The 56,464-nt window shown below is 71.8% G+C and carries 52 protein-coding genes and 2 tRNA genes (2 of these 54 only partly in view); 17 read left to right on the top strand and 37 right to left on the bottom strand.

Going from position 1 to position 56,464, the window contains the following annotated elements; genetic code table 11:
• Positions 1–178, bottom strand: partial view of an acylphosphatase gene (locus CWN80_RS13865; protein WP_007927842.1) — the 5' portion only. It extends 113 nt beyond the left edge of the window; the window shows 178 of its 291 coding nt (coding positions 1–178); it begins with the start codon at positions 176–178; the stop codon falls past the left edge of the window.
• Between the two features lie 70 nt (positions 179–248).
• On the opposite strand from CWN80_RS13865, the gene CWN80_RS13860 reads away from it, so the two are divergent.
• The gene (locus tag CWN80_RS13860) at positions 249–2,159 is read left to right on the top strand and encodes an acyltransferase family protein (RefSeq protein WP_128277438.1); all 1,911 of its coding nucleotides are present in this window, start codon (positions 249–251) and stop codon (positions 2,157–2,159) included.
• 108 nt (positions 2,160–2,267) lie between these two features.
• Here the strand turns inward: CWN80_RS13860 and mutM are convergent, their stop codons facing one another.
• From mutM to CWN80_RS13815, 9 genes are all read right to left on the bottom strand, one after another.
• On the bottom strand, positions 2,268–3,140 hold the full coding sequence (gene mutM / locus CWN80_RS13855) for a bifunctional DNA-formamidopyrimidine glycosylase/DNA-(apurinic or apyrimidinic site) lyase (RefSeq protein WP_007927845.1): 873 nt from the start codon (positions 3,138–3,140) through the stop codon (positions 2,268–2,270).
• A gap of 1 nt (position 3,141) precedes the next feature.
• Complete coding sequence (gene rnc / locus CWN80_RS13850; protein ID WP_007927846.1) at positions 3,142–3,888, bottom strand: ribonuclease III; 747 nt, start codon at positions 3,886–3,888, stop codon at positions 3,142–3,144.
• A 13-nt stretch (positions 3,889–3,901) separates the two neighbouring features.
• Positions 3,902–4,096, bottom strand: a complete 195-nt coding sequence (gene rpmF / locus CWN80_RS13845; RefSeq protein WP_007927847.1) for a 50S ribosomal protein L32 — start codon at positions 4,094–4,096, stop codon at positions 3,902–3,904.
• Position 4,097: 1 nt separating this feature from the next.
• Positions 4,098–4,694 (bottom strand): YceD family protein, encoded by a 597-nt coding sequence (locus CWN80_RS13840; protein ID WP_040881312.1) that lies wholly within the window; start codon positions 4,692–4,694, stop codon positions 4,098–4,100.
• A 104-nt stretch (positions 4,695–4,798) separates the two neighbouring features.
• Complete coding sequence (gene coaD / locus CWN80_RS13835; RefSeq protein WP_007927850.1) at positions 4,799–5,281, bottom strand: pantetheine-phosphate adenylyltransferase; 483 nt, start codon at positions 5,279–5,281, stop codon at positions 4,799–4,801.
• Positions 5,278–5,832 (bottom strand): hemerythrin domain-containing protein, encoded by a 555-nt coding sequence (locus tag CWN80_RS13830; RefSeq protein WP_007927852.1) that lies wholly within the window; start codon positions 5,830–5,832, stop codon positions 5,278–5,280. Before CWN80_RS13830 ends, coaD begins: the two co-directional genes overlap by 4 nt.
• 48 nt (positions 5,833–5,880) lie before the next feature.
• Positions 5,881–6,456: a 16S rRNA (guanine(966)-N(2))-methyltransferase RsmD gene (gene rsmD, locus CWN80_RS13825; protein ID WP_007927854.1), complete on the bottom strand. Its 576-nt coding sequence runs from the start codon at positions 6,454–6,456 to the stop codon at positions 5,881–5,883.
• Positions 6,457–6,544: 88 nt separating this feature from the next.
• The gene (locus CWN80_RS13820) at positions 6,545–8,761 is read right to left on the bottom strand and encodes an ATP-dependent DNA helicase RecG (RefSeq protein ID WP_128277437.1); all 2,217 of its coding nucleotides are present in this window, start codon (positions 8,759–8,761) and stop codon (positions 6,545–6,547) included.
• Positions 8,761–10,413: a DAK2 domain-containing protein gene (locus CWN80_RS13815; protein ID WP_040881315.1), complete on the bottom strand. Its 1,653-nt coding sequence runs from the start codon at positions 10,411–10,413 to the stop codon at positions 8,761–8,763. The genes CWN80_RS13820 and CWN80_RS13815 overlap by 1 nt, the downstream gene beginning before the upstream one ends.
• A 155-nt stretch (positions 10,414–10,568) precedes the next feature.
• On the opposite strand from CWN80_RS13815, the gene rpmB reads away from it, so the two are divergent.
• Positions 10,569–10,763, top strand: coding sequence for a 50S ribosomal protein L28 (rpmB, locus tag CWN80_RS13810; protein WP_007927862.1), 195 nt, complete (start codon positions 10,569–10,571; stop codon positions 10,761–10,763).
• Positions 10,764–10,853: 90 nt separating this feature from the next.
• On the opposite strand, the gene thiL is transcribed toward rpmB, so the two are convergent.
• Positions 10,854–11,858 (bottom strand): thiamine-phosphate kinase, encoded by a 1,005-nt coding sequence (thiL, locus tag CWN80_RS13805; RefSeq protein WP_128277436.1) that lies wholly within the window; start codon positions 11,856–11,858, stop codon positions 10,854–10,856.
• A gap of 54 nt (positions 11,859–11,912) precedes the next feature.
• Between thiL and CWN80_RS13800 the strand changes: the two genes are divergently transcribed.
• Entirely contained in the window at positions 11,913–12,371 is a 459-nt protein-coding gene (locus CWN80_RS13800; protein ID WP_007927864.1) for a DUF3515 family protein, read from the top strand.
• A gap of 154 nt (positions 12,372–12,525) precedes the next feature.
• Here CWN80_RS13800 and CWN80_RS13795 read toward each other — a convergent pair whose 3' ends face one another.
• Positions 12,526–13,653 (bottom strand): D-alanine--D-alanine ligase family protein, encoded by a 1,128-nt coding sequence (locus CWN80_RS13795; protein WP_128277435.1) that lies wholly within the window; start codon positions 13,651–13,653, stop codon positions 12,526–12,528.
• 31 nt (positions 13,654–13,684) lie between these two features.
• Between CWN80_RS13795 and CWN80_RS13790 the strand changes: the two genes are divergently transcribed.
• Complete coding sequence (locus CWN80_RS13790; RefSeq protein ID WP_007927866.1) at positions 13,685–14,788, top strand: trans-sulfuration enzyme family protein; 1,104 nt, start codon at positions 13,685–13,687, stop codon at positions 14,786–14,788.
• A gap of 173 nt (positions 14,789–14,961) precedes the next feature.
• Here the strand turns inward: CWN80_RS13790 and CWN80_RS13785 are convergent, their stop codons facing one another.
• Both CWN80_RS13785 and CWN80_RS13780 read right to left on the bottom strand, forming a co-directional pair.
• Entirely contained in the window at positions 14,962–15,960 is a 999-nt protein-coding gene (locus tag CWN80_RS13785; RefSeq protein WP_128277434.1) for an NAD(P)H-dependent glycerol-3-phosphate dehydrogenase, read from the bottom strand.
• The gene (locus CWN80_RS13780) at positions 15,957–16,712 is read right to left on the bottom strand and encodes a lysophospholipid acyltransferase family protein (RefSeq protein ID WP_007927870.1); all 756 of its coding nucleotides are present in this window, start codon (positions 16,710–16,712) and stop codon (positions 15,957–15,959) included. The genes CWN80_RS13785 and CWN80_RS13780 overlap by 4 nt, the downstream gene beginning before the upstream one ends.
• A gap of 85 nt (positions 16,713–16,797) precedes the next feature.
• Here CWN80_RS13780 and CWN80_RS13775 point away from each other — a divergent pair, with 85 nt between their 5' ends.
• A complete protein-coding gene (locus CWN80_RS13775) occupies positions 16,798–17,004 on the top strand; it encodes a hypothetical protein (RefSeq protein WP_007927872.1) in 207 nt (68 codons plus the stop codon).
• Between the two features lie 54 nt (positions 17,005–17,058).
• On the opposite strand, the gene CWN80_RS13770 is transcribed toward CWN80_RS13775, so the two are convergent.
• The 3 genes from CWN80_RS13770 to leuC all read right to left on the bottom strand — a co-directional run bounded on the left by CWN80_RS13770 (position 17,059) and on the right by leuC (position 20,032).
• Positions 17,059–17,799 carry an HU family DNA-binding protein gene (locus CWN80_RS13770; RefSeq protein WP_040881316.1) on the bottom strand — a complete coding sequence of 247 codons (741 nt, stop codon included), beginning with the start codon at positions 17,797–17,799 and terminating at the stop codon, positions 17,059–17,061.
• 204 nt (positions 17,800–18,003) lie between these two features.
• Entirely contained in the window at positions 18,004–18,597 is a 594-nt protein-coding gene (gene leuD, locus CWN80_RS13765; protein WP_007927875.1) for a 3-isopropylmalate dehydratase small subunit, read from the bottom strand.
• A 10-nt stretch (positions 18,598–18,607) separates the two neighbouring features.
• Positions 18,608–20,032, bottom strand: coding sequence for a 3-isopropylmalate dehydratase large subunit (gene leuC, locus CWN80_RS13760; RefSeq protein ID WP_007927876.1), 1,425 nt, complete (start codon positions 20,030–20,032; stop codon positions 18,608–18,610).
• 120 nt (positions 20,033–20,152) lie between these two features.
• Here leuC and CWN80_RS13755 point away from each other — a divergent pair, with 120 nt between their 5' ends.
• Complete coding sequence (locus CWN80_RS13755; RefSeq protein WP_007927877.1) at positions 20,153–20,902, top strand: IclR family transcriptional regulator; 750 nt, start codon at positions 20,153–20,155, stop codon at positions 20,900–20,902.
• 225 nt (positions 20,903–21,127) lie between these two features.
• Here CWN80_RS13755 and CWN80_RS13750 read toward each other — a convergent pair.
• The 6 genes from CWN80_RS13750 to CWN80_RS13725 all read right to left on the bottom strand — a co-directional run bounded on the left by CWN80_RS13750 (position 21,128) and on the right by CWN80_RS13725 (position 25,562).
• Positions 21,128–21,200: transfer RNA gene (locus CWN80_RS13750), tRNA-Glu, on the bottom strand.
• 99 nt (positions 21,201–21,299) lie between these two features.
• Positions 21,300–21,371, bottom strand: a tRNA-Gln gene (locus tag CWN80_RS13745).
• Between the two features lie 96 nt (positions 21,372–21,467).
• Positions 21,468–23,018: a glutamate--tRNA ligase gene (gene gltX, locus CWN80_RS13740; RefSeq protein ID WP_007927878.1), complete on the bottom strand. Its 1,551-nt coding sequence runs from the start codon at positions 23,016–23,018 to the stop codon at positions 21,468–21,470.
• 33 nt (positions 23,019–23,051) lie between these two features.
• Positions 23,052–24,308, bottom strand: a complete 1,257-nt coding sequence (locus CWN80_RS13735; RefSeq protein ID WP_007927879.1) for a WXG100 family type VII secretion target — start codon at positions 24,306–24,308, stop codon at positions 23,052–23,054.
• A gap of 129 nt (positions 24,309–24,437) precedes the next feature.
• Entirely contained in the window at positions 24,438–24,773 is a 336-nt protein-coding gene (locus CWN80_RS13730) for a YnfA family protein (protein WP_007927881.1), read from the bottom strand.
• A gap of 12 nt (positions 24,774–24,785) precedes the next feature.
• On the bottom strand, positions 24,786–25,562 hold the full coding sequence (locus CWN80_RS13725; RefSeq protein WP_007927884.1) for a fumarylacetoacetate hydrolase family protein: 777 nt from the start codon (positions 25,560–25,562) through the stop codon (positions 24,786–24,788).
• A 36-nt stretch (positions 25,563–25,598) separates the two neighbouring features.
• Between CWN80_RS13725 and CWN80_RS13720 the strand changes: the two genes are divergently transcribed.
• A complete protein-coding gene (locus CWN80_RS13720) occupies positions 25,599–26,483 on the top strand; it encodes a hypothetical protein (RefSeq protein ID WP_007927886.1) in 885 nt (294 codons plus the stop codon).
• A gap of 44 nt (positions 26,484–26,527) precedes the next feature.
• On the opposite strand, the gene CWN80_RS13715 is transcribed toward CWN80_RS13720, so the two are convergent.
• Positions 26,528–27,676: a PucR family transcriptional regulator gene (locus tag CWN80_RS13715; protein ID WP_128277433.1), complete on the bottom strand. Its 1,149-nt coding sequence runs from the start codon at positions 27,674–27,676 to the stop codon at positions 26,528–26,530.
• 86 nt (positions 27,677–27,762) lie between these two features.
• Here CWN80_RS13715 and CWN80_RS13710 point away from each other — a divergent pair, with 86 nt between their 5' ends.
• The 8 genes from CWN80_RS13710 (at position 27,763) to CWN80_RS13675 (ending at position 35,082) form a co-directional block, all read left to right on the top strand.
• On the top strand, positions 27,763–28,302 hold the full coding sequence (locus CWN80_RS13710; protein ID WP_007927891.1) for a hypothetical protein: 540 nt from the start codon (positions 27,763–27,765) through the stop codon (positions 28,300–28,302).
• Positions 28,299–29,357: an acyl-CoA dehydrogenase family protein gene (locus CWN80_RS13705; RefSeq protein WP_007927893.1), complete on the top strand. Its 1,059-nt coding sequence runs from the start codon at positions 28,299–28,301 to the stop codon at positions 29,355–29,357. The genes CWN80_RS13710 and CWN80_RS13705 overlap by 4 nt, the downstream gene beginning before the upstream one ends.
• 71 nt (positions 29,358–29,428) lie before the next feature.
• Positions 29,429–30,718: a bifunctional PIG-L family deacetylase/class I SAM-dependent methyltransferase gene (locus CWN80_RS13700; RefSeq protein ID WP_238148252.1), complete on the top strand. Its 1,290-nt coding sequence runs from the start codon at positions 29,429–29,431 to the stop codon at positions 30,716–30,718.
• The gene (locus CWN80_RS13695) at positions 30,715–31,413 is read left to right on the top strand and encodes a glycosyltransferase family 2 protein (protein WP_238148250.1); all 699 of its coding nucleotides are present in this window, start codon (positions 30,715–30,717) and stop codon (positions 31,411–31,413) included. Before CWN80_RS13700 ends, CWN80_RS13695 begins: the two co-directional genes overlap by 4 nt.
• Entirely contained in the window at positions 31,413–32,495 is a 1,083-nt protein-coding gene (locus tag CWN80_RS13690; RefSeq protein WP_007927908.1) for a glycosyltransferase, read from the top strand. Before CWN80_RS13695 ends, CWN80_RS13690 begins: the two co-directional genes overlap by 1 nt.
• Positions 32,492–33,535, top strand: coding sequence for a glycosyltransferase (locus CWN80_RS13685; RefSeq protein ID WP_007927910.1), 1,044 nt, complete (start codon positions 32,492–32,494; stop codon positions 33,533–33,535). Before CWN80_RS13690 ends, CWN80_RS13685 begins: the two co-directional genes overlap by 4 nt.
• A complete protein-coding gene (locus tag CWN80_RS13680) occupies positions 33,528–34,373 on the top strand; it encodes a glycosyltransferase family 2 protein (RefSeq protein ID WP_128277432.1) in 846 nt (281 codons plus the stop codon). The genes CWN80_RS13685 and CWN80_RS13680 overlap by 8 nt, the downstream gene beginning before the upstream one ends.
• A gap of 31 nt (positions 34,374–34,404) precedes the next feature.
• Positions 34,405–35,082 (top strand): helix-turn-helix transcriptional regulator, encoded by a 678-nt coding sequence (locus tag CWN80_RS13675; protein WP_040881314.1) that lies wholly within the window; start codon positions 34,405–34,407, stop codon positions 35,080–35,082.
• Positions 35,083–35,287: 205 nt separating this feature from the next.
• Here the strand turns inward: CWN80_RS13675 and CWN80_RS13670 are convergent, their stop codons facing one another.
• On the bottom strand, positions 35,288–36,469 hold the full coding sequence (locus CWN80_RS13670) for a zinc-dependent alcohol dehydrogenase (protein ID WP_007927914.1): 1,182 nt from the start codon (positions 36,467–36,469) through the stop codon (positions 35,288–35,290).
• A gap of 24 nt (positions 36,470–36,493) precedes the next feature.
• On the bottom strand, positions 36,494–38,599 hold the full coding sequence (locus CWN80_RS13665) for a catalase (protein WP_007927918.1): 2,106 nt from the start codon (positions 38,597–38,599) through the stop codon (positions 36,494–36,496).
• A gap of 227 nt (positions 38,600–38,826) precedes the next feature.
• On the opposite strand from CWN80_RS13665, the gene CWN80_RS13660 reads away from it, so the two are divergent.
• A complete protein-coding gene (locus CWN80_RS13660) occupies positions 38,827–42,246 on the top strand; it encodes a bifunctional proline dehydrogenase/L-glutamate gamma-semialdehyde dehydrogenase (protein ID WP_128277431.1) in 3,420 nt (1,139 codons plus the stop codon).
• Between the two features lie 43 nt (positions 42,247–42,289).
• Here CWN80_RS13660 and cimA read toward each other — a convergent pair whose 3' ends face one another.
• The 8 genes from cimA to ilvD form a co-directional block, all read right to left on the bottom strand.
• Positions 42,290–43,870, bottom strand: a complete 1,581-nt coding sequence (cimA, locus tag CWN80_RS13655; protein ID WP_007927920.1) for a citramalate synthase — start codon at positions 43,868–43,870, stop codon at positions 42,290–42,292.
• A 376-nt stretch (positions 43,871–44,246) separates the two neighbouring features.
• A complete protein-coding gene (locus tag CWN80_RS13650) occupies positions 44,247–45,035 on the bottom strand; it encodes an HAD family hydrolase (RefSeq protein ID WP_007927923.1) in 789 nt (262 codons plus the stop codon).
• 34 nt (positions 45,036–45,069) lie between these two features.
• Positions 45,070–46,170, bottom strand: a complete 1,101-nt coding sequence (locus tag CWN80_RS13645; RefSeq protein ID WP_128277430.1) for a branched-chain amino acid aminotransferase — start codon at positions 46,168–46,170, stop codon at positions 45,070–45,072.
• Positions 46,171–46,232: 62 nt separating this feature from the next.
• On the bottom strand, positions 46,233–46,490 hold the full coding sequence (locus CWN80_RS13640; RefSeq protein WP_007927930.1) for a Txe/YoeB family addiction module toxin: 258 nt from the start codon (positions 46,488–46,490) through the stop codon (positions 46,233–46,235).
• The gene (locus CWN80_RS13635) at positions 46,487–46,732 is read right to left on the bottom strand and encodes a type II toxin-antitoxin system Phd/YefM family antitoxin (RefSeq protein WP_007927933.1); all 246 of its coding nucleotides are present in this window, start codon (positions 46,730–46,732) and stop codon (positions 46,487–46,489) included. Before CWN80_RS13635 ends, CWN80_RS13640 begins: the two co-directional genes overlap by 4 nt.
• A gap of 78 nt (positions 46,733–46,810) precedes the next feature.
• Positions 46,811–47,857 carry a 3-isopropylmalate dehydrogenase gene (locus CWN80_RS13630; RefSeq protein WP_007927934.1) on the bottom strand — a complete coding sequence of 349 codons (1,047 nt, stop codon included), beginning with the start codon at positions 47,855–47,857 and terminating at the stop codon, positions 46,811–46,813.
• A gap of 147 nt (positions 47,858–48,004) precedes the next feature.
• Positions 48,005–48,406, bottom strand: coding sequence for a hypothetical protein (locus tag CWN80_RS13625; RefSeq protein WP_007928148.1), 402 nt, complete (start codon positions 48,404–48,406; stop codon positions 48,005–48,007).
• Positions 48,407–48,624: 218 nt separating this feature from the next.
• A complete protein-coding gene (gene ilvD / locus CWN80_RS13620) occupies positions 48,625–50,469 on the bottom strand; it encodes a dihydroxy-acid dehydratase (RefSeq protein ID WP_128277429.1) in 1,845 nt (614 codons plus the stop codon).
• A 402-nt stretch (positions 50,470–50,871) separates the two neighbouring features.
• On the opposite strand from ilvD, the gene CWN80_RS13615 reads away from it, so the two are divergent.
• On the top strand, positions 50,872–54,396 hold the full coding sequence (locus tag CWN80_RS13615; protein WP_128277428.1) for an ATP-binding cassette domain-containing protein: 3,525 nt from the start codon (positions 50,872–50,874) through the stop codon (positions 54,394–54,396).
• A gap of 103 nt (positions 54,397–54,499) precedes the next feature.
• On the opposite strand, the gene ilvC is transcribed toward CWN80_RS13615, so the two are convergent.
• The 3 genes from ilvC to CWN80_RS13600 form a co-directional block, all read right to left on the bottom strand.
• Positions 54,500–55,528 carry a ketol-acid reductoisomerase gene (gene ilvC / locus CWN80_RS13610; protein ID WP_007928635.1) on the bottom strand — a complete coding sequence of 343 codons (1,029 nt, stop codon included), beginning with the start codon at positions 55,526–55,528 and terminating at the stop codon, positions 54,500–54,502.
• A gap of 84 nt (positions 55,529–55,612) precedes the next feature.
• Complete coding sequence (gene ilvN, locus CWN80_RS13605; RefSeq protein ID WP_007928636.1) at positions 55,613–56,122, bottom strand: acetolactate synthase small subunit; 510 nt, start codon at positions 56,120–56,122, stop codon at positions 55,613–55,615.
• A gap of 10 nt (positions 56,123–56,132) precedes the next feature.
• A protein-coding gene (locus CWN80_RS13600; protein WP_051988039.1) for an acetolactate synthase large subunit crosses the window boundary here: on the bottom strand, positions 56,133–56,464 show its 3' portion. 1,507 nt of this gene lie beyond the right edge of the window; only the last 332 of its 1,839 coding nucleotides appear in the window; its start codon lies beyond the right edge, outside the window — the gene reads right to left on this strand; the stop codon is at positions 56,133–56,135.

Raw genomic sequence — 56,464 nt, 5'->3', positions numbered from 1 at the left:
CCAGCGCGGCCAACGCCGAAGGGGAGCCCTGCGCCACGACCTCGACCCGCCCGTCGTCCATGTTGCGGGCGTGGCCGACCAGACCCAGCTCGAGGGCCCGGGAGCGGGTCCACCAGCGGAAGCCGACGCCCTGCACCCGGCCCCGGACGAAGTAGGTCGCGCGCTCCGTGCTGGTCATGGCGGCGAAACTACCCGCTCCCCGGTGCGCCTCCACCACCCGAGGGCCGCGCGCGCCTAGCGTCGGGTGCGTGGGTCAGCCAACCGCCACCGCCGACGCAGAGGCCACCTCCGCGCCCGAGGCCACCTCCCCGCCAGCCCCGGCCGGCCGTGCCAGCCGCGGCCACCTCGCCGGGCTCGACGGCCTGCGGGCCCTGGCGATCGTCGCGGTCGTCGTCTTCCACCTCGACCCGGCCTGGCTGCCCGGTGGATTCCTCGGCGTCGACGTCTTCTTCGTCATCTCCGGCTTCCTCATCACCACACTGCTCGTCCGCGAGCGGCGGGACACCGGGCGGGTGGACCTGCGGGGCTTCTGGACCCGCCGGGCCCGACGCCTCCTGCCCGCCCTGCTCGTCGTCGTCCCGGTGGCGATCCTCATCGCCCGCACCGTCGAGGCCGACCTGCTCGTCGGCGTGCGCCGCCAGGCGCTCGGAGCCCTGACCTTCTCGACCAACTGGCTCGAGATCGCCCAGGGCAGCAACTACTTCGCCGCCACCTCGCCGCAGCTCTTCATGAATTTCTGGAGCCTGGCGGTCGAGGAGCAGTTCTACCTCGTGTGGCCGCTGGCGATGATCGGCCTGCTGTGGCTGCACCGCCGCTTCGCCGTCACCGAGGGCGCGCTCGCCACCCTCGTGCTCGGGCTGGGGCTCACCTCCGCCGTGCTCATGGCGGTGACCTTCGACCCCGCGGCGCCCACCGTCGCGTACTACGGCACGCACACCCACCTCGTCGGCCTCATGCTCGGTGCCGCCCTGGCGATCGTGTGGACCGGCCCGCTGCGGGCGTACACGACGAGCCGGGTGTGGTGCACCCGTCGACCGTGGATCGTCGGCGCCGCCATCGTGACGATCGCGCTGCTGCTGGCCTTCGCCGCCGAGGACCACGCGTGGACCTTCCGCCTGGGCATCCCGCTCGTGTCCGTCGCGACCGCCGTGCTCCTGCTCGCGGCCGTGGAGCGCCCCGGGCGGCTGCGCAGCACCCTCGAGCTGCCGCCCCTGACGTGGATCGGGCAGCGCTCCTACGGCATCTACTTGTGGCACTGGCCGGTCATCCTCATCGTCGCCCAGGACATCCCGACGAGCGCCGGCTCCGCCGCCTTCGTCTGGACGCGTGTGTGGGCCGTCGTCGTGACGCTGGCCCTGGCCGACCTGTCCTACCGCTTCATCGAGACCCCCGTGCGCCGGCTCGGCTTCCGCGAGACGGGTCGTCGCATCCTCGGCGCCTTCACGCTCCTGCAGTCGGCGCGGGCCCGCCGCGTCGTGCTCGGCACCGCCGTCGCCGCCGCCCTCGTGCTCGGGCTCGTCCTCGTCACGGCCCCTGACACCACGTCGACCCAGCGCACCATCGAGGCCAACGAGGCCCGCGCGGCCGCCCCCCGCAAGACCGAGCCCGCCCCGACCTTCTCCGGCACCGCGAGCTTCACGATGCCGGAGGGGGACGAGATCGACGTCTTCGGCGACTCGATGGTCGTCGGCTCGGTGCCCGCGCTCGAGTACTACTTCCCCGGCGTCCAGATCGACGCGAAGTCCAACCGCCGCTGGTCCGACGGGCGCTCGGCCATCGAGGCGGCCGGCTCCTCGCTGCGCCGCGCCGTCGTCCTGGCCTTCGGCACCAACGCGGGCACCGAGCCCGAGACGATCCGCGCGATCCTCGACGAGATCGGCGACGACCGCATGGTCGTCATCGTCAACCTCCACGCCGATCGGCTCTCCCGCATCGACGACGACAATGCCGAGCTGCGCAAGATCGCGGCCGAGCGGCCCAACGTCGCCCTGGCCGACTGGGACGCGGCCGTGGCGGCGGAGGACCTGCAGGCCGACGGAATCCACCCTTCGCTCGGCGGGGCGCACACCTACGCGGCGACGATCCGGCAGGCCTTCGCCGACCTCTCCGAGAAGCACACCGGCAAGGCCGTGACGCTCAAGGACCTCCCCCGCCCCTGACCCCGCATCTCCCTAGGGAAATCACCCATCCGGACCACATTTCCCTAGGGAAATGCGCACACCCGGCCGCATTTCCCTAGGGAGATGCGCACGCCCGGCCGCATTTCCCTAGGCAGATGCCGACCTCGGGCGCACCTGGCAGCGCGGACACGAGGTGGAGCTGCGGTTCATGAACTGCTCGCGTCGCATCGTCGTGCCACACCGCGGGCAGGGGCGTCCCTCCTGGCCGTAGGCGGCGAGCGACCGGTCGAAGTAGCCCGAGGCGCCGTTGACATTCACATAGAGCTCGTCGAAGCTCGTGCCGCCCTGCTCCAGGGCCTGCGCCATGACGTCGCGCGCATGGTCGAGCAGGCGCGCGATCGCCGGCTTCGTCAGCGACGAGGCGAGCCGCTCCCCGTGGACCCCGGCACGCCACAGCGCCTCGTCGGCGTAGATGTTGCCGATGCCGGAGACGACGGTCTGGTTGAGCAGCACCCGCTTGATCCCGCTGCGCCGCCGCTTGATGTCGCGCACGACGACGTCACGGTCGTAGTCGGGGTCGAAGGGGTCGAGCGCGATGTGCGTGATGCCCTCCGGCACACCGTCGACGAGATCGGCGAGGGCGAAGCCGCCGAAGGTGCGCTGGTCGACGAAGCGCAGCTCGTGGCCGGCGTCGGTGAAACGCACCCGAGCGTGGGTGTGGCGGGCCTCCGCGTCGTCGGGGTCGGTGACGAGCATCTGCCCGCTCATGCCGAGGTGGACGACCAGCCCCTCGTCGGGCACGGCGTCAGGCCCCTCGGCGAGGGCCAGCCACAGGTACTTGCCGCGCCGGTGGGCCCCGGTGACGGTGCGACCGGCGAGGCGGTCCTCGAGATCACGCGGACCGGGCACGTGGCGTCGAGCCACCCGCTCGCCGCGCAGCGACACGGTCTCGATGGTCCGTCCGGTGACGTGGGCGGCCAGTCCGCGTCGGACGACCTCGACCTCGGGCAGCTCGGGCACGTCAGGCCGAGGTCTGGGGCGCGTCCGCGGTCAGCGCCGCGTACGCGTTGGCCGCAGCCTGCTGCTCGGCGTCCTTCTTCGACCGCCCGACACCGGTGCCCCGCACCTCGTCGCCGACGTGGGCGTGGGCGGTGAAGGTCTTGTCGTGGTCGGGACCCTCGTCGCTCGTGCGGTACTGCACGCCGCCGAGACCTTGGGCGGCCGCGACCTCCTGCAGGGAGGTCTTCCAGTCGAGGCCGGCGCCGAGGTTGGCCGAGCTCTTCATCACCGGGCCGAGCAGGGAGTGCACGAGCAGCCCCGCGGCGTCGAGGCCGCGGGGCTTGGGCGTCGAGAGGTAGACCGCGCCGATGACCGCCTCGACGGTGTCGGCGAGGATCGAGTTCTTGTCCCGCCCGCCGGTCGTCTCCTCGCCGCGCCCGAGGCTGACGAAGTCACCGAGACCGATGGTCCGGGCGACCTCCGCCAGGGCACGCATGTTGACCACGGCGGCCCGCAGCTTCGCCAGCTCCCCCTCGCTGAGGTCAGGGTGCGTCGAGTGCAGGTGGTCGGTGACGACGAGCCCGAGCACCGAGTCCCCGAGGAACTCGAGGCGCTCGTTGTGGGGCAGGCCGCCGTTCTCGTAAGAGTACGAGCGGTGTGTGAGCGCACGCGTGAGCAGCGGCTCGTCGACGGGCTCCCCGGTCACCTCGGTGAGGTATCGGGAGAGCTCCTCGACGGGCCGCTGCTGCGGTGAGGTCCTGTCGCTCATTGCGACAGGAGGCTCAGGCCTGGTGCTCGGTACGGTCCGCGGTCGCGTAGTAGCGACCCTTGTAGGTACCGCAGGAGGGGCAGGCCTGGTGGGCCGGCGCCGGCGACTTGCACTGGGGGCAGGTCGACAGCGCGGTCGGCGTCGCCTTCCAGTTCGCGCGGCGGCTACGGGTGTTGGAGCGCGACATCTTCCGCTTCGGGACGGCCACGTCAGTTCCTCTTCTCTTCGTTGTCCTCATCCCCCGCCTGGGCGGCCAGAGGCGCAAGCGCCTCGAGTGCCGCCCACCGGGGGTCGATCAGCTCATGGTGGTGCTCCGGGTCGTCCTCGAGCCTGGCTCCACACTCGGAGCACAGTCCCGGACAGTCGTCCCGGCACACCGGTTGGAAGGGCAGGCTCGGCAGCACCGCGTCCCGCAGCACCGGCTCGAGGTCGATCTGGTCGTCCTCGATCTGGTGCTCTTCCTGCTCGTCGGCCTCGGCATCCACCTCGCGGTGGTGCTTCGCCCGATCCGGCCAGACGAACAGCTCCTGGAAACGGTTGTCGACCGGTAGGTCGATTTCGTCCAGGCACCGCACGCATGCGCCCGTCGCCGTGGCAGAGACCGTCCCCGTCACCAGCACGCCCTCGTGCACGGACTCCATCCGCACCGTCAGGTCCATCGGGTGACCCTCGGGGACGGACAGCACATCCGTGCCGAAACCGGCAGGTGCTCCGGCCTGGACGTCCACTTCATGCATCGACCCGGGTCGTCGGCCCACGTTCTTGGCATCAAGCACCAAGGGCGAGGAGGGGGCGTTGCGTTCCATGGCTCCAGTCTCCGGAAGAACGGCCCACGACACGACGACGTAGACCGACGCACCAGACTACCGGCGATCCCCCCTTCGTCCCAAACCGGCGAAGGGGGCGGCGCTCAGGGCCCCGGCAGCCGCTCGACGAGGGCGTCGCGCACCTCGTCGGAGACCAGTCCGGTGACGTCGCCGCCGAAGCGGGCGACCTCCTTGACGAGCGAGGAGGAGACGTGCTCGTGGCGGGGGTCGCCGGGGATGAAGAGGGTCTCGACACCCGTGAGGTGCCGGTTCATCAGGCCCATCGGCCACTCGTAGGAGAAGTCGGTCTCCCCGCGCAGCCCCTTGAGCAGGACCTGCGCGTCGAGCTCCGCGCACACGTCCACGACGAGCTGGTTGGCGAAGGGAGCGACCCGCACGTTGCTGAGGTCCCCGACCTGAGCCTCGATGAAGGCGACCCGCTCGTCGACGGTGAAGGTGCCCTGCTTGGCCGGGTTGTGCAGGATCGCGACGACGACCTCGTCGAAGAGCGTGGCGGACCGGCGAAAGACGTCGACGTGGCCGACCGTCACCGGGTCGTAGGAGCCGGGGCAGACGGCGCGGGTCACGACGGCTGGTCGTCGTTGGGGAGCAGACCGTCGTCGTAGGCCTGCTTGACGATGGACTCCACCTGCTCGATGCTGCCGGCGCCGGCCTCGAGGAGCTCGTTGCGCCTGGCGGACCAGCTCTTGCCGAGCTGCTCGCGCAGCTCCTCGCTCGCGTCCTCCCGGGCCGGGTTGAGGATCGTCAGCTCCTCCTCGCCGATGTGGTGGTTGAGCACCTCCGCGACGGCCTCGAGGGCGTCCTGAAACTTCTGCGTGTCGGTGCCCTTGGCCCGGAGCAGGTGGAGCAGCGCCTCGTTGGTCGCCGCGTGCTCCTTCTCGCCGTGCTCCTCCTCCTCGCCGGCGATGACCTTGCGCGACTTCAGCTTCGGGTAGGCGATCTCCTCCTCGGCCTCGCTGTGGGCGATGAGCAGTGCGGCGAAGGCGGCGCGGGCCGCCTCGCGATCAGCCGTGGCGTCGCGCATGTCGCGCATGAGGCTCTCGAAGAGCCGGTGGTCGTCGGCGATGAGGTCCGTGATGTCGCCTGCTGCCGGCCGCGGGATCGTGTAGTCGCTCATGTCCCCATTCCTACCGGATGATCGGGGACGGTGCGGGAGGCCGGCCGCTCAGATCTGGTAGTCGGGGGCGACGCGGATGGCAAACCACAGCGTCGTCTCGCCGTAGGCCTTCGAGCCCTCGGCGACGATGCCGTCGGGCCAGGTCGGCTCAGGCGAGCGGGACGAGCGCTCGATGACGATGACCGGCTCCTGGGCCAGCCACTGGTGGGCGAGGAGCATCTCGAGGACGGCGGTGAGCGAGTCCTCGGTGACGTCGTAGGGCGGGTCGGCGAGGACGAGGTCGTAGCGCAGCGAGGCCGGACGGTCGAGGGCCTGCTCGACGGTGCTCGACTGCAGCCGCGCGCCGGCGACGCCGAGGTCGGAGATGTTGGCGCGGATCGTCGCGGACGCCCCGCGGTCGGACTCGACGAGCAGCACGCTGGCCGCGCCGCGGCTGGCCGCCTCGAGGCCGAGGGCCCCGGAGCCGGCGTAGAGGTCCATGACGTGCGCCCTGTCGATGACATCGCGCGCCTCGAGGGAGCTGAAGAGCGCCTCGCGCACCCGGTCGGTCGTGGGCCGCGTGCCGTCGCCGGAGGGGGTGCGCAGTCGTCGGCCGCCGGCCTCGCCGCTGATGATCCGAGTCACCGCTCCATGATGCGTCATCGGGTCGGCGAGGGACCACCCGGGCGCGGGTCCGCCCCTCGCCCGAGGTCACCGCGACGAAGGGAGCGACTCAGCCCTTCTCGAGGTAGGCCGCCTGCTCAGCGTCGAGCCAGTCGGTGATCGTCTCGCGCAGCTGCGGGTGGTCGCTGAGCTCCGGGTCGGCGTCGAGCAGGCCCTGCGCGTCCTCGCGGGCGGCGACGATGAGCGGCTCGTGCTCGAGCACCGACAGGTGCTGCAGCTGGCTGCGCACGCCGTGCTGGGCGGTGCCGAGCACGTCGCCCTCGCGGCGCTGGGTCAGGTCCAGGCGCGCGAGCTCGAAGCCGTCCGTGGTCGCGCTCACGGCCTGCAGCCGCTCGAGCGCCGACTCGCTGTCGGTGTCCGTCATGAGCAGGCACAGGCCGGGGTGGCCGCCACGGCCCACGCGTCCACGCAGCTGGTGCAGCTGCGAGACGCCGAAGCGGTCGGCGTCGCGGATGACCATCATCGAGGCATTGGGCACGTCGACCCCGACCTCGATGACGGTCGTCGACACGAGCACGTCGATCTCGCCGGCGTGGAAGCGCGCCATGACGCGCTCCTTGTCCTCCGGGGCCATCCGCCCGTGGAGCATCTCGAGGGTGACGCCCTGGAGGACCGGGTGCTCGGCGAGCGCCGCGATCGTCTCCTCGACCGCGGCGAGGGGTCGCTCCGTGCGCTCCTGCTCGACACGCTCACCGTCGTCGTGCTCGTCGTCGACGACGGCGTCCTCGGCGACGAGGTCGACCCCGTCGAGGTCGTGCGGGTCGTCGCCGCCGATGCGGGGGCAGACGACGTAGACCTGACGTCCGGCCGAGACCTCCTCGGCCACGCGGGCCCAGGTGCGGTCGACCCACCCCGGCTTGCGGGCCTCGACGACGTGGGTGGTGATCGGCTGGCGGCCCCGCGGCAGCTCCCGCAGGGTCGACGTCTCCATGTCGCCGAAGACGGTCATCGCCACGGTCCGCGGGATCGGGGTCGCCGTCATGACGAGCAGGTGGGGTGGAGTGACGCCCTTGGCGCGCAGGGCATCTCGCTGCTCCACGCCGAAGCGGTGCTGCTCGTCGACGACGACGAGCGCGAGGTCGGCGAAGGAGACCTTGTCCTCGAGCAGGGCGTGGGTGCCGATGACGATGCCGGCCTGCCCGGAGGCGATCTCGAGCAGCGTCTCGCGGCGGCGGGCTGCCGACATCGACCCGGTGAGCAGGGCGACGCGGGTGGCGTGCTCGTCGCCGCCGAGCATCCCCCCTTCGGCCAGGTCACCGAGCATGGCGGTGATCGACGCGGCGTGCTGGGCGGCGAGCACCTCGGTCGGCGCGAGGAGCGCCGCCTGTCCCCCGCTGTCGACCGCGGCGAGCATCGCGCGCAGGGCGACGATCGTCTTGCCCGAGCCGACCTCGCCCTGCAGGAGGCGGTGCATGGGGGTCGGGCGGGCCATCTCGTCGAGGATCTCGCGACCGACCTGCTGCTGTCCCGGCGTCAGCTCGAAGGGCAGCCGCTCGTCGAAGGCTGCGAGCAGGCCACCCTCGCGGGGGGCGCGTCCCTGCGTGACGACCGCCGCTGCCGCGCGCCGCCGCTGCCCGAGGATGCACTGGAGGACCAGCGCCTCCTCGTAGCGCAGCCGCTCCCTGCCGGCCTCGACGTCGGCGTGGTCGCGGGGTGCGTGGATGGCACGAAGGGCGGACCTCCGGTCGAGCAGGCCACGCCGGGTCCGCACGGCCTCGGGCACGGCGTCGACGACGCCGTCGAGATGCCCGAGCACGAGCCGCACGCAGCGGGTGATCGTCCACGGGTGCACGCCGGGCACGTGGCGGTAGATCGGGATGAGGCCGGTGTGGTCGGCGTCGCCGAGCTCACCGAGGGCCGCGGCCTCCTCGAGCGAGGCGTAGCCCGGGTGTGCGAGCTGGGTGACGCTGCGGTACTCCGAGACGGTGCCGGCGAAGAGGAACTCGCGCCCGGCGACGAGCTTGTGCTCATGGCCGCGCGCGTCGAAGAAGGTCACGCGCATCCGCGAGCGCCCGTCGGTGATCGTGGCCTCGAGCATGCGGCCGCGGCGGGACTTCATCGTGCGGGTCTCCGCGTGCTCGACCCTGGCCACCGCGACGAGGAAGTCCCCGGGGCGGGGACAGCCGAGGTCGGGGGCGGCGGTGCGGTAGCGCCGGGGCCAGAAGTCGAGCAGCTCCCCGACGGTCTCGATCTGCCGGTGCTTGGCGAGCTTGCCGGCTGCCTGGCCGCCGAGCAGCCCCTTGAGCCGGGTCTCCTCGGTCGCCACTACTCGGCCCCGAGGAGGAGCAGGTAGTGCGGCTGGACGCCGTCGACGACCTGCACCTCGATGCCGGCGCGCCGGGACTCGATCCACCCGGTGACGGCCTCGGCGAGCCCGTCGGGTGCGTCCTCGCCGACGACGAGCGTCACGAGCTCGGTGCCCGCGGAGACGATGCCCTCCAGCACCTCGCGGGCGACCTGCTCGGCGTCGGAGCCGACGATGGTGATGTCGCCGCTCACGACCCCGAGGACGTCACCGACCTCGCAGAGCCCACCGCTCGTCAGCCCGGCCTTGACGGCGACCGTCACGGCGCCGTGCCGGGTGGCGGCGGCCGAGCGGGTCATCGCGAGGACGTTGTGCTGCGTCGTCGCGCCCGGGTCGAAGACGGCGAGCGCCGCCAGTCCCTGGACCGCGGTCACGGAGGTGATGACGTGGACGGTCTGCCCCTCCTGGGCTGCGGCGTGGGCTGCCGCGTCGGCGGCCATCCGGGTGTCACGGTCGTTGGGCAGGAGGATGACCTCCTCGGTCCCGGCCTGGCGCACCGCCGCGACGAGCTCGCCCGCCGAGGCGCGGTGGCCGGGGCCCGAGGCGACGGTCGTCGCCCCGGCCTCCTCGAGCAGGGCGGCGATGCCGGGACCGGCCGCGCAGGCGACGATCGACAGGCCGCCCTTCGGGGCCGGTGCGATGGTCTCCAGGAGGGTCACGGCGACCCGGCGCGGTACCCCGTGCTCGATGCCGGCCTCGAGGGCCGCCCCGATGTCGTCGGTGTGCACGTGCACGTGGCACACGTCCTCCGCGGTCGACACGACGACGCTGTCGCCGATCTCGTCGAGCCGCTGACGCAGCCGGGTCACGCCCCCTTCGTCCACGTCGTGGAGCAGGTACATGACCTCGTGGGCCGGGCCGTCGTGGGGAGCCGTCACGGCGGCCCCGTCGACCGGGCGGGTCCAGCCCGGGCGCCGCTCGAGCGTGGGGTTGAGGGTGAACTCGTCGACGGCATAGCTCGTCGGCGCGCCCTCCTCGTGCACGACCTGGTCCAGGGCCTCGACGAAGAGGAGGTACCCGGCGCCGCCGGCATCGACGACCCCGGCATCGGCGAGCACCTGCAACTGGTCCGGGGTGCGCGCCAGCGCCGCGCGCGCTGCGTCGACGGCTGCTCGGGTGAGCTCCCCGAGGCTGCCCCCGTCACGACAGACCTGCTCGGCCCGCTCGGCGGTTGCGTCGGCGACGCTGAGGATCGTCCCCTCCTGCGGGCGCACGACGCTCTCGCGGGCCCGGTCGGCACCGCGGCGCACCGCTTGGGCCACGGCCTTGGTGTCGATCGACACGAGGTCGCCGGCGCTCACGACCTCGCTGACCCCGCGGATCATCTGGCTGAGGATGACGCCGGAGTTGCCCCGGGCGGACATCAGGGCCGCGCGGGAGATGGCGGCGGCCTCGCTGGGCAGCGGGAGGCTGCCGAAGGTCCCGGCACGCTCCTGCTCCGAGCGGGCGGCGTCGAGGGCCTGGTCGAGGGTGAGGTACATGTTGGTGCCCGTGTCACCATCGGGGACCGGGTAGACGTTGAGCGCGTCGATCTCGGCACGCCTCGCGGCGAGTGCGGCGCGGGTCACCACGACCCACCGGCGCACGGAGTCAGCGTCGAGGACCTCCAGCACGCCGTCAGGGTAGTGGAGAAGGACCGCCCCCACGCCGTTTTGGTGGTGTCGTGCTCACTCGGCTACTCTGTACCGGTTGCCCGGTGACAGCTCCGCCTCTTCGGTGGAGTGCCCGAGCACGACACTCACGTTACTGACGAACACAGGAGATACCCGTGGCTGCCAACTGCGACGTCTGCGGCAAGGGACCGTCCTTCGGACACTCCATCTCGCACTCGCACCGCCGCACCAAGCGTCGCTGGAACCCGAACATCCAGCGCGTTCGGGCCAAGGTGGGCGACGCCGGGGTGACCCCGAAGCGTCTCAATGTCTGCACCTCGTGCCTCAAGGCCGGCAAGGTCAAGCGCTGACCCGAGCCTGACGACATCGCCGCCGCTCCCCTCACGGGGACGGCGGCTTTTTCGTGCGTCCACGGGCGCCACCGCCACGGCCGAAGGGGGTCACCCCCGGAAGTGGTCCCAGCCGATCACCTCGGGTGCTGTGCCGTCGACGAGCACCGCGGGCTCCCCGGCCGCACAGCTGCCGAGGACCTGCCAGCCAGCGGGGACGTCGGCCGGCGCGAAGGTCGCCACGAGCGAGTGCTCCTCGCCCCCGCTGAGCACCTGGACGAGTGCCTCGTCGGCCCCCAGGGCCCGGGTGAGCGGGCCGTCGGCCTGCACGCGCAGTGCCTGCCCGTCGAGCTCGACCCGCACGCCGCTCGCACGGGCGACCCGGCCGAGGTCGCGCACGAGCCCGTCGGAGACGTCGATCATCGACGTCGCCCCGGCACGCGCCGCCGCGGGCCCCTCGCGCCAGGGCGGCGACCCGGCGGTCCGGTGGACGAGGCAGAGGTCGTGGGCCGCCTGCTCGGACCCGCCCGGCTCGCCGTCGAGGTGGGTGCGTCCGCGACCCGCGAGCAGGAGCTGCAGCCCTCCCCCGGACCGGCCGAGCCCGCCCCGGACGGCGACGACGTCGCCGGGCCGGGCACCGTCGCGACACACGGGTGGACGCCCTTCGAGGTCACCGGTCGCCGTGATCGCGACGACGACCGTGCCGGAGGCCGCCGACGAGAGGTCGCCGCCGAGCACGGGGGCACCGGCCTCCCCCGCGGCCTGCGCGATGCCCTCGGCGAGCTCGAGCGCCCAGGCCACCTCGGTCTCCGGGTCGGCCGCGAGCGCGACGAGCAGCCCGGTGGGCACCGCACCCATCGCCGCGATGTCCGCGATGTTTTGCGCGACGACCTTGAGCCCCACCTCGCGCGCTGACGACCAGTCGTCGCGCCAATCACGCCCGCGGACCATGGAGTCGGTCGTGAGCACGACACTCCCCGAGGGGGCGGCGAGCACCGCGGCGTCGTCGCCGGGGCCGAGCGGCACGGCCGCGGGCCCGGTGATCCCGCCGAAGCGCGGGAAGAGCTGCTCGAGCAGCTCGCCCTCGGTGAGGTCACGCAGGCGCGTGCGGGGCATCCGGGCTCTCCGTCCGACGAAGGGGGGTCAGGACCGCACGGTAGCCTCCCGGCCGTGCCCACCACTCCCCGACCTCGCGTCGCGCTCGCCTGTGCCCTCGCCCTGCCCCTGCTGCTCGCCGGCTGCGCCGGGGCCGTCGAGGTGGGCGTGCCCGGGGCGGCGGGTAGTCCGGCGTGCACCGCCGCGAGCGAGCACTGGCCGCAGGAGCTGTCGGGTCAGGCCCCCGTGGAGACGGACCCGAGCGACCCGGCTGTCCGGGCGTGGGGCGACCCGGCGATCGTCGCGCGCTGCGGTGTGCCGGCGATGCCGCCCACCGAGGAGCAGTGCGTCGTCGTCGACGAGATCGGGTGGGTCGCCGAGGACCTGGGTGACGGCACGCGACTGACGAGCTTCGGTCACGACCCGGCGATCGAGGTCATCGTGCCGCAGGAGCAGGGGCCGGGCCCGCTCCTCCTGCCGGCCTTCAGCGAGGCTGTCGAGGAGCTGCCGACCAACGGCCGGGAGTGCTCCTGAGTCCGGGGCACTCCCCCTTCGCTGCGCATCTCCCTAGGGAAATACGGCCCTCCTGCGCATTTCCCTAGGGAGATGCGCACCCCTGGGCACATTTCCCTAAGGAGATGCGCACCCCTCGGCACATTTCCCTAGGGAAATGACGGCGAAGGGAGGGTCAGCGCAGGCCGACGGGGCGCTCGAGGGCGAGCTGGATGAGCTCGTCGACGAGCTCGGGGTAGGTCACGCCACTCGCCTCCCACATGCGCGGGTACATCGAGTGGGGCGTGAAGCCGGGCATGGTGTTGATCTCGTTGATGACCACGGCACCGCCGTCGGTGACGAAGCAGTCGACCCGCGCCAGGCCTTCGCAGGCCAGGGACTCGAAGGCGGCCGCTGCCAGGCGACGCACCTCGTCTGTGACGGCCTCGGACAGGTCGGCCGGGCAGGAGAGGACGACCGAGGCCTCGTCCAGGTACTTGGCCTCGAAGTCGTAGAAGTCGTGGCCGTGGCCCTCCTCGACGACGATCTCGCCCGGCATGGACGTGCGCGGCGCGTCGAGACCGCGGCCCTGCAGCACGGCGCACTCGATCTCGCGGCCGACGATGCCGGACTCGACGATGACCTTGAGGTCGTGCTCGCGGGCGGCCTCGATGGCGGCCTCCAGCCCGTCGGGGGTGTCGACCTTGGACACTCCCATGGACGAGCCGGCCCGGCAGGGCTTGACGAAGACCGGGTAGGTCAGGGCGGCCACAGCGTCCATCGCCGCGGCCTTGTCCCGGCGCCACTGGGCGTCGGTGATGACGGTGTAGGGCCCGACGGGCAGACCGGCGCCGGCGAAGACGACCTTCATGTAGTGCTTGTCCATCCCCGCCGCCGAGGCGAGCACCCCCGAGCCGACATAGCGGATGTCGGTGAGCTCGAGCATGCCCTGGAGGGTGCCGTCCTCGCCGTAAGGGCCGTGGAGCAACGGGAAGACGACGTCGACGTCGCCCAGCGCCTCGAGCGCCTGACCGGGGCGGTGGACGGTGAGCGCCGTCTCCCCCACGCGCGTCGGCAGGATCACCTCGGTGCCGGTGTGGGCGACCTCGGGGGTGTGCCCCGGCGTGAGCGCCAGCGCGTCGGGGTCGTCGGCGGCCAGGACCCAGGCGCCGTCGCGGGTGATGCCCACGGGCACGACGTCGTAGGCGTCGCGGTCGATCGCCCGCAGCACACCGGCCGCGGTGGCGCACGAGACGGCGTGCTCGGAGGAGCGTCCGCCGAAGACGACGGCGACGCGCGGCTTGCTGCTGGGATGGCTGCTCATCGGGGGAAGACTAACGTCTAGCCTCTCGCCCATGGAGCACCGAGACGACGACGCGCACGCAGCCCTCTCCCCCCGCACCCGCGTGGTGGCGCTCGGTCGGCCCGAGCGGGCGCCGGGCGCGCCGCTCAACGCTCCGGTCACCTTCACCTCCACCTACGTCCAGGACGGACCGGTCAACTACGCCCGCGTCGACAACCCGACGTGGACCCCCTTCGAGCTGGCCGTGGGTGACCTCGAAGGGGGCCGGGCCCTCCTCTACTCCTCCGGCATGGCGGCCGTGCACGCGGCGCTCTCCCTCGTGCCCCAGGGCGGGACCGTCGTCGCGCCGGCCGCGGCCTACAACGGCGTCGTCGTCTCCCTCACCGAGGCCGCCGAGGCTGGCCGGCTCACCGTGCGCTGGGTCGACATCACGGACGATGCCGCCGTCGGGGCCGCCCTGCCGGGCGCCGACCTGCTGTGGCTCGAGTCGCCGTCCAACCCGCTGCTCGAGGTCGCCGACATCGCCGGTCTGGCGGCCGCGGCGCACGAGGCGGGGGCGCTCGTCGTCGTCGACAACACCTTCGCCACCCCGCTGCTGCAGCGACCCCTCGAGGACGGCGTCGACGTCGTCGTGCACTCGGCGACGAAGTACCTCGCGGGCCACTCGGACGTCATCCTCGGGCTGACCGTCACGCCCGACACGGCGACGGGACGGGACCTGCACACCCGACTGGCCCGGCAGCGAACCCTCGGCGGGGCGATCGCCGGCCCGATGGAGGCGTGGCTGGCCCTGCGCGGGCTGCGGACCCTCTCCCTCCGCGTCGAGCGGGCCTGTGCCAATGCTGCCGATCTCGCGGGACGGCTGGCCACCCACCCGCGGATCTCGCGGGTCCGCTACCCCGGCTGGGGCGCCATCGTCTCCGTGGAGGTCGCCGGCGAGGGTGACGACGTCGTCGAGGCGGAGGCCCTGACCACCGGCACGCGGATCTGGTCGCCGTCGACGAGCCTCGGCGGGGTGGAGTCACAGCTCGAGCGGCGCCGCCGCCAGCCGGGCGAGCCCGAGGCCGTGCCCGTCAACCTCGTGCGGCTGTCCGTCGGAGTCGAGGACGTCGAAGACCTCTGGGCCGACCTCGAGCAGGCCCTCGACCGCATCTGACGGCGCAAGCGCAGGACGAAGGGGGGTGACCGCGCACATCAAGCCGATGTCAGGCACGACGACGTGACCTGCGGGCAGACGAAGGACTTCGGCGGGCGCGGTCGTCCGCCTTCGTCCGGAGCCGCAGCGGCCCTTCGAGACGGTCGCGGGCGGCCTCCTCAGGGAAGAGTGCCCTACTCGGTCTCGTGCTTGCGGGCACGCGAGAGGAGCACGCCCTCCATGTCGCGCGGCGAGACGCCCTCGTGGACGACCCGGGTGACCTGCTCGGTGATCGGGACCTCGACGCCGTGGGCGCGGGCGAGGTCGAGGATCGAGGCGCAGGACTTCACACCCTCCGCGGTCTGGCGCGTCTGCTCGGTCACCTCGGCGACCGACAGCCCCTCGCCGAGCTTGACGCCGAAGGAGTGGTTGCGCGAGAGCGGCGACATGCACGTGGCGATGAGGTCGCCCACGCCGGCGAGCCCGGCCATCGTGCGGGGGTCGGCGCCCAGCGCCATGGCCAGGCGCGTGGTCTCCGCGAGACCGCGGGTGATGATCGACGCCTTGGTGTTGTCGCCGAAGCCCAGGCCGGCGGCCATGCCGACGGCGAGCGCGATGACGTTCTTGACCGCACCACCGAGCTCGACGCCCACGACGTCCGTCGAGGTGTAGGGGCGGAAGAAGCTCGTCGAGCAGGCGGCGGCCACGCTCGTCGCCGCGTCGACGTCCGGGCAGGCGACGACCGTCGCGGCAGGCTGCTGCTGCACGATCTCGCGTGCGAGATTGGGCCCGCTGACGACCGCGATCCGCTCGGCTGGGATGCCCGCGACCTCGTGGATGACCTGGCTCATCCGCTTCGTCGTGCCGAGCTCGATCCCCTTCATCAGCGAGACGACGATCTTGTCCTGTCCGAGCAGGGGGGCCCAGCCGGTGAGGTTGTCGCGCAGCGACTGCGACGGCACGGAGAGGACGACGATCTCGGCTCCGTCGGTCACCTCGGCGGGGTCGGTCGAGGCCGAGATGCGCGAAGGGAGCGCCACCCCCGGCAGGTAGTCGTCGTTGACGCCGGCGTTGAGCTGGTCGACGAGCCCCTGACGGCGGCCCCACACCCGCACGTCGTTGTCGCCGGCGGCGAGGATGGAGGCAAAGGCGGTGCCCCAGCTGCCGGCACCGAAGACGGCGATCTGTGTCATTGGTCGACTCCTTGTCGGTAGTTGCCCGTGACCCTCAGGCCGTGGGACTTGGGGTCGAATCGCTCGGCGGGTGCTCTTTCGCCCCGCAGCTGCTCGAGCTCGTGCGTGATCGCCGCCATGATGCGCTCCGTGGCGGCGGTGACCGTCGGGGCATTCAGCGGCTGGTCACGCAGGTCGTCCAGGACGACCGGCGGCCCGAAGCGCACCCGCATGAGCCGGCGGTGCCGGGAGAGCCGAGGCCGCTTGGCGTAGCGGGGCAGCAGCTCCTGCGGGCCCCACTGCGCGACGGGGATCACCGGCGCACCGGACTGCAGCGCCAGACGCGCGGCACCCGTCTTGCCACGCATGGGCCACAGGTCGGGGTCGCGGGTGAGCGACCCCTCGGGGTAGACGACGACGCACTCCCCCTCGCCGAGAGCCCGGACGGCAGGGACGAGAGCCTCTCCGGCAGACGAGGTCTCGCGGTCGACGCGCACCTGCTTGGCGTGGCGCAGGACCCACCCGACGACCGGGGTGTCGAAGAGCGTGCTCTTGGCGAGGTAGACCGGGCTGTAGCCGCGGTTGTAGAGCACGTGCGCCCACGGGAAGGGGTCGACGTGCGAGATGTGGTTGGGCGTGATGAGGAAGCCGCCCTCCTCGGGCACGTGCTCGAGGCCCGACACCTCGTAGCGCGCGACGACGCGCATCGCGCCGCGCAGCAGCCCGGCGGCCACCCGGTACATCACGGGCGTGTGCGTGCGGTGGACGACCATGTCACCTCTTCTGCTGTCGGGTCCGGGGTGAGACCCGGGGCCGGCGTCGGCTTGTTCACCCTAGGACACGGATACGCTCGCTCACGTGCAAGCCACGGTCTTCTCCCACTCCCCGGATGCGACGACGGTCGTCACCGACGCGGGCCGCCGCCTCGAGGTGGCCGCGGAGGTCGTGGCCGCCAGTGGGCTGCGCTTCGTGCGGCCCGGTCAGCGGGTGAGCATCACCCTGCGCGGCGACGTCGTCGAGCGGCTGTGGATCACCGGCATCGGCGAGGGCGAGACGATCGCCTGACGGGACGACGTGGGGGCCGGCGACCTCGGTCACCGGCCCCACGCGTACCGCAGGTCAGTCGCTGCTCGCGGCGGGCTTCTTCGCGGGCGTGGCCTTCTTGGCGGGCGTCGACTTCTTCGCCGGCGTCGCCTTCTTCGTCGAGGTGGCCTTGGTCGCCGTGGCCTTCTTGGCGGGCGTCGACTTCTTCGCCGGCGTCGCCTTCTTGGCCGAGGCGGCCTTGGTCGCCGTGGCCTTCTTCGCGGGCGTCGACTTCTTCGCGGGCGTCGACTTCCTCGCCGGCGTCGCCTTCTTCGTCGAGGCGGCCTTGGTCGCCGTCGCCTTCTTGGAGGGCGTCGACTTCTTGGCGGTGGTCTTCTTCGCCGAGGTCTTCGTGGCGGTCGACGTCTTCTTGGCGGGTGCGGCCTTCTTCGACTTGCGACCTGGAACGGCGCTCTCGGCGATGCCGAGAGCCGTCCCCGCGACGCTCGTCACGGTGCCGGCCGCAGCCCGCGCCGCGGCCGGGGCCGCCTTGGGCAGGGAACGGGGGTCGGCCACGTAGCCCTTGAAGCTCGTCCCGGCCTTGAAGCGCGGCACCGACGTCTTCTTGATCTTGACGACCTCACCCGTGCGGGGGTTGCGGCCGGTGCGGGCTGCGCGGGCCGCCTTCTCGAAGGTGCCGAATCCGGTGATGGCGACGCGGCCACCCTTCGCCACCTCGCGGACGATCGTGTCGAGCACGACCTCGAGCGCTTCCTGGGCGGCCTTCCGGCTGCCGAGCCTCTCCTCGAGAGCCTTGACGAGTTCTGCCTTGTTCACGGTCACTCCCGTAGCGGTACGGCGCCGGTCGTCCCCCGGCAGGGAAGGCCGAGTCGTGCACCCGACCTGTTCCGACGGTAGGGGTGGGGAGAGCCACGGTGTGTGATTTGGACCCCGTCATTTTGTTGTCGCGCAAGCCGGTTCACGAAGGGGGCGGCGCGCCGCCCCCTTCGCTGTGAACCAATACGCCTGTGCGTCAAGGAGTTACGCCGCGTTGGTGACCGGCTTCCAGCTCGGGCGGGCGGCCTCGAAGTCGGTGACGTCCTGCTCGTGACGCAACGTCAGTCCGATGTCGTCGAGCCCTTCGAGCAGACGCCAGCGGGTGTAGTCGTCGACGTGGAAGGCGCAGACGATGTCACCCGCGGTGATCGTCTTGGCCGTGAGGTCGACGGTGATCTCGGCACCCGGGGTGTTGTCGAGGTACTTCCACAGCAGCTCGACGTCGTCCTGCGAGACCTGCGCGGCGAGCAGCCCCTGCTTGCCGGAGTTGCCGCGGAAGATGTCGGCGAAGCGCGAGGAGATGACGACCCGGAATCCGTAGTCCTTGAGCGCCCACACGGCGTGCTCGCGCGAGGAGCCGGTGCCGAAGTCGGGGCCGACGACGAGCACGGAGCCGTCGCGGTAGGCGGGCTGGTTGAGCACGAAGTTTTCGTCGCCCCGCCAGGCCGCGAAGAGCCCGTCCTCGAAGCCGGTGCGCGAGACCCGCTTGAGGTAGACGGCGGGGATGATCTGGTCGGTGTCGACGTTGCTGCGGCGCAGCGGGACGCCGGTGCCGGTGTGGGTCGTGAACTTTTCCATGGCGTGCTCCTCAGACCGTCTCGAGGCTGGCGGGGGCGTCGGACTCCAGGTCCGCGGGGCTCGACAGAGTGCCGCGCACCGCGGTCGCCGCGGCGACGAGCGGGCTGACGAGGTGGGTCCGACCACCCTTGCCCTGGCGCCCCTCGAAGTTGCGGTTGCTCGTCGAGGCCGACCGCTCCCCCGGCGCGAGGGTGTCGGGGTTCATGCCGAGGCACATCGAGCAGCCGGGCAGGCGCCACTCGGCACCGGCGTCGGTGAAGACCTGGTCCAGGCCCTCGGCCTCGGCCTGCAGGCGGACGCGGGCGGAGCCGGGCACGACGAGCATGCGCACGGAGTCGGCGACGCGGCGTCCCTTGATGACCTCGGCGGCGGCGCGCAGGTCCTCGATCCGACCGTTGGTGCACGAGCCGACGAAGACGGTGTCGACGGCGACCTCGCGCAGCGGGGTGCCGGCCGTGAGCCCCATGTACTCCAGGGCCTTGGCGGCGGCGACTCGCTCGGTGTCGTCGGCGATCGCGGCGGGGTCCGGCACGGCCTCGCCGAGCGGCGAGCCCTGGCCCGGGTTGGTGCCCCACGTGACGAAGGGGGTGAGCGTCGAGGCGTCGATGTCGACCTCGGCGTCGAAGACGGCGTCGTCGTCGGTGCGCAGGGTGCGCCAGTGCTCGACGGCGGCGTCCCAGTCGGCGCCGGTCGGGGCGTGGTCGCGGCCCTTGAGGTAGTCGAAGGTCACGTCGTCGGGGGCGATCATGCCCGCGCGGGCGCCGGCCTCGATCGACATGTTGCACACGGTCATGCGTGCCTCCATCGACAGTGCCTCAATGGCCTCGCCGCGGTACTCGAGCACATAGCCCTGCCCACCGCCGGTGCCGATCTTGGCGATGACGGCGAGGATGATGTCCTTGGCGGTCACGCCGGGCTGCAGCTTGCCGCGGACGTTGATCGCCATCGTCTTGAAGGGGTTGAGCGAGAGGGTCTGCGTCGCGAGGACGTGCTCGACCTCGCTCGTGCCGATGCCGAAGGCCAGCGCACCGAAGGCGCCGTGGGTGCTCGTGTGGCTGTCGCCGCAGACGACCGTCATGCCGGGCTGGGTCAAGCCGAGCTGCGGCCCGACGACGTGGACGATGCCCTGCTCGGCGTCGCCCATCGGGTACAGCCGCACACCGAACTCCGCGCAGTTGTCGCGCAGGGTCTCGACCTGGACCTTGCTCACCGGGTCGGTGATCGGCCCGGGGGTCGTCGGGACGTTGTGGTCCTCGGTCGCGAGCGTGAGGTCGGGACGGCGCACGGGCCGGCCGGCGATGCGCAGGCCCTCGAAGGCCTGCGGGCTCGTCACCTCGTGGAGGAGGTGCAGGTCGATGTAGAGCAGGTCGGGCTCTCCGTCGACGTGTCGGACGACGTGCTCGCCCCAGACCTTTTCGGCCAGCGTTCCAGCCATGTGCCTCTTCCCTCCATGCGGTTCCGCGATGTGTGCGCGGGGGTGTGTCGCTGCCGACATTCGCACGTCGCCAGCGACCCGGATCTTGCGTCTCACGACATGAGATGTCAATATCACTCCATGGACAACGGTAGCGGAGTTGGCGTTCTCGACAAGGCCGCCGTCGTGCTGGGCGCTCTCGAAGCGGGTCCCTCGACCCTCGCCCAGCTCGTCGCGGCCACCGGTCTGGCACGCCCTACGGCACATCGCCTCGCGGTCGCCCTCGAGCACCACCGACTCGTCGCGCGCGACATGCAGGGGCGCTTCGTCCTCGGCCCACGCCTCGGCGAGCTGGCCGCCTCGGCCGGCGAGGACAAGCTCCTCGTCGCCGCCAACCCCGTCCTCGGCGCCCTGCGCGACCACACCAACGAGTCGGCGCAGCTCTTCCGCCGCCAGGGCGAGCACCGTGTGTGCGTCTCGGCCGCGGAGCGCCCGGTCGGTCTGCGCGACTCGATCCCCGTCGGCGCAACGTTGTCGATGCAGGCCGGCTCCGCCGCCCAGGTCCTGCTCGCGTGGGAGGAGCCCGACCGGCTGCACCGCGGCCTGCAGGAGGCGGCCTTCACCGCGACGATGCTCTCGGCGGTGCGCCGCCGCGGGTGGGCGCAGAGCGTCGGCGAGCGCGAGGCGGGCGTCGCCTCCGTCTCGGCCCCCGTCCGCTCCCCCAGCGGACGGGTCATCGCCGCCGTGTCGATCTCGGGCCCGATCGAGCGCCTCTCCCGCCAGCCCGGTCGCCTGCACGCCGCGACCGTCATCGCCGGCGCCAACAAGCTGACCGAGGTCCTGGAGAAGCACGCCAAGGCGGCCGAGGCCGCCGACCGCGACACCGAGTGACGGCCCGCTCCCGGACAGGCAGGGCGGCGCGCTGCCGATGTCCTTCGTCGTCGCGTGGTCACGTCGTCGTTCTCGACATCGGCTTGATGCTGCGCCACCCCACCTGACCGTCCGCTGCTCACGAACGTCCGGGACGCGCCTCGCCCTTCACCTGGAGCCGCCTGGTGGGAGAAGTCAGGTACGACAAAGGCCCCCGCTTTTCAGAGCGGGGGCCTTTGACCGATGTAGCCCCGACGGGATTCGAACCCGCGCTACCGCCTTGAGAGGGCGGCGTGCTAGGCCACTACACAACGGGGCCATATGTGCTTCCCAGTCCGGCTGACCGGCTGGGCAACGGAGAGAACCTTAACCCCGAAGGGGGCTCTTTCCGAAATCGAGCGGCGAACCGCTCTCAGCGCTGGGGTACCAGGACTCGAACCTAGAACAACTGAACCAGAATCAGCCGTGTTGCCAATTACACCATACCCCAAGGGGGTATCACCGACCCTTCGGACCGAAGTCCGCGCGGCCTGTGAACCGAGTGACGATGCTACCCGCGAAAGGGCGTCACCCCAAATCGCCCCGATCAGCCCAGCGAGGAGCGCAGCGCGCGCAGGCGCGTGAGCGTCGAGTGCTGCCCCAGGATCTCCATCGACTCGAAGAGCGGCGGGCTGATCCGCGCCCCCGACACGGCCGTGCGCAGCGGCCCGAAGGCGAAGCGAGGCTTGATGCCCATGCCGTCGACGATCGCCTCGCGCAGCGTCGCCTCGATCTGCTCGGCGTGCCACTCGTTGCCCGCCCGGCTCTCCTCGGAGAGGACCCCGGCCGGCACGTGCAGCGCCTCGAGCGCGCCGATCGCCGCGTCGAGCACCTCCCCGGCGTTGTCCTTCAGGCCTGCACGCGCGTCCTCGTCGATCTGCAGGTCGGCGTCGGCTGTGTAGAAGGGCCGCACCAGGGCGCTCGCCTCGGTGAGCAGCGCGATGCGCGTCTGGATGAGCTCGGCGACCGACTTCAGCCGGGCCAGCTCACCCAGCGAGGGGTTGTCGCCGAGCACCCCGTCGGCCTGCAGGTAGGGCTGCAGCCGCGCGGTGAAGTCGGCCAGGTCGAGGTCGCGGATCCACGCGCCGTTGAGCCACTCGAGCTTCTTGAGGTCGAAGATCGGGCCGACGGTGTTGACCTTGCTCCACGCGAAGTCGCGGCTGAACTCCTCGAAGGTGAACTTCTCGACGTCCTGGCCGTCCTCCCCCTTCGCCGGTGGGTAGGCCAGCAGGCCGAGGAAGTTGACGACGGCCTCGGGCAGGTAGCCCTGCTCCTGGAACCACGTGAGGCGGGCCTCGGGGTTCTTGCGCTTGGAGATCTTCGACTTGTTGGTGTTGCGCAGCAGCGGCATGTGGGCAAACTTCGGCGGCTCGAGGCCGAGCCACTGGTAGAGCAGCACGTGCTTGGGCGTCGAGGAGATCCACTCCTCGCCGCGCACGACGTGGGTGATGCCCATCTCGTGGTCGTCGACGACGACGGCCATGTGGTAGGTCGGGAAGCCGTCGGCCTTGAGGATCACCTGGTCGTCGGGGCGCGGTGCGGAGACGGTGCCGCGGATGACGTCCTCGAAGGTCGTCGGCGCGTCGTCGGGCACGAGCATGCGCACGACCGGGGTCTCGTTGAAGCCCTCGAGCTCGGCGCGCTCCTCACGCGTCTTGCCGACGCACAGGCGGTCGTAGCCGGTGGGCAGCTTGAGCTTCTGCTGCTTCTCACGCATGGCCGTGAGGCGCTCGGTGGAGCACCAGCAGTAGTAGGCGTGGCCGTCCTCGATGAGCTTGTCGACGTACGGCCGGTAGGTCTCCAGACGCTCGCTCTGCCGATAGGGCGCGTAGGGGCCGCCGACGTCGGGGCCCTCGTCCCAGCGCAGGCCGAGCCACCCGAGCGTGTCGTAGAGCTGCTGCTCGCTCGTCTCGTTGAAACGGGCCCGGTCGGTGTCCTCGATGCGCAGGACGAACTGACCACCCTGCTGCCGCGCGAAGGCGAGGTTGAAGAGGGCCATGTAGGCGGTGCCGACATGGGGGTCGCCGGTCGGCGAGGGCGCGACGCGCAGGCGGACGGAGGACGCGGAGGGTGCAGCGTGTGCGGAGGAGTCGCTCATGATGGCCCGATCGTATCGCCGTCACCGGCCGGATCAGTCGGGGTAGCGCTCCTCGAGTGCCTGCTCCATCGGGTCCCAGTGGTGACCCCACACGCCCGCGCCGAGGTCCGCACCGGTCTGCGCCACCTCGGCGATGTCACGTGCGGTGTCTAAGGGGTTGAGGTCGAATCCGGAGGTGACGGCGCCGACCATCGTGCCGATGATCGCGCCCGTCCGCACGACGGCGTCCCCCTGGGCGCTCTGCGGGGTCTCGAGGACGATCTGGGTGCCGGGCGCGTCGGGCATGAGCCCCGACAGCGGCCCGCTCTGCTGCTGCTGGGTGAGGATGTCGGTCGACGTGCTGTAGGTGCGGATCTGCCCCTGGTCCGTCGCCGCCAGGACCGAGGCCGCCGTCGCTCCCCCACCGCGCAGCTCGGCCGCCACCTCCGCGGTGTTGTCGTGCACGCCGGCCGCGTCGAAGGTCACCGCGGGCTGACCCGTGGCCATCGCCGCCGCCGCGGCCAGACCACCACCGAGCGAGTGGCCGGTGAAGGTGACCTCTCCGCCCGTCGCCACGTCAAGCTGCTGGGCCAGGGCCATCGCCTGGGTGTACTGCTGGGCGGGCAACCCCACACCCTGCCGGCCGTTGTCCAGCCAGTCCGACAGCTCGGAGTCGCTGCCGCGGAAGGCGAGCACGTATCCCCCGTCGGCCGTGCGGTAGAGCGCTGACTGCAGGCCGCTGCCCGCGTCCTCGAAAATGGCGGGGTCGATGCCCAGGGCGTGCAGGTCGTCGTCCGACACCTCGGAGTACCCCTCGGGCAGGTCGGGCTGGCTGTCGTGCAGCAGCGGGTGGTCGTAGAGCCCGTTGTCGGGACCGTAGACGTGGTGGGCCAACGCCCACAGGTCACGATCGACCGGCTGCCCCTCCGTGCCGCGCACGTCCTCGTCGAAGCTCGACCCGGTCCGCGGGTCCGGCGTGGGAGGTCCGGTCCGCGGTGCGGCCGGGCCCGGGGTGGACGGTGTGGCGGGTGCGCCACCTGAGCCACCGCTCGCCGCGACCTGCTCGTCCGCCTGCGCCCGCAGTGCGCGGGCCACCGTCGTCAGCCGGGTCGTGCAGTCGCCGAGGGCCCGCTCGGCGAGCCGCCACTCCTGCCGGAAGTCGTCGAGGTCGCTCCCCTGCCAGGCGGCGGTGAGCAGGCCGAGCCGGGTCGTGCCGTCGGCGTGCACCCGGGCCACGCGAGCGGCCTCGTCGTCGAGTCGCGAGGCGACCTCGCGCAGTCGCTCGGCATCGGTGCCGTGGGTCAGGGTCATCGTCGCTCCCGCCGTGGATGAGACGACCGTAGCGGCGGGTGACCGGTGGCGACATGGGGAGGACTCCCCCCTTCGAGGCTCCTCCGTCGCACCTCAGGACGACGCCTTCACCGGGTGGGCCGCAGGGGGTCAGCCCGACCGGGGTGCGTACATGATGACGGCGACGCCGGTCAGGCAGATCAGCGCGCCGGCGACGTCCCAGCGGTCGGGGCGAAAGCCGTCGAGGGCCATGGCCCACAGCAGCGACCCGGCGACGAAGACCCCGCCGTAGGCGGCGAGGATCCGCCCGAAGTTGGCGTCGGGCTGGAGGGTGGCGACGACGCCGTAGAGCCCGAGCGCGAGCACGCCAGCCCCGACCCACACCCAGCCGCGGTGCTCGCGCACGCCCTGCCAAACGAGCCAGGCCCCGCCGATCTCGAGGACCGCCGCGAGGACGAAGAGCGGGACCGAGCGGGCGGCGTCCATGTCAGCCGCGCGTCACTCGGACGCGACGAAAGGGTTGGACAGCGTGCCGATGGCGTCGATCTCGACGTCGACCCGCTGACCGGCCGTCACCGGGCCGACCCCCGCCGGGGTGCCGGTGAGGATGACGTCGCCGGGCAGCAGGGTGAAGGACCGGGAGGCGTGGCTGATCAGGGCCGCGACGCCGTGGACCATGTCCGAGCTGTGGCCGTCCTGGACGACCTCGCCGTCGCGCAGGGTCGTGATCGACACGTCCTGCGGGTCGAGGTCGGTCTCGATCCACGGGCCGAGTGGGCAGAAGGTGTCCATGCCCTTGGCCCGCGCCCACTGGCCGTCGCCGCGCTGCAGGTCACGCGCCGAGACGTCGTTGGCGATGGTGTAGCCGAAGATGACCTTCTTGGCCTCCTCGGGCTGGATGTCCTTGCACATCCGGCCGATGATCACCGCGAGCTCACCCTCGTAGTGGACCTCGGAGGTCAGGGCGGTCGGGATGACGACCGGGTCGTCGGGGCCCACGACCGCCGTGTTGGGCACGAGGAACATCATCGGCTCCTCGGGCACGTCGTTGCCCATCTCGGCGGCGTGGTCGGCGTAGTTGCGCCCGATGCCGATGATCTTGCTGCGCGGGATGACGGGTGCGAGCAGCCGCACCTCGTCGACCGTCGTCGTCCTGCCGGTGAGCTCGATCCGCTGGTAGAGCGGGTCGCCGGTCACCTCCGCGATCTTCTTGCCGTCTGCGTCGACGAGCCCGTAGACGGGGTCGTCACCTTGGGTGTATCTCGCGATGCGCACGAGTCCACCCTAGGCGACTGCCTACCCTGTGGTGCGATGCTCCCGACGACCCTGACCCGCGACGAGTGGACGACGCGTGCCCGCGAGCACGCCACCGCCGTCGACGAGTTGACGGCCGGGCACCGCGAGCGCCGCGCCCGGGGCGAGCGGCACCCGGTCGAGGACTTCCTCTTCGAGTACTACGCGCACCGGCCGAGCCACCTGCGCCGATGGCACCCCGGCCCGGGCGTCGCCCTGCGCGACGCGCCGGAGTACGCCGACCGCTCCGGCTACGTCGTGAGCGGGGGCGTCGCCCGGCTCGACCTCGACGGCCTCGTCGGGCGAAGGGGGCGGACCGTCGCCTTCGTGCGGGACCTGCTCCTCGCGACGCTGTCGCGCCCCGGCACCCACGACTGCTTCGGCCTGCACGAGTGGGCGATGGTCTACCACCTCCAGCCCGGCGAGCAGCGGCACGAGCAGCTCCCCCTTCGTCTGGGGCAGGAGGCGACCGACGCGGTCGTCGACGGCCACCGGATCCGGTGCAGCCACCACGACGCCTACCGCTTCTTCACCCCCGACGCGGTGGAGCTGAACTCCCTTCGCCCCACCCGTGAGGACCAGGTCGAGCACGAGCAGCCGGCCTGCCTGCACGCCGGCATGGACGTCTACAAGTGGTGCTTCAAGCTCGCGCCGGCTGTGCCCTCGGAGCTGACGCTGCGGGCCGTCCGGCACGCGCTGCAGGTGCGCCGGCTCGACATGCAGGCCTCGCCGTACGACGTGTCAGGCTTCGGGCTGGACCCCGTCGCGATCGAGACGCCGCAGGGCAAGGCGGAGTACGTCGCCCGGCAGCGTGAGCTGATGACGACCTCCAACGCGCTGCGGCGAGAGCTCGTCGACGTCTGCGACCGGCTGCTCGCCGCGCCCGAGTCCGCATTTCCCTAGGGAAATGCGGGCTGGAGTGCGCATTTCCCTAGGGAAATGCGAGCTCAGGGGCGCAGGACGAGCAGGCCGAGGTGCAGCTCGAGGCGGTCGCGCCCGCGCGAGAGGTCGAGACCGGTGATCGCCTCGACCCGGCGCAGCCGCGCGTAGACGCTCTGCCGGTGCAGGCCGAGATGGGCCGAGGTCGCGGCGACGGAGCAGCCCCCTTCGAGGTGGGCCCAGGCGGTCTCGACGAGATCCGGTGCGGCGGAGAGCAGCTCGGCCACCGCGGGCGTGCGCACCGCGGCGAGCAGCTCGTCACCCGCGGTCGTGCCGAGCAGCCGCTCGATGCCGAGCGCGGCCCACGGGTGGACGCGGGCGGCGGCCGGCGGACGGTCGATGTCGCCGGGGGCCGGCCGCACGACGCGAAGGGCGGCCCGCGCCTCCCGCAGCGAGCTCGCGACCTCGGGCAGCGGCACGAGCTCACCCACACCCGCGACGACGTGCGCCTGGTTGACCCGACCGAGCACCTGCAGCGCCGCCTGCGCCTGCTCGTGCACCTCCGCCTCCCCGGCCGCGGGGACGACGAGCACGAGGTCACCGGATCGCTCGGCGACCCCGACGTGACGCGGCAGCCCGCCCGGGCCGTGCACCTCGTCGGCGCGCAGGCGGGTGCCCGGCGCCGCCCCGAGCACGACGACGGCCGCCCGGACGCTCGGGTCGACGGCCAGCTCGTCCGCGAGCTCGCGGGCCGGGCCGCTCCCCGAGCGCGGACCGGCCGCGACGAGGTCGAGGACGAGCCGCTCGGTCTCGCGGCGACGGGAGACCAGCCGGGCGAGGTGCTCCCCCGCGCGATCGGCCACCACGCCAGCCGCCGTCACGCGCTCCGCCGACAGGCCCCCCGGCGGCTCGACCGCCCACAGGTAGCCCTGGACGACCCCGTGCCAGCGGGCCGGCAGGCACAGCCGGGCACCCGTCCCCCGCTCCGGGTCCGCCGGGATGTGCACCGGGCCGCTCGCCCGCGCGATGCCGAAGGCCTCGAACCACTCCCGAGTACTCGGGTGCGCACCCCTCGACATGACGGTCTCGACCCGCACGCTGTCGGCGTCACCGGCGTGCGCGGCGAAGGCGAGCAGCCGGAAACGACGGTCCTCGAGGGTCACCGGGGCGAGGAGGATCGCGGAGGCCTCGTCGACGAGGTCCTGCAGATCGGCCATCGGACAAATGTAGGCGGAGCGGCCCACTGCACCAGGCCACCCCTAGGGGTGTTGCAGCCCGGGCCCGCCCTTCCTACTGTCGAGAGATGACGATCTACAGCACCACGGTCCGGGCCGCGCACCTTGTCACCAACGCCGCCTGGTTCGGCGGTTCGCTCATGGGCGCCGTCGCTCTCAACCCCGCATCACGAGTGGGCGACAGCGCTCAGGAGCGCTCACGCATCGCCGACGAAGGGTGGACCTCGTGGGGACCTGTGCAGGCCGGCGCGATCGGCGTGCACCTCCTGAGCGGGCTGGCGATCGTCGCCGACAACAAACGGCGCGTCGTGGTCCACCCACCGACCACAACTGCAGTCGTCGTGAAGACGGCTCTCACCGGCGTCGCGCTGGTCGCGAGCGCCGCCGCGTATCGCGAGGGGGCCCGGCTCGGTCGTGCCCAAGAGGCCGGCGACCGGGACCCGGAGGCGGCCCAGCGCGTCCGCGACCTCTCTGCCCGTATGCGCTGGCTCCAGTGGGCCACCCCGATGGCGACGGGCGGCCTGCTCGTCCTGGACGCCGCCCTCGGCGAGCAGCAGCGTGGTCCGGCCGGTCTCCTCGATCGCGCGTCGTCGCTGCGACGTTCATGACGACCAGCACGGCCGCCTCGCGGCCCTTCAGCTTCTTGGCTTGGGCGGACCAGGACCTCGTCCTCGCCGCCCGCGACGTGGCGGCAGACATCCCGGCGGCACTGTCGCTGGCGATCGACCTGAGCCCGCTCTCCTCCCACCTGGGGACGAGCACATGGTCCTACCTGCAATCCCTGGGCTCCCTCGGCGCCGGCGATCTCACCGTCGCCCGGGTCGTCGAGCCGCACCTCGATGCGCTGAGCATCCTGGCGCAGGCGGCCGACGCACACCCTGGCGCCGACGGTGACGACGTGACCGTCAGCGCACCGCGGGGCAGCACCTGGGGCGTCTACGCGGCCCACTCCCCGGACACCCATCTGGACGCCACCCGCTCGGATGCGGGCTGGCGTCTGTCGGGGAGCAAACCGTGGTGCTCGCTCGCGGCCCACGTCAGCCACGCAATCATCACCGCGCACGTGTCCGCCGAGCGGCGGCAGGCCTTCGCCGTCGACCTGTCGCACCCCGGCATCCGACGGGACGATGCGTCCTGGGCTTCGCGCGGGCTCGTGGACGTGCGCAGCACCGGCCTGGACCTGCACGACGTCCCGGCGACCCCCGTCGGCCCGGCCGGGTGGTACCTGACCCGACCGGGATTCGCGTGGGGTGGGGTCGCCGTGGCGGCCGTGTGGTTCGGAGCTGCGGCAGCCCTCGCGCAGCGCGTGCTCGACGCTGCATGTCGCCGGGAGCCCGATCAGATCGCGACCTGGCACCTCGGTCGCCTCGACCGGGCTCTGCGGGCCGCCGAGCTGGAGCTGCGGGCGGCAGCCGCCGCGATCGACGCGGGGACGGCCACGGGTGCGGCGGGCGCCTTCATGGCCGCCCGGGCCCGCGACGCGGCAGCGTCCGCCGCCCACGTCTGCCTGACCGAGGTGGCTCGGGCGCTGGGGCCGGCTCCGCTGACCTTCGACGAGGAGCACGCCCGTCGGGTCGCGGACCTCACCGTCTACGTCCGGCAGCACCATGGCGACCGCGACCTGGCGCGCACCGGAGCGTTGCTCGTCGAAGCCGCACGATGACCACCCGGACGCCACGCCTGGACCACCCCGACGGCGAGCTGCGGTGGGTGGGCGACCCTCGATGGTCATCGGTGACGACACCCACGACGCGTGCCGTCATCGGCGACCACCACCACCTGCTCGTCGTGGCAGCCCACCCGGACGACGAGTGCTTGGGCGCCGGGGCCTTCATCGCCGATGCCGCCGCGCTCGGCGTGGACGTGACGCTGCTGATCCTGACCAGCGGGGAGGCGTCGCACCCTCGCTCCTCCACGGTGAGCCGTGAGGACCTGGGCGCTCGTCGGCGCGCCGAGGGCGAGCGAGCCGCCGCTGAACTCGCGCCGGCCGCACACGTCGTGCACGTCGGGCTCCCCGACGGCGGCCTCGCAGAGCGCCAGGAGGAGATCTCGGCTGCCGTCGCCTCCTTCTGCTCCGCGGGCACCCTCGCCCTGGCCCCGTGGACGTCGGACGGACACCCCGATCATGACGCTGCTGGTCGCGCAACCCGCACCGCGGTCCTCTCCCGGACGTCCGCCGGAGAGGCGGGGGTCAACCTGGCCCACTACTTGGTGTGGTTCTGGCACTGGGGCGAACCCGACCTGCTGCCGTGGTCGGACCTCGTCGTCGTCGACGCGACCCTGGACGCCCAGTCCCGTCGCACGCGGGCGGTCCAGCGGCATCACAGCCAGGTCCAGCCGCTCTCGACGGCCGCGGGTGACGAGGCGTTGCTGACGGACGCAGTGCTGGCGCCGACCGTGCGTGGCTTCACCACCCTGGTCCTGCCCGACCGCGGCAACCTGCGCCCCGATGCGCCGAGTTCGCAGCGACCCGCCACGTTCGACGCGATGTTCGACTGCGGCGAGGACCCCTGGTCGAGCGACACCTGGTACGAGCGGCGCAAACGTGCCCTGACCACGGCCGTCCTGCGACGCGAGCGGTACGAACGGGTGCTCGACCTCGGATGCTCCACGGGTGCGCTCACGCGCGACCTCGCGTCGCGGTCGGGTGACGTCGTGGCGATCGACGTCAGTCAGCGCGCACTCGACATCGCTGCTCGCGACGCACCGAGCGGCCTGACCTGGATCAGGGGTGAGGCCCCCTCCATCATCACCGAGCTGAGCGGACCCTTCGACCTCGTGGTGATGTCCGAGGTCGGCTACTTCCTCACGCCCTTCGAGCTGTGGCTCACCCTCGGCGGTCTCATCGAGCGACTCGCTCCCGGCGGTGAGCTCGTCCTGGTGAGCTGGCGGCACGCGACCCGCGAGATCCCCTTGGACGGCCCCCGCGTGCACGCTCAGGTCCGCGCCGTGTGTGACCGCTGGTCGGTGGTCACCCTCGTCGAGGAGGACGTCCTCATCGACGTCTACGAGGCGTCCCGATGATCCGCGCCCTGCACGTCGTCGTGCCCGCACGCAACGAGGAGGTGCTGCTCCCCGAGGCACTGGCCAGCATCGACGCCGCTCGGCGCCGGGCGAGCACCGTCCATCCCGAGGTGATGATCGACGTCACGGTCGTGCTCGACCGCTCCGTCGACGGCTCCGCGTCGGTCGTCCGCCGAGCGGGTGTCCGCAGCCTCAGCGTCGACCACGGCAATGTCGGCGCCGCCCGACGCAGTGGGGCCACCGCTGCCCTGAGAACCGCCGCGGCCCTTCAGATCGGTGTCGATGACCTCTGGCTCGCCTCGACCGATGCCGACACCGTCGTCCCCCCGCATTGGCTGGTCGGACACATCGACCTCTCCCGGACCCATGACGCGGTCATCGGCACCGTCGAGCCGCGCGGTCTGACCGACTCGCGCGTGCTGATGGAATGGCGCGCCCGGCACCACCTGGTCGAAGGGCACCCTCACGTGCACGGCGCCAACCTGGGCCTGCGTGCGAGCACCTACCTCGCCATCGGAGGGTTCCGCGCGATGGCGAGCGACGAGGACGTCGACCTCGTGCGGCGCATCCGCGCTCACACGCCGTCATGGGTGGCGACGGACACGGTGCGAGTGTCCTCCTCGGCCCGTCGGAACGGTCGGTGCCGGGGTGGTTTTGCGGAGTACCTCACCGACCTCGCGGACGAGGTGGGCTAGTGCGCATCGCCATGCTCGCCACCTCGCGTCACCCCATCGCCGAGCCCTATGCCGGTGGCCAGGAGTCGCACACTGCGCTGCTGGCGCGCGGACTGCGGGAGCTCGGGCACCACGTGCGGATGTACGCGCCCGCGGGCAGCGACCCCCGTGTCGCCGACGAGCTCGTCCCCTATCGCGGTCTGCCCGACCTCAGTGCCGTGGCCGCGCTCGACCGCCAGTTGCCCGAGCCCGACTTCCTGCGCGACCACGCGGCCTTCACCGCGGCTGTCGTCGACCTCCTCGCCAGGCCCGTCGACGTGGTCCACAACCAGAGCCTGAACTTCCTCCCGCTGGCTTTCAGCCCGGCGGTGGCCGCACCACTGGTGACGACGCTGCACACTCCCCCCTTCCCCTGGATGGAGCTCGGGGTCGACCTGGCGAGCCCGCGCGTGGAGTACGTCTGCGTCAGCCGCACCAACGCGGCAGACTGGAGCACGCTGCCCACCCGCCCGAGGGTCATCCACAACGGGGTCGCCGACGACGGCGGCGGCTCGGGCGCAGGGGGCGAGGACCTGGTGTGGGTCGGCCGTCTGACGCACACCAAAGGATGCGACCTCGCCATCTCCGCCGCGCGACGAGCCGGGCGGCGCCTGACCATCGTCGGCCCGGTGAGCGAGCGGGGGTGGTTCGACGACGTCATCGCGCCCCAGCTCGACGATCGTGTGAGGTACGCCGGACATCTGCCGCACTCCGAGTTGGCCGCGCTCGTGCGCGCCAGCGCGGCGACCTTGGTCACCCCGCGGTGGGAAGAACCCTTCGGCCTCGTCGCGGCGGAGTCTGCGACGTGGGGAACCCCGGTCATCGCTCTGGATCGGGGTGGTCTCGCAGAGTTCGTCACCCCGGAGATCGGCGTCCTCGTGAGTGCCCGGGGGGACGCCGACAGCATCGTCCGGGGACTGAGCGACGGCGTGGACGCAGCGGCTTCGCTCCCCCGCGAGGGCGTGCGCCACGCCGCCCTGAGGGACCTGGGCTCGGAGCGGATGGTGCACGAGTACGCGAGCCTGTACCGCGAGCTCGTCGGCTCGGGACGAGGCCGAGCGTGAAGGTCGGCTGGTACGTGCACCACCACGGCTCCGGGCACCGCACCCGAGCGATGCTCGTGGGCCGTCGGCTGGCCACGCACGGGGTCGATGTGACCCTCCTCGGCTCAGGGCTGGACCTGGCCGCCACGCGCGCCGCCGGACTCGAGTCCGTGCCGCTGCCCCACGACGCTCCTCTCGCCGACGGCGCATCGGCCAGCGACGCCGACGTGACGATGCGCGGCCTCATGCACTGGGCACCGTTGGGCCACCGGGGCTTCAGCGAGCGCATGACGACCATCGCACGGTGGATCCAGGTGCACGAGCCCGACGTCGTCGTCGTGGACGTCTCGTGCGAGGTGACCGTGCTCGTCCGGCTCCTCGGCGTCCCGGTCATCGTCGTGGCACAGCCGGGACTGCGGCGCGACGCGCCGCACCAGAGCGCTCTGGCCGCAGCCACCGCCGTTCTCACCCCATGGCCGGAGTGGGCCCACACGCAGCTGTGGTCGACCGGGACCTTCGCCGCACGCGTCGTGGCCGTGGGAGGACTAGCCCGCAGCCCGCGAGCAGCCATCGCCTCGGCAGGCCGGCACCGGACGAACGCCCGGGACGGCGTGCGTCGCGCCACGGGTCTCATCCTCTCGGGCTCCGAGGGATTCGACCGCGGAGACCTGCCGATGAGCATCGTCCGCTCGGCCCCACACCTCGACTGGCAGGTCGCGGGCGGAGACGTCTGGGTCCCGGACGTGCGCAGCCTGATCGCTCGCGCGGACGTCGTGGTCACCCACGGCGGGCAGAACGCCGTGGCTGACGTCGCCGCTGCCGGTGTGGCGGCATTGGTCGTGCCACAGCGCCGACCCTACGAGGAGCCGGAGCACATGGCCGCGACCCTCGACGCCGCAGGTCTTGCGACCGCGGTCCGGCCCGAGGACCTCGACACGATCGACTGGGCCTGCGCGCTCGACACGGCCTTGGCGCGAGGCGGCCGGGGGTGGGTGCGGTGGGAGTGCGCAGGTGCCGTCGACCGGGCGGCCGCGCTGGTCGAGGCGGTGGCCGGTGGCTGAGCACATCGTGATCGTGACCGTCGTCCACGGCCGGCACGCGCACCTGCGCGAGCAGCGCAGGATCCTGCGCGACGTCTCCCCCGGGACGCCGCACATCATCGTGGCCATGGACGACCACGCCATCGACGACGTCGTCGCTGGCCAGCCGAGCGTGACCGTCATCCATGTCGAGCGCGATCCTCGCGGTCTCCCCCTCGCGCGAGCACGCAACATCGGGGTGCGGGCAGCGCTGCGCTCCGGCGCGGACCTGGTGATCCTGCTCGACGTGGACTGTGTGCCCGGACCACGTCTGGTGAGCTCCTACGAGATCGCTGCCGAGAAAGTTCCTCAGGCCCTGCTCTGCGGACCGGTGACCTACCTCGACGAAGGCGTCCGGGTCCCGGACGACGCCCGCAGGCTCGACGACCTGACCGACCCCCACCCCGCCCGGCCGGCACCAGCGCCCGACACGATCCAGCGCGACGGCTCGCACGAGCTCTTCTGGTCATTGAGCTTCGCGGTCAAAGCGTCCACCTGGGACCTGCTGGGAGGCTTTGCCGAGGAGTACGTCGGCTACGGGGCCGAGGACACCGACCTCGGTCGGGTCGCCCGCGAGCGAGGTGTCGAGCTGGTCTGGGTCGGAGGCGCCCATGCCTACCACCAGCATCACCCGGTGTCACGGCCGCCGGTCGAGCATCTCGTCGACATCGTGCGCAATGCATCGATCTACTGGCGACGTTGGCACGAGTGGCCCATGTCGGGGTGGCTCGACGAGTTCGAGAGGCAGGGCCGCATCATCCGTCGTCCCGGCAAGATCGTGCTCGTCGCGACGGCGGACGGCAACGAGACCCGAGCCTGACCGAGTCGGTGACCGCGGCTATGGTCAGCGCATGAGCGCCCCTGCACGTGGCCCCTTGAGGGTCGCCCTGATCAACGATCACGAGCTGATCATCCAAGGAGTCGCCGCCATGCTCGAGCCCTACGCCGACGTCGTCAGGGTCGTCGAGCTGGATGCAGGGACCACGGTGGCTCAACCGGTCGACATCGCGCTGTACGACACCTACGCCCGCACCGCGTTCGACGGTGACGACCTCGACGTCTTGTGCGCCGCCCCCCACATCGGGCAGGTGGTCCTCTTCACCTGGCATCTCTCCGAGGACCTCATCGAGTCAGCTCGGGCCCGCGGGGTCACCACGGCGATCTCCAAGTCGGTCAGCGCGGAGGATCTCGTCATGGAGCTGACCAAGGCTCACGAAGGGCATCTGCGGGTCATCCCCTTCCAGCCGGACTCCACGCTCCCCACCAACTACTGGCCCGGCCGCGCGGCCGGCCTGACGCCTCGTGAGTCAGAGATCATCGCTCTCGTGACCGCCGGTCTGAGCAACAACGCCATCGCGGAGCGGACGTGCCTGAGCATCAACTCGGTCAAGTCCTACATCCGCTCCGCGTACCGGACGATGGGCGTGGACAGCCGCAGCCAGGCCGTCCTCTGGGGGATCGACAACGGCATGGCCCCGACACGCAAGCGGATCGTCCTCGAGGCGCCGCCCACGCCCGCCGACTACTGACCCGACGCGCTGCCGCGCTGCGACCCCCTTCGACCGGATCGATCGGGTTGAGCCGGCGCGCGGCGCGACACCGTGTACCCGCCTGCCCACCCACGACTGGGTGTGAGCGCGATCGGCGAGCGACCGGCCAGCACCGCGTCGATCGCGGGCGCAGCGCGTCACGAGTGGCCGAGACCGCGTGGGGCCCCGGCCACTCGTGCTGCGGTCACGGCTTCAGCACGACCTTGATGCAGCCGTCCTGCTTCTTCTGGAACATCGAGTACGCGTCAGGAGCCTGTGTCAGCGGCAGTCGGTGGGTCGCAAACGCCTCGAGACCGAGGGGGTCGCCGTCCTCGAGCACGAGCGGCATGATGTCGTCGATCCACCGCTTGACGTGGCACTGGCCCATGCGCAGAGCCAGACCCTTGTCGAAGATCTCCATCATCGGTAGGGGGTCGGCCATCCCGCCGTAGACCCCGCTCACCGAGACCGTGCCCGAACGTCGGACGGCTCCGATCGCCGTGCGCAGTGCGGCGAGGCGGTCGATGCCGACCGTCTTCATCATCGGCTTGGCCAGGACATCCGGGACCAGGCCGACGGCCTTGATGGCGGTCTCGGCCACGGGTGCGCCGTGGGCCTCCATCCCGACCGCGTCCAGGGAGCCGTCGACCCCGCGGCCGTCGGTGAGCTCGCGGATCGCGCCCGGCACGTCATCGGTCTCGTCGGTGTTGATGACGGTCGCGCCGTACTGGCGCGCCCGTGCCAGCCGCTCCGGCACGTTGTCCACGCCGATGACCTGCAGGCCACGCTGGGTCGCGATGGCGACCGCCATCAGGCCGACCGGTCCCAGCCCGATGACGGCGAGGCTGCCTCCGTCGGGCACGTCGGCGTATTCCACCCCCTGCCAAGCGGTCGGGAGGATGTCGGAGAGGTACAGGAACCGCTCGTCGGCCACGCCCTCGGGGACGAGGATCGGGCCGAACTGTGCCTGCGGGACGCGCAGGTACTCCGCCTGGCCCCCCGGGACGGAGCCGTAGAGCTCGGTGAAACCGAAGAGCGAGGCCCCCATGCCCTGCTCGCGCACCTGCGTGGTCTCGCACTGGGCCATGAATCCGCGCTGGCACATCCAGCAGTGCCCGCACGAGATGTTGAAGGGGACGACGACCCGGTCGCCCACCGAGATGTGGGTGACCTCCGACCCCACCTCCTCGACGATGCCCATGGTCTCGTGGCCGAGGATGTCTCCCTTCGACAGGAAGGGACCGAGTGGGTCGTAGAGATGGAGGTCGGATCCGCAGATCGCCGTCGATGTGACACGGATGACCGCGTCGGTCGGGTGCTCGATGCGAGGGTCGGGGACGTCGTCGATGCGGACGTCGCTGCGGCCTTGCCAGGTGAGTGCCTTCATGTGGTGCCTCTCCGTCGTGGTGTCTCAGGCGTCGAGGTCGCGGTCCCACTGGCGTGGTCCGGCGATCCTCGACAGGAATGTCGTGTTGTCCTTGGCCGTGTCCAGGCCCAGGCAGGCCGCGTCGAGCTTGTCGCTGAGACCGGCCGCCGCGACGAGAGCATCGGTGGCGCCGCCGAGCCCGATGACCTTGTAGTGGTTGAAGGCGTCGGTGAGGAAGTCACGCGCTGCTGGCTCGTCGGCCAGGACGGCTCCACCGTCGGGCCCCGTCAGGACCGCGATCGCGTCGTACAGCACCGAGGGGGCGCCGGCGACGGCCTGCGTCGCCTCGAGCAGCGAGTCGTCGGACAGCGTGGCGCCCCCGACGGCCTTGGCGACGACCTCGCAGATGCCGCCTGCCTTGGTCACGGCCTTGCGCAGACGCTTGACCGCGGCCGCGTCCGCGCCGTCGCCGACCAGCAGCCCCAGCTTGCGGCCGGCGAAGGTCTCCTTGGCGTTGGCAAGGATGCTCAGAGCGGGGCTCGGCGGCAGATCCGTGATGGGCTCCGCGGCCGGGACGGAGGCCTCCGGGAGGGGCATCCGCAGGCCCGCGGCCACGCCAGCGGCGAGGTCCTCGTCGACATTGCGCAGGTTGGCGATCATCCGTGACCTGATGGCCGGGATCTCGCACTTGCCCAGCTCGAAGGTGTACGCGAGGACGATGTGCTCCTGCTCGACCGGCGTCTGGCTGACGTAGAACTGCCGGGCCTGACTGTAGTGATCGGCAAAGGACGCGCTGCGCACGCGCCGGGTCTGGCCCTCGACCTCCTCGGGGAAGGGTTGCTGCCCCGGCGCACCCACCTCGCGCGGCCCTCGGTCCTCGCCGCTGAAGGAGTTCGGCTCGTAGGCCGCCCGACCAGGCTGCGGTGACATCTGCATGTGACCGTCGCGCTGGAAGTGAGCGACGGGGCACCGGGGCGCGTTGACCGGCAGCTGGCTGAAGTTGGTGCTGCCGAGCCTCTTCAGCTGGGTGTCGAGGTAGGAGAAGTTGCGGCCCTGGAGCAGGGGGTCGTTGCTGAAGTCGATGCCCGGCGGCACGTTCTGCGTCATGAAGGCGACCTGCTCGACCTCGGCGAAGACGTTGTCGACGAGCCGGTCCAGGGTCATCGTGCCGACAGTCCGGACCGGGATGAGCTCCTCGGGGATGAGCTTGGTCGCGTCGAGGACGTCGAAGTCGAACTCGTCGGCGAAGGCGTCGTCGAAGACCTGCACACCCAGCTCCCACTGCGGGAAGTCGCCGACGGTGATGGCGTCGAAGAGGTCGCGGCGGTGGAAGTCGGGGTCGGCGCCGTTGATCTTGACCGCCTCGTTCCAGACCACGGACTGCATGCCCAGCACGGGCTTCCAGTGGAACTTCACGAAGGAGCTGTCGCCGGCGTCGTTGATGAAGCGGAAGGTGTGGACACCGAAGCCCTCCATCATGCGGAAAGAGCGCGGGATGGCTCGGTCCGACATCTGCCACAGCGTCATGTGGGTCGACTCGGGCATGAGCGAGGCGAAGTCCCAGAAGGTGTCGTGGGCGCTCTGTGCCTGCGGGAAACCGCGGTCCGGCTCCTCCTTGACTGCGTGGACCAGGTCGGGGAACTTCACGGCGTCCTGGATGAAGAAGACCGGGATGTTGTTGCCGACGAGGTCCCAGTTGCCCTCGTCGGTGTAGAACTTCGTGGCGAACCCGCGCACGTCCCGCGCGAGGTCGAAGGAGCCGAGGTTGCCGGCCACGGTGGAGAAGCGGACGAAGGTCTCGGTCTTCTTGCCGGCCGAGGCGAAGATGCTGGCACGTGTGATGTCGGCGAGCGACTCGTGGCACTCGAAGACCCCGTGAGCTCCGTAGCCACGCGCGTGGACCACTCGCTCGGGGATGCGCTCGTGGTCGAAGTGGAAGAGCTTCTCGCGGAACGCGTGGTCGGACATGAGGGTCGGACCACGCTCACCCGCTCGCAGTGAGTTGTTGTCGTCCTCGATCGGGACGCCGTGCGCCGACGTCATGACCGGGCTATCGCCGCCTGCTCGCTGGTGGGTCTCGCCGCCGGCCCCGACGCCGTCGTCGGCAGGTGGATGGGCGTCGTGGTTGGTGGTGCGCTTCGTCGTGGGCATCGAGATGACCTCCTCAGGCTGGCGACGTTCAGGAACCCGCGGCCGGGTCGACGTCTCCTTCGACGCTAGGTAGGGGATGCCCGAGGCACTACCTCCCAAGGGGTGGAGACAGGACGCGTGTCACACAGACCCCGACCGTGCCGACCAGACAGATGTATGTCGATGAGCGGCTTGGGGCAGACGTCTGGCTGTGGTCATCGCCACGTCGCGCGCCTACCGTCGAGAGCATGACGACGACACCCGCCCAGACCGACCCGGCCACCGCAGCGTTCGCCCCCTTCGTCGAGGAGGCCATCGCCCTCGCCGCCCGCTGGTCCGCCGCGGCCAGCGCCGGGGAGACGAAGCGGGAGGCGCAGTCGACCGGCCAGCTCGCCGCGCTCCTGTCCGACCACGAGGGGCTCGACCTCGCCGTCTTCTTCGTCGACCGGGTCGCCCGGCCCGAGGACGACCGGGTCGCGGCCACCGCCCTCAACCGGATCACCGCCTCGGACGCCGCCTCCTTCCTCGGCCCGCTCGACCGCAGCCTGCTCGGCCTCGGCGCCCGCGCCGCGCGGATCGCGCCCAAGGTGGTCGTGCCCGCCGCCCGCGCGCGGATGAAGCAGATGGTCGGCCACCTCATCGTCGACGCCCGCGACCCCAGGCTCGGCCGTCACCTGGCCGCCGCCCGCGAGGACGGCTTCCGCCTCAACATCAACCTCCTCGGCGAGGCCGTGCTCGGCGAGGGCGAGGCCTCCTCGCGCACCGAGCGCACCCGCGAGATCCTCGAGCGCCCCGACGTCGACTACGCGTCGATCAAGGTCTCCTCGCTCGTCAGCCAGATCAGCACGTGGGACACGGCGGGCACCGTCGAGCGCTGCCTGACCCGCCTGCGCCCCCTCTACGAGACGGCCCGGGCCTCGACGCCGCACGCCTTCGTCAACCTCGACATGGAGGAGTACCGCGACCTCGAGATGACGATGGAGGTCTTCACGACCCTCCTGTCCGAGCCGCAGTTCCACGACCTCGAGGCCGGCATCGTCCTGCAGGCTTACCTGCCCGACGCGCTGCCCGCCCTCGAGCGGCTCGTCGACTTCGCCCTCGCCCGCCGCGCGGCCGGTGGCGCCCCGATCAAGGTCCGCCTCGTCAAGGGCGCCAACCTCGCCATGGAGCGGGTCGAGGCCGTCATGCACAGCTGGGAGCAGGCCCCCTACCCGACGAAGGGGGATGTCGACGCCAACTACCTGCGCTGCATCGAGCGAGCCCTGCGCCCCGAGCTCGCGGGCGCGCTGCGCCTCGGCGTCGCCTCGCACAACCTCTACGACGTCGCCGCCGCCCACCTGCTCGCTCAGCACCGCGGCGTCTCGGCCGCGCTCGACGTCGAGATGCTGCAGGGCATGTCTCCCGCCCAGGCCCGCGCCGTGCGCGACGAGGTGGGCACCGTCATCCTCTACACGCCAGTCGTCGCCCCCCAGGACTTCGACGCCGCTGTCTCCTACCTCGTGCGCCGCCTCGAGGAGACCGCGTCGCCGGAAAGCTACCTGCACGCCTCCTTCGCCGACGACCCGTCGGCGATGCCCGACCAGGAGGCTCGCTTCCGGACGAGCGTCGAGGCCATCGGCTCCACGCACGTCGGGCCGCGCCGCTCCGCCGAGCGGGCACCCATCGGTGACCACTTCGACAACACGCCTGACTCCGACCCGGCGCTACCGGCCACCCGCGAGTGGGCTGCCCGGGCCGTCGCCGCACCCCGGCCCGAGCCGACCTCACCTCACCTGGGCAGCACCGCCGCCGTCGACGAGGTCGTCGCCACCGCCCGCACTGCCCACGAGGGCTGGGCCGCGCGGCCTGCCGCCGAGCGAGCAGACCTGCTGCGCAAGGCCGCTCGCGAGATCGACGCCCGCCGCGAGGAACTGCTCGCGATCATGGCCGCCGAGGCGGGCAAGACCGCCGCCGAAGCCGACCCGGAGATCTCCGAGGCCGTCGACTTCGCGCGCTACTACGCCGACCGCGCCCTCGAGCTCGAGGACGGGGCGATGGCCGACGGGGCGCGCTTCACCCCCTTCGCCCTGACGCTCGTGACGCCGCCGTGGAACTTCCCCGTCGCCATCCCCATCGGCGGTGTCCTGGCTGCACTCGCCGCGGGCTCCGCCGTCGTCATCAAGCCGGCGCCGCAGACGCCGGTGTGCGTCGAGGCGACCGTCGCGGCGCTGCACGCCGCCGGGATCCCCCGCGAGGTGCTGCACGTCGTGCGCACCGACGAGGACGAGATCGGTCAGCACCTCGTCGCCCACCCCGACGTCGACACCGTCGTGCTCACCGGCGCTAGCGAGACCGCGCGGCTCTTCGCCGGCTGGCGCGCCGGACGCGAGCACGGGGCCGGCGTCCTCGGCGAGACCTCGGGCAAGAACGCGCTCGTCGTCACCCCGTCAGCCGACCTCGACCTGGCCGTCGCCGACCTCGTCTCCTCGGCCTTCGGCCACGCCGGTCAGAAGTGCTCGGCCGCCTCGCTCGGCATCCTCGTCGGGTCGGTCGCCGACTCCGAGCGATTCCGCCGTCAGCTCGTCGACGCGGTCGAGTCGATCGCCGTCGGGTGGCCGGCGGACCTCGGCACCCGCATGGGCCCGGTCATCGAGGTGCCGAGCGGCAAGCTGCTCCGCGCGCTGACGACCCTCGAGCCGGGCGAGCGCTGGCTCGTGCAGCCGCGTCGCCTCGACGACACCGGCCGGCTCTGGTCGCCGGGCGTCAAGGACGGCGTGCGCCCCGGCTCCTTCTTCCACCTCACCGAGGTCTTCGGACCGGTGCTCGGGCTCATGCGCGCGGACTCCCTCGACGAGGCGCTCGAGCTGCAGAATGCGACCGCCTTCGGCCTGACCGGTGGCCTGCACAGCCTCGACGAGGAGGAGATCGCGCGCTGGACCGAAGCGGTCGAGGTCGGCAACGCCTATGTCAACCGGCACATCACCGGCGCGATCGTGCGCCGCCAGTCCTTCGGCGGGTGGAAGGCCAGCTCGATCGGCCCCGGCGCCAAGGCGGGCGGCCCCAACTACGTCGCCCAGCTCGGCACGTGGTCCGCCGACGGTCTCCCGACGAAGGGGGCGTCCGTCGCCTCCGCGGTCCGCGCCACCGTCGACGCGCAGCTCGCCGGGCTCGGCGACACGGTCACCGACGAGGAGCGCGCCTGGCTCGAGTCGGCGCTCGCGAGCGATGCGGCCGCCTGGGCGGGCGAGCTCGGGGTCGAGCACGACGAGAGCGCGCTGGTCGTGGAGACCAACGTCTTCCGCTACCGCCCGCACCCGCGGGTGCTCGTGCGCGCCGGCGCCGGGGCGCGACCGGTCGAGGTGCTGCGCCTCGTCGCAGCCGCCACCCTCACCCGAGCCCACGTCGTCGTCTCCGCCGACCCATCCCTCAACCTTCCGGCGAGCCTCGGCCACGTGCAGGTCGTCACCGAGGTCGAGGCGGCCTGCCTCGTGCGGGCCCGCCGGACCGCCGACGTGCGCGTGCGCGCCATCGGCGAGGCCCCGCCCACCCTCGTCGACGACCTCGTCGCCGGTGGTGTCGACGTCATCACCGGCGAGGTCCTGGCGACCGGACGCCGTGAGCTGCTCCCCTTCGTCCGGGAGCAGGCCGTGAGCACCACCCGGCATCGCTTCGGTCACGTGGCGGGCTGATCGCTGCCAGCGGGTGGAGGTCCTGGCCTGACCCTTGCGCGGGTCAGCGCACGGGCACCCCGGCACGCATCAGGCCGTAGGTGATGCCGTCGAGCAGCGCCTCCCACGAGGCCTCGACGATGTTGGGTGCCACCCCGACGGTCGTCCACGAGGTGTGCTCGTCGCTGTGCTCGATGAGCACCCGCGTCGTCGCGTCGGTGCCGTGGGCGGCATCGAGGATGCGCACCTTGTAGTCGATGAGCTCGATCCGCTCGATCTCCGGGTAGACCGCGACGAGAGCGTGGCGCAGACCCTGGTCGAGCGCGTTGACCGGGCCGTTGCCCTCCCCCGTCGCGACGAAGCGCTGCCCGCCCGCGGTCGCCTTGACCGTCGACTCCGAGAGCGCGTCGGCCCCACCGCGGGCGTCGATCATGATCCGCCAGGACTCGACCTGCGCGTACTCCAGCGACTCCTCCTGCACCTCACGCCGCAGCAGCAACTCGAAGCTCGCGTCCGCCGCGTCGAAGGTGTAGCCCCGCTGCTCGAGATCCTTGACCTTGGCGAGCACGCGCGCGAGCGCCGCGTCGTCGCCGGTGAGGTCGACGCCGAACTCCCGGCTCTTCAGCTCCACCGTCGCCCGCCCGGCCATGTCGGAGACGAGCATGCGCATGTCGTTGCCCACGTCCTTGGGCTCGATGTGTTGGTAGAGGTCGGGGTCGACCTTGATCGCGCTCGCGTGCAGACCGGCCTTGTGCGCGAAGGCGCCCGAGCCGACGTAGGGCTGCCGGGAGAAGTGCGGGAAGTTGGTCACCTCGCTCACCGCGTGCGAGATGCGTGTCGCGTCCTGCAGGCGGTGCGGCTCGACGAGGTCCATGCCGAGCTTGAGCTGGAGGTTGGCGACGACGGTGATGAGGTCGGCATTGCCGGTGCGCTCGCCGTAGGCGTTGACCGTGCCCTGGACGTGGTCGGCGCCGGCCTCGACCGCGGCCATCGTGTTGGCCACCGCGCAGCCGGTGTCGTTGTGGCAGTGGATGCCCAGCCGCGCCCCGGTCGCCTCGATGACGTCGGCGACGGCCGCGCTCACCTGGCCGGGCAGCATGCCGCCGTTGGTGTCGCACAGGGCGACGACCTCGGCCCCGGCCTCGTGTGCGGCGCGCACGCAGGCGAGTGCGTAGTCGCGGTCGAGGTGGTAGCCGTCGAAGAAGTGCTCGCCGTCGACGATGACGGTCCGGGCCTGACCCACGAGGTGGGTCACGGTGTCGGCGATCATCGCGAGGTTTTCGTCGCGGGTGGTCTTCAGCGCCCGCTCGACGTGCCCCGGGTGCATCTTGGCGACGAGGGTGATGACCTCGGCGCCGGAGTCGAGCAGCGCCTGCACCTGCGGGTCGGTGGCGGCGGAGCCGCCGGCGCGCCGGGTGGCGCCGAAGGCGGCGAGCGTCGCCGTGTGCAGCTGCAGCTCGGTGCGAGCCCGGCGGAAGAACTCGGTGTCGTTGGGGTTGGCCCCCGGCCACCCCCCTTCGATGTGGGTGACACCGAGGTCGTCGAGGTGACGGGCGATCGTCAGCTTGTCCACGACCGAGAGGTTGATGCCCTCCTGCTGGGCACCGTCGCGCATGGTCGTGTCGTAGACGTGGAAGCCGTGCATCGTGGGTTCTTCCGGTTGGGGCGAAGGGAGGCACTCGCCTCCGCGGTGAGTGTGACACCTGCTCGTCGCGCCCGTCCGTGGCGGGGGTGATGCTCCGGACCCGTCCGCTCGTCTCGTCCCCTGCCCGAGAAAAGCGAAAGACCCCCCGGGTGTGGGAGGTCCGCGCGACGAGCAGGTGGCTCGTCGCGCCTAGATAATGAGCTCGGCTGCGGTGGCAGCGCGGGTCGTCATCTGGGGCATCACCTGGTCACCATGGCACCGTCCCACGAGCCGGTCACCGACCGTCCGCCCTTCGAGACGCTCGCAGAGCGAGCTCCTCAGGGACCGGTCGGACCCACACTCCCTGAGGAGGCCGCCCGCGGCCGTCTCGAAGGGACTACAGCAGCCCCTCGAGCACCTGCGCGACCCCGTCGTCGTCGTTGGCAGGGGCGTGGTCGGTCGCGGCCGCCAGGACCTCGGGATGCGCATTGGCCACGGCGAAGGACCGCCCGGCCCAGAGGAGCATCGGCAGGTCGTTGGGCATGTCACCGAAGGCCCACACCTCCCCCGCGTCGATCCCGAGCTCCGCGCACCAGCCGGCGAGCGCGGCAGCCTTGGTGACCCCCTTCGCCGAGACCTCGGCCAGCCCGCCGGCACCGCTGAAGGCCACGACCGCGCGGTCGCCGACGATCTCGGTGACCGCGGTGATGAACTCGTCGTCGGTCAGGTGCGGGTTGCGGGCGAGCAGCTTGCCGACGAGCGCGTCGTCCAGCCGCTCGATGGCCGGGGTCGTCACGAGGTTCTCCGGGTGGTCGTGGATCGCGGCAAACATGCTCTCCGCGGCCAGCCCGGTGTGCCGCTCGGCGGCGAAACCCGTGCCGGGCAGCTGGTCGCGCAGGTCGAGCACGATCTCGGTGACGACCTCGCGCGGGATGGAGCGCACGCCGAAGACCCGCCGCTCGGCGACGTCGTAGCGGAAGGCACCGTTGCCGCAGATCGCAACTCCGCGCGTGCCGACGACGTGCGCCAGCTCGTCGAGCCAGCGCGGGGGGCGGGCGGTGACGAGGACCGTCTCGAGCCCTGCATCGGCGACGGCACGAAGGGCGTCGACCGAGCGGGACGAGACGGTCCCGTCACTGCGCAGCAGGGTGCCGTCGAGATCGGTGGCGATGAGCCGAGGGGTCACGTGGGCTACCTCGGTGCGGTGCTGGCGTGGCTGCTCAGGCGAGCCGGGTCATCCAGCCGCGGGTGTCCTCGGCGACGCCGTACTGGATGTCGAGCAGGCTCTGGCGGATCGTGCGGGTGATCTCGCCTCCGCCCTCACCACCGGTGGACGGGGCGGAGCCGCCGGCCCAGCGCAGCTCGCCGACCGGCGTGACGACGGCGGCGGTGCCGCAGGCGAAGACCTCGGTGATCTCGCCGGAGGCCACGCCCTCCTTCCACCAGTCGATCTCGATGCGCGACTCTTCGGGGGTGAGGCCGAGGTCGGGGGCGAGCGCGAGGATCGAGTCGCGGGTGACGCCCTCGAGGATCGAGCCGGTGAGCGCGGGGGTGCGCAGCTTGCCGTCCTTGGTGACGAAGAAGAGGTTCATGCCGCCGAGCTCTTCGATGTAGGTGTGCGTCGAGGAGTCGAGGAAGACGGCCTGGTCGCAGCCCTGGGCCTGACCCTCGAGCTGGCCGGCGAGCGAGGAGGCGTAGTTGCCGCCGCACTTGGCAGCCCCCGTGCCACCGTCGCCGGCGCGGGCGTAGTCCTGGCTGATCCAGAGGTTGACCGGCGTGAGGCCACCGGAGAAGTAGGCACCGGCCGGGCTGGCGATGACCGAGAAGGTCACCTCGTTGGCCGGTCGCACCCCGAGGAAGGCCTCCGAGGCGAACATGAAGGGCCGCAGGTAGAGGCTCGTCTCGCCCGTGCCGTAGGCGGGCACCCAGGCCTCGTCGGCCTGGACGAGCGCGCGGATCGCCCCGACGAAGTCCTCCTCCGGCAGCACCGGCAGCGCGAGCCGCTCGCAGCTGCGCGCCATGCGCGCCGCATTGCGGTCGGGGCGGAAGGTCCACACCGAGCCGTCCTCGTGTCGGTAGGCCTTCATCCCTTCGAAGACCTCCTGCGCGTAGTGCAGGACGGCCGCGGCCGGGCTGATCTGCAGCGGCCCGAAGGCGCGCACCTGCCCGTCGTGCCAGCCCTCCCCCTTCGTCCACGTGGCGAGGGCCATGTGGTCGGTGAAGGTCGACCCGAAGCCGGGGTTGGCCAGGACGGCCTCGCGGTCGGCGTCAGGAAGGGGGGCGTCGCTGCGGGTGGTGGTGAAGGTCAGCTCGGCGGTCATCAGTGGCACGTCTCCTCGGGTCCGATGTGGTGCAGGTTACCCCCCGAGCGAAGGGGGTCGGGTCAGCTGTAGTGGAAGCGGGCTTGGAGGACGACGAGGTCGTCACCGTCGACGAGGTAGACCAGACGGTGCTCCTCGGTGATCCTCCGCGACCACGCACCAGCGAGCATGTGACGCAACGGCTCTGGCTTGCCGATGCCGTCCACCGGGTCCCGCAGGGCGTCGTCGATCAGTCGGTTGATCCGCTTGAGCGTCTGGCGGTCGGCACCGAGCCAGTACGTGTAGTCGGCCCAGCCATTGGGGGTGAAGACCAGCCTCATCGCTCGAGGTCGTGCTCGTCCCGCCGCCCTTCGCGGGCCTGAGCCAGGCTCTCGAGGAGGTGACGAGCGTTGGCAGGCACCCGCAGGAGGTGGGCCGTCTCTGCCAGGGCGTCGTAGTCGGCACGGGACATGAGCACCGCGTCACCACGGCGCGACGTGATCTCCACCGTCGTGCGATCTTCGTTGACCTGCTCGATGAGGGGGAAGAGGTTCTTGCGGGCTTCGCTCGCGGTGACGGCCATGATTCCTCCAGACACTGGTACGACTTCTTGTACCAGTGTGCGCCTCGGTAGGCGGTCACCGCAAGCGTAGTCCGGGCGTCACAGCCGCCCGGCGATGGCGTCCCCGATCTGGCTCGTGGACCGCTCGTCCGCACGCTCGGCGAGGTCCGCGGCGACGGCGGCCTCGACCCGCTGGGCGTCGTCGGCGAGGCCGAGGTGGTCGAGCAGCATCGCCGCGGAGAGGATCGCGGCGGTCGGGTCGGCCTTGCCCTGACCCGCGATGTCTGGGGCGGAGCCGTGGACCGGCTCGAACATGCTCGGGGCGTCGCGGGTGGGGTTGATGTTGCCGCTCGCGGCCAGCCCAATGCCGCCGGCGACGGCCGCGGCGATGTCGGTGATGATGTCGCCGAAAAGGTTGTCGGTGACGATGACGTCGAAGCGTGCCGGGTCGGTCGCGAGGAAGATCGTCGCGGCGTCGACGTGCTGGTAGGCGGTCTCGACGTCGGGGAACTCCGCGCCGACCTCCTCGACGGTGCGGCGCCACAGGTGACCGGCGTGGGTGAGCACGTTGTGCTTGTGGACGAGCGTCAGGTGCTTGCGCGGGCGCGCCTGGGCGCGGGCGAAGGCGTCACGCACGACCCGCTCGATGCCGAATCGGGTGTTGACGCTGACCTCGGTCGCGACCTCGTGCGGGGTGCCGACGCGCAGCGCGCCGCCGTTGCCGGCGTAGGGCCCCTCGGTGCCCTCGCGGACGACGACGAAGTCGAGCCCCTTGCTCGTCACGTGCTCGGAGAGCGGGCTGGTGACGCCGGGGAAGAGCTTGGCCGGGCGCAGGTTGACGTAGTGGTCGAGCGCAAAGCGAAGGGGAAGCAGCACGCCCCGCTCGAGGACGCCGGAGGGGACGCTCGGGTCACCGATGGCACCGAGGAGGATGCCGTCGTGGCCGCGCAACTCCTCGACGACGGAGTCGGGCAGGGTCTCGCCGGTGCGGTGCCAGCGGGCCGCGCCGAGGTCGTACTCGGTGGTGCGGAGGTCGACGCCGGAGGCGCCGAGGACCTTCAGGCCCTCCGCGACGACCTCGGGGCCGATGCCGTCGCCGCCGATGACGGCGATGTCGAAGCTGGTCTGCGCTGCGTCCGTGCTCATGTGCTCAGGCTAGGCGCGCGTCCCGACATGTGAACCCCGCGTCCCGACATGTGGGCGCAGGGCCCCTCGCTCCCTGAGTGGGTCCCACGCTCCGCGTGGGCGGTCGCCCCGCGACCGTCTCGGAGGGCGCCTCCGCGCGCAGCAGCCCTACTCGAAGGGGGACGTCCCCGCCCCGAGCTCGGTGACGATGGCGACCCACGGCGTCCCTCCGCATTCGGTGGGGAGGGCATCGGGCTCGAAGCCGCCCATCTCAGAGTCCTCGTCGCCACCACCCATCACGAGGTCACCCTGGGTGAACTCGTCACCGGACTCGCTGACGATCGACCACGACTGCCGGTCGCCCTCGACCGACGTGCCGTCGGGGAAAGCCACCGGACGCCGCGACTCCTCATCGACGATGCACCCGGTCTTGTCGTCCAGCGCGAGGGTGGCACGCGCCTGCATGTCATTGCCGCCGTCCGTGGGTTCGGGCAGGACGAGGATGCGCACCTCCTCGTCACCCTCGAGCCGCACGTCGTCGGAGGACGAGCACCCGCCGACCGTCGCCACCACCACCACTGCACATGTCACCAGCCGTCGCATGACACCTCCCCCGCACGGATCACCAGCACTCTCCAGCATGCGGGGGGGGCATGGTCGCGTCAATGGCCGGCGCCGGTCTCTCCCTTCGTCCCCAGCACCCTTCGAGACGTCGGCCGCAGGCGGCCTCCTCCTCAGGGACCGGGGGGGGAGCGACCCCCGGCCTCCTCAGGGAGCGAAGGGCAGGGTCAGTCGACCTTGCGCGCAGCACCCTTGTCGGCGGACTGGGCGAACTTCGCGAAGATCTTCAGCGCGGGCGTGACGTGGCGCTCGCGGGGGGCGGCGGGGGCCCACCCCTTCGCGTCCTGCTCGGCGCGGCGACGGGCGAGCTCCTCGTCGTCGACGAGCAGGTTGACCCGCCGGCCGGGGATGTCGAACTCGATGACATCGCCGTCCTTGACCAGGCCGATCGCGCCGCCGGAGGCGGCCTCCGGGGAGACGTGCCCGATCGACAGGCCGGACGAGCCGCCGGAGAAGCGGCCGTCGGTGATCAGGGCGCACTTGGGGCCCAGGCCGGTGCCCTTGAGGTAGGAGGTCGGGTAGAGCATCTCCTGCATGCCGGGCCCGCCCTTGGGGCCCTCGTAGCGGATGACGACGACCTCGCCCTCCTGCACCTGCTTGGACAGGATCATCTCGACGGCCGCGTCCTGCGACTCGGCGACGCGGGCCGGGCCGGAGAAGTTCCACTGGTGCTCGGGCACGCCAGCGGTCTTGACGATGCAGCCGTCCGGGGCGAGGTTGCCGTGGAGGACGGCCAGTCCCCCTTCGCTCGTGTAGGCGTGCTCGACGGAGCGGATGCACCCGTCCTGCGCGTCCGTGTCCAGACTCGACCACCGGTTGGTGGAGGAGAAGGCCTGCGTCGTGCGCACGCCACCGGGCGCGGCGTGGAAGAGCTCGATCGCCTTGCTCGTCGCGGCGCCGCTGCGGATGTCCCAGTCGGAGAGCCACGTCTCGAGGTCGGGGCTGTGCACGGACCGGACGCTGGCGTCGAGCATGCCGCCGCGGTGCAGCTCGCCGAGGATCGCGGGGATGCCGCCGGCGCGGTGGACGTCCTCCATGTAGTAGTCACCGCTGTTGGGCGCGACCTTGACCAGGCACGGCGTGACGCGCGAGAGGGCGTCGATGTCGGTCTGGTCGAAGTCGACGCCGGCCTCCTGGGCCGCGGCGAGCAGGTGGAGGATCGTGTTGGTCGAGCCGCCCATGGCGATGTCGAGGCGCATTGCGTTGGCGAAGGCGGGCTTGGTCGCGATCGAGCGCGGCAGCACCGAGTCGTCGTCGCCGTCGTAGTAGTCGCGGCACAGGTCGACGACGAGCTTGCCGGCGTCGAGGAAGAGGTCGCGCCGGGCCGAGGCGGTCGCAAGTGTCGAGCCGTTGCCCGGCAGGGAGAGGCCGAGGGCCTCGGTGAGGCAGTTCATCGAGTTGGCGGTGAACATGCCCGAGCAGGACCCGCACGTCGGGCAGGCGGACTGCTCGATGGCGGTGATCTCGTCGTCGCTGACGTTGTCGTCGACGGCCTTGACCATCGCGTCGACGAGGTCCAGACGGGTGTAGGTCTCGCCGTCGTCACCGATGATCGCCTTGCCGGCCTCCATCGGACCGCCGGAGACGAAGACCGTCGGGATGTTCAGGCGCAGCGCGGCCAGGAGCATGCCGGGCGTGATCTTGTCGCAGTTGGAGATGCACACGAGGGCGTCGGCGCAGTGCGCGTTGACCATGTACTCGATGGAGTCGGCGATGACCTCGCGGCTGGGCAGCGAGTAGAGCATGCCGTCGTGGCCCATCGCGATGCCGTCGTCGACGGCGATGGTGTTGAACTCCTTGCCCACTCCCCCGGCCTCCTCGACGGCACCGGCGACAAGCTGGCCCATGTCCTTGAGGTGGACGTGCCCGGGGACGAACTGCGTGAAGGAGTTGGCGATCGCGACGATCGGCTTGCCAAAGTCCCCTTCGCCCATGCCGGTGGCGCGCCAGAGTGCGCGGGCACCGGCCATGTTGCGTCCGTGGGTCGTCGTGCGAGATCGAAGCTGCGGCATGCCTCCACGGTATGCCGCCGGTCCGCAGGGTGATACCGCGTCTCACATGCAGACCGCCCCCGCACCGTCGGCGGTGCGGGGGCGGTCGGGATGCTGTGGGCTGCGCTCACTCACCGCTGTCGCGGCGGTCCAGGCTCTCCTGGAGGGCGCGGCGTGCCTCGATGGCCTCGTCGCTCATGACGGCTCCTCGTGATCGTGCGGTGGTGGGGCGGGCACGGCGTGGGTGGGGGTGCCGGTGGTGCGAAGGGGGGGGCGGGGCCGGGTGTGGCCGCCGATCGTGCGACGGTACGCCGCTCCCCTCCCGCCACGGAATGCCCCGTCCGCTCCGTGGACGGCCGTCCGCCTGTCGGGCCGAAAAGTCGGAGGCGCGGTGCCGGTGGCTGGACATAACCTTGAGCGGCCATGACGCAGACCCTCGAGCGGACCACCGCGCCGCCCCCACCCACCGAGCCGATGCCCCCGGAGCGCACCGTCGACTGGCGACGGATGCGCTCGCCGGCGGCCGCGGCCGCGCTCGTCTGCTCCGCGACCGCGGCGGTCCTGCTCACGACCGGCACCGTCGTCATCGGCCGCCTGGCGGAGGGACCGAGCACCGGCCTCGTCCAGCTGCTCGCCCTGCTCGTCGTCGGCGGCGCCGTCATCGACAATCTCGGCAAGGTCGTGTGGGTCGGCCTCTCCGACCGCGCCGAGGGCGTGCTGCGCGACGACCTGCTCGACGCCGCGCTCGCCCAGCCGGTCGCGACCCTCTCAGAGCAGGCGGCCGGCGAGATCCTCGACCGCGTCGACGACGACACCCACGAGGTCGGCAACCTCATGCGGTGGCAGGTGTGGATGTTTGCGCGCACCGCCTTTTCGGTCGTCCCCATGTGGGTCGTCGCCGGCATCACGTGGTGGCCGGCCTGGCTGCTCTTCCCCGTCATCGGTCTGCTCACCGCCGTGGCCGTGCGTCCCCTGCTCGGGGAGATCACCCGCCGCAAGGTCATCGAGGAGGCCGCCTGGACCGACCATGCCAGCGCCCTCGAGGAGGGCATCGCCGGGCGCGACGACCTGCGCACCAGCCTGGGTCAGGCACACATGCTGCAGCGCCTGGCGACGCTCACCGCACGGGTCCACGCCCGCTTCGCCGACGTCGTCACGCTCGAGAGCCGGCTGGCCCGCCGGGCGGGTCTGCTGCTCCACGGTCTGCTCGCCGGCATCGGCCTGGCCGGCATCGCGCTGGCGACCGGCGGTGGCCTGTCGGTGGGCCAGCTCGTCACGCTCTTCATCGTCACGTCGACCTTCGTCGGTCTCGTCACCCAGCTCTCCCACCAGTTGCCGGACCTGCAGGCCGGCCTGGGCGCGGTGATCCGGCTGCGGCAGATGCTCGCCGTCGAGCCCGAGCCGAAGGGAGGCGCCCCCGTCCCCGCGGGCGCCGAGCTGGCGGTCGAGGTGCGCGGCCTCGACTTCAGCTACACCGAGGGCAGCTTCGCCCTGCGGGACGTGACCTTTGCCGTGCCCGCGGGCGAGACCGTCGCGCTCGTCGGCCGCACCGGCTCGGGCAAGTCGACCCTGGCCTCCTTCGTCTCGCGGGCCATCGAGCCGCCGCGGGGCACGGTCTTCGTCGGGGGCGTCGACGTGCGCGATCTCGACGTGCAGCTGCTGCGCACCGACGTCGGTGTCGTCACCCAGCGCACCGAGATCATCGCCGGCACCCTCGCCGACAACATCGCCCTCTTCGACGACACCCCGCGCAGCGACATCGAGGCGGCCGTCGTCGAGCTCGGACTCGTCGACTGGGTCGCCGGGCTGCCCGACGGCCTCGAGACCCTCCTCGGTCCCGGCGGCACGACCCTCTCCGCGGGCGAGGAGCAGCTCGTCGCCTTCGCGCGGCTGCTCGTGCGCGACGTGCGGGTCGTCGTCCTCGACGAGGCGACCGCCCGCATGGACCCGCTCACCGAGCGCCGGGTCGTCTCCGCCGCCGACCGCCTCCTCGTGGGCCGCACCGGCATCCTCATCGCGCACCGCCTCGGGACGATCGAGCGGGCCCCGCACGTCGTCGTCCTCGACCACGGAACGGTGATCCAGCAGGGGCGTCGCACCGAGCTCGCCGAGCAGCCGGGTCCCTTCCGCAGCCTGCTCCTCGACAGCCGCGCCGAGTCCGCGGCCGACCAGCCCTCCCCCGAGGGCGCCGTCGACCACGCCGACCTCGACCCCGTCGGTGGGCGCCGCCGCACGACGACGCCGCCCGAGCGGCCCGCCATCGGCGACGGACCCTCCCTCGCCCGGGGCATCACCCACGCCCTGCTCGTCAAGCCGTCGTGGGGCGTCGCCGGCGCCGTGTGCTTCCTCGCGATGTCGCTGCTCGGCGCTCAGGGTGCGATGACCGGTCTCGTGTGGGGCCAGGTCATCGAGGGCCTGCAGGCCGGGCAGACCCCGACCCTGCTCGCCGCGGCGCTCGTCGCGTGCCTGCTCGTCGTCCCCTTCCTCACGTCGCAGGCCTTCTACCGGTACCCGCGCTGGTGGATCGAGGTCATGCTGCGCACCCGCATGGCGGTCCTCGCCGGGCAGACCCGGGCCGAGCGGCTGCCGCGCACTCCCCCCGGCGAGGTCGTCGCCCGCTCGATGGACGCCGACCGGTACGCCCGGTACGCCGACCGGTGGGTCGACTTCATCAACGGCCTGGTCATCGCCGCCCTCACGGCTCTGCTCGCCGGCACGTGGGTCGCCGGAGCCGTGCTGCTGACCGTCATGGTGGGGTCCGCCCTCGCCGCGACCCTCGGCCGCCCGATCGCCGGCCGGTCCGCAGCTGCTGCCTCGCTGGCGCGGGCCCGCTTCGGTCGGGCCGTCGTCTCCTCGCTCGAGTCGGTGCGCACCATCAAGCTGGCGGCGGCCACTCCCTTCGTCCGACGGCACCTGCGTCAGGTGGACGCCGGCCGGGTCCAGGCGGCGGTCAAGGAGCACCGGGTGCAGGCCGTGCTCGACGCCGTGCCGCTGGTCATGGTCCAGTGCGGCGTCGTCGTCACGTGGTGGATCCACGTGGCCGGTGGCTGGGGCCTGGGCACCGCGATCCTCGTCTCGGGTGCGGTCGCGGGCTTCGACTGGTTTGGCCGCGTGGCGAGCATGGTCGTCACCGAGGCGCCCGGCACCCGCGCCTGGCAGGTCGAGACGGCGCGCTTCGCCGGTGGCGTCGACCTCATGGACCTGCCCGCGGGGGTCGACCTCGTCGAGGGCACCGCGCCCGCGCCGGTCGAGGGCGAGCGCGAGCGCCTGCGGCGCCTCGAGCTGCGCGACGTCTCGGTCGTCCACGACGACGGGACCGTCGGCGCCAGCGAGATCGACCTCGTCGTCGACGCGGGCGACCTCGTGCTGCTCGTCGGCCAGGTCGGCTCGGGCAAGTCGAGCCTGCTCGCCTCACTCGCCGGTCTCGTCGACCACCGCGGCGAGATCCGGTGGAACGGCACGCCCGTCACCGACCCGCAGTCCACCCTGCGGCCGGGCCGCATCGCCCACGTCGCGCAGGTGCCGAGGGTGCTGTCGGGCAGCTTCACCGACAACGTGCGCCTGGGCCACGACCGCCCCCTCGACGAGCCGGTCGCCCTCGCCCGGCTCACCCAGGACGTCGACGACGCCGGCGGGCCCGACGCCCTCGTCGGCCATCGCGGGGTGCGTCTGTCAGGTGGGCAGGTGCAGCGGCTCGCGCTGGCCCGGGCCCTGGCGACCGAGGCCGAGCTGCTGCTCGCCGACGACGTCTCCTCCGCCCTCGACGCGACGACCGAGATCGACCTGTGGCGGGGTCTGCGCGAGCGCGGCGCGACCGTCATCGGTGCGACCTCGAAGCGGGCGGCACTGGAGCAGGCCGACCACGTCGTCGTCCTCGACGGCGGTCGGGCCGTGGCCACGGGCACGTGGGCACAGCTCGCACCCACGTGGGGTCACCTCGCCGGCTGAACCCGAGCATGACGAAGGGGGCGCCCCGGCCGGTGAGCCGGTGGGCGCCCCCCTTCGGAGCCCGCTGCGGGGGTGACCGCCGCGGGGGTCTGGTGGGTCGGGGTCAGCGGGCGGCAGAGCCCTCGGTGTAGTCGTCGTCCCCGGACTGCCACGCGAAGTGGGCGCGCAGCGCCTTGCCCGTCGCCTCGATCGGGTGACCGGCCTCCTTGTCCCGCAGCTGCTGGAACTCGACAGCGCCGTTGTCCTGGTCCTCGATGAAGCGCTTGGCGAAGGAGCCGTCCTGGATGTCGGAGAGGATGCCCTTCATCGACTCCTTGACCTTCGCGTCGACGACGCGGGGGCCGGAGACGTAGTCGCCGTACTCGGCGGTGTCGGAGATCGACCAGCGCTGCTTGGCGATGCCGCCCTCCCACATGAGGTCGACGATGAGCTTGAGCTCGTGGAGCACCTCGAAGTACGCGATCTCCGGCTGGTAGCCCGCCTCGGTCAGCGTCTCGAAGCCCGCCTGGACGAGGTGCGACATGCCACCACACAGGACGGCCTGCTCACCGAAGAGGTCGGTCTCGGTCTCCTCGGTGAAGGTCGTCTTGATGACGCCCGCCCGCGTGCCACCGATGCCCTTGGCGTAGGCGGCCGCGATGTCCCAGGCCTGGCCCGAGGCGTCCTGCTCGACGGCGATGATGTCCGGGATGCCGCGGCCGTCGACGAACTCACGACGCACGGTGTGACCGGGGGCCTTCGGCGCGACGAGGATGACGTCGACGCCGGCCGGCGCCTGGATGTAGCCGTAGCGCACGTTGAAGCCGTGGCCGAAGACGAGCACGTCGCCGTCCTTGAGCTCCGGCGCGATGTCGTCGGCGTAGAGGTGACGCTGCACCTGGTCGGGGGCGAGGATGACGATGACGTCGGCCTCGGCGGCGGCCTCACGCGGGGTGAGGACCTTCAGGCCCTCGGCCTCCGCCTTGGCGCGGCTCTTGCTGCCCTCCTTGAGACCGATGCGCACGTCGACACCGCTGTCGCGCAGGTTGAGCGCGTGGGCGTGACCCTGCGAGCCGTAGCCGATGACGGCAACCTTGCGGCCCTGGATGATGGACAGGTCGGCGTCGTCGTCGTAGATCAGTTCGGCGGCCATGGGGCACTTCTCCTTGTGTGGTGGGTGGTGCGGTCGGGTTGGTCGTCATCGTCTCCCGTCACGACGGACGAGGACGAAGGGGGGTCAGTGTCGGGAGCGGTCGGTGATGGAGCGGGGGCCGCGGCCGATGGCCACGACACCGGACTGGACGAGCTCCTTGATGCCGTAGGGCTCGAGGATCTCGAGCATCGCGGCGATCTTGTCGGTGTTGCCGTAGACCTGCAGGGTCATCGCGTCGCTCGTCGTGTCGACGATCTTCGCCTTGAACATCTGCGCGGTCTCGAGGATCCCGCTGCGGTTGCTCGCCTCGGCGCGCACCTTGACCAGGACGATCTGGCTGGTCACCGACGCGAGCGGGTCGAGCTCGACGACCTTGAGCACCTCGACGAGCTTGTTGAGCTGCTTGGTCACCTGCTCCAGCGGCAGCAGGTCGACGTCGACGACGACGGTCATCCGGGAGATCTCCGGGTGCTCGGTCGGCCCGACGGCGAGGGAGTCGATGTTGAAGCCGCGCCGGGAAAACAGGGCCGAGATCCGGGCGAGGACACCGGGCTTGTTCTCGACGAGGACGGAGAGGGTGTGCTTGGTGCTCATGCTCTTTCCTTCACTGCCCGTCGTGGTCGGCGTCGGTGGACTGCTCGATGGCCTCGGACTCCTCGCGGTCCCACTGCGGGGCCTCGTCGCGGGCGATCTGGATGGCGTCGTTGCTCACGCCGGCGGGCACCATCGGCCACACCATGGCGTCCCGCTCGACGACGAAGTCGATGACGACCGGGCGGTCGTTGATCGCCATCGCCTGCTCGATCGTCGCGTCGAGGTCCTCGGGCCGCTCGCAGCGCAGCCCGACGCAGCCGTAGGCATCGGCGAGCTTGACGAAGTCGGGGATGCGGCTGCCGACCGAGGTGTGCAGGTCGGTGTTGGAGTATCGCTCGTTGT

Origin of the sequence: Janibacter hoylei PVAS-1 (assembly GCF_004025845.1) — a bacterium.
Classification (GTDB): Bacteria; Actinomycetota; Actinomycetes; order Actinomycetales; family Dermatophilaceae; genus Janibacter; species Janibacter hoylei.
The sequence above is the reverse complement of the archived record's forward strand: the minus strand, read 5'-3'. Positions and strand labels throughout refer to the sequence as shown.

Bases quoted from the DNA above. Each gene is read 5' to 3' on its own strand.
- leuD (WP_007927875.1), bottom strand. From the start codon at position 18,597: ATGGAAAAGTTCACGACCCACACCGGCACCGGCGTCCCGCTGCGCCGC.
- ilvD (WP_128277429.1), bottom strand. From the start codon at position 50,469: ATGCCGCAGCTTCGATCTCGCACGACGACCCACGGACGCAACATGGCC.
- rnc (WP_007927846.1), bottom strand. From the start codon at position 3,888: ATGAGCGACAGGACCTCACCGCAGCAGCGGCCCGTCGAGGAGCTCTCC.
- CWN80_RS13780 (WP_007927870.1), bottom strand. From the start codon at position 16,712: ATGGTCGTCCACCGCACGCACACGCCCGTGATGTACCGGGTGGCCGCC.
- ilvC (WP_007928635.1), bottom strand. From the start codon at position 55,528: ATGGCCGCCGAACTGATCTACGACGACGACGCCGACCTGTCCATCATC.
- leuC (WP_007927876.1), bottom strand. From the start codon at position 20,032: ATGGCTGGAACGCTGGCCGAAAAGGTCTGGGGCGAGCACGTCGTCCGA.
- CWN80_RS13715 (WP_128277433.1), bottom strand. From the start codon at position 27,676: ATGGCCGATCTGCAGGACCTCGTCGACGAGGCCTCCGCGATCCTCCTC.
- cimA (WP_007927920.1), bottom strand. From the start codon at position 43,870: ATGCACGGCTTCCACGTCTACGACACGACCATGCGCGACGGTGCCCAG.
- CWN80_RS13785 (WP_128277434.1), bottom strand. From the start codon at position 15,960: ATGACACAGATCGCCGTCTTCGGTGCCGGCAGCTGGGGCACCGCCTTT.
- CWN80_RS13710 (WP_007927891.1), top strand. From the start codon at position 27,763: ATGACGATCTACAGCACCACGGTCCGGGCCGCGCACCTTGTCACCAAC.
- CWN80_RS13615 (WP_128277428.1), top strand. From the start codon at position 50,872: ATGACGCAGACCCTCGAGCGGACCACCGCGCCGCCCCCACCCACCGAG.
- CWN80_RS13675 (WP_040881314.1), top strand. From the start codon at position 34,405: ATGAGCGCCCCTGCACGTGGCCCCTTGAGGGTCGCCCTGATCAACGAT.
- thiL (WP_128277436.1), bottom strand. From the start codon at position 11,858: ATGCCCCGCACGCGCCTGCGTGACCTCACCGAGGGCGAGCTGCTCGAG.
- CWN80_RS13630 (WP_007927934.1), bottom strand. From the start codon at position 47,857: ATGAGCACGGACGCAGCGCAGACCAGCTTCGACATCGCCGTCATCGGC.
- CWN80_RS13695 (WP_238148250.1), top strand. From the start codon at position 30,715: ATGATCCGCGCCCTGCACGTCGTCGTGCCCGCACGCAACGAGGAGGTG.
- CWN80_RS13840 (WP_040881312.1), bottom strand. From the start codon at position 4,694: ATGGAACGCAACGCCCCCTCCTCGCCCTTGGTGCTTGATGCCAAGAAC.
- CWN80_RS13665 (WP_007927918.1), bottom strand. From the start codon at position 38,599: ATGCCCACGACGAAGCGCACCACCAACCACGACGCCCATCCACCTGCC.
- ilvN (WP_007928636.1), bottom strand. From the start codon at position 56,122: ATGAGCACCAAGCACACCCTCTCCGTCCTCGTCGAGAACAAGCCCGGT.
- CWN80_RS13790 (WP_007927866.1), top strand. From the start codon at position 13,685: ATGGAGCACCGAGACGACGACGCGCACGCAGCCCTCTCCCCCCGCACC.
- CWN80_RS13735 (WP_007927879.1), bottom strand. From the start codon at position 24,308: ATGACCCTGACCCACGGCACCGATGCCGAGCGACTGCGCGAGGTCGCC.
- gltX (WP_007927878.1), bottom strand. From the start codon at position 23,018: ATGAGCGACTCCTCCGCACACGCTGCACCCTCCGCGTCCTCCGTCCGC.
- CWN80_RS13720 (WP_007927886.1), top strand. From the start codon at position 25,599: ATGCTCCCGACGACCCTGACCCGCGACGAGTGGACGACGCGTGCCCGC.
- CWN80_RS13635 (WP_007927933.1), bottom strand. From the start codon at position 46,732: ATGGCCGTCACCGCGAGCGAAGCCCGCAAGAACCTCTTCCCCCTCATC.
- CWN80_RS13795 (WP_128277435.1), bottom strand. From the start codon at position 13,653: ATGAGCAGCCATCCCAGCAGCAAGCCGCGCGTCGCCGTCGTCTTCGGC.
- CWN80_RS13640 (WP_007927930.1), bottom strand. From the start codon at position 46,490: ATGAGGCTGGTCTTCACCCCCAATGGCTGGGCCGACTACACGTACTGG.
- CWN80_RS13705 (WP_007927893.1), top strand. From the start codon at position 28,299: ATGACGACCAGCACGGCCGCCTCGCGGCCCTTCAGCTTCTTGGCTTGG.
- CWN80_RS13645 (WP_128277430.1), bottom strand. From the start codon at position 46,170: ATGACCGCCGAGCTGACCTTCACCACCACCCGCAGCGACGCCCCCCTT.
- CWN80_RS13830 (WP_007927852.1), bottom strand. From the start codon at position 5,832: ATGAGCGACTACACGATCCCGCGGCCGGCAGCAGGCGACATCACGGAC.
- CWN80_RS13755 (WP_007927877.1), top strand. From the start codon at position 20,153: ATGGACAACGGTAGCGGAGTTGGCGTTCTCGACAAGGCCGCCGTCGTG.
- CWN80_RS13670 (WP_007927914.1), bottom strand. From the start codon at position 36,469: ATGAAGGCACTCACCTGGCAAGGCCGCAGCGACGTCCGCATCGACGAC.
- CWN80_RS13660 (WP_128277431.1), top strand. From the start codon at position 38,827: ATGACGACGACACCCGCCCAGACCGACCCGGCCACCGCAGCGTTCGCC.
- CWN80_RS13730 (WP_007927881.1), bottom strand. From the start codon at position 24,773: ATGGACGCCGCCCGCTCGGTCCCGCTCTTCGTCCTCGCGGCGGTCCTC.